This window comes from Lwoffella lincolnii (assembly GCF_002014765.1).
Classification (GTDB): Bacteria; Pseudomonadota; Gammaproteobacteria; order Pseudomonadales; family Moraxellaceae; genus Psychrobacter; species Psychrobacter lincolnii.
Map to the genome: position 1 here is coordinate 188828 of NZ_MUYT01000007.1, position 57671 is coordinate 246498.

General features: G+C 42.6%; 45 protein-coding genes, 2 tRNA genes and 1 pseudogene (1 of these 48 cut by a window edge). 32 read left to right on the top strand and 16 right to left on the bottom strand.

Features of this window, described 5'->3' with window-relative positions:
- The first annotated feature begins 250 nt into the window (after positions 1-250).
- Complete coding sequence (locus B0682_RS06230; protein WP_240494896.1) at positions 251-505, top strand: YqfO family protein; 255 nt, start codon at positions 251-253, stop codon at positions 503-505.
- Between the two features lie 83 nt (positions 506-588).
- Here B0682_RS06230 and B0682_RS06235 read toward each other — a convergent pair whose 3' ends face one another.
- From B0682_RS06235 to B0682_RS06265, 7 genes are all read right to left on the bottom strand, one after another.
- Positions 589-2820, bottom strand: a complete 2232-nt coding sequence (locus tag B0682_RS06235) for an NADPH-dependent 2,4-dienoyl-CoA reductase (RefSeq protein ID WP_078307461.1) — start codon at positions 2818-2820, stop codon at positions 589-591.
- 79 nt (positions 2821-2899) lie between these two features.
- Entirely contained in the window at positions 2900-3370 is a 471-nt protein-coding gene (locus tag B0682_RS06240) for a Dps family protein (protein WP_143823306.1), read from the bottom strand.
- Between the two features lie 268 nt (positions 3371-3638).
- Entirely contained in the window at positions 3639-4298 is a 660-nt protein-coding gene (locus B0682_RS06245) for a YcxB family protein (RefSeq protein ID WP_078307462.1), read from the bottom strand.
- A gap of 124 nt (positions 4299-4422) precedes the next feature.
- Positions 4423-4713 (bottom strand): cell division topological specificity factor MinE, encoded by a 291-nt coding sequence (gene minE / locus B0682_RS06250; protein ID WP_078307463.1) that lies wholly within the window; start codon positions 4711-4713, stop codon positions 4423-4425.
- A gap of 1 nt (position 4714) precedes the next feature.
- Positions 4715-5527 carry a septum site-determining protein MinD gene (gene minD, locus B0682_RS06255; protein WP_078307465.1) on the bottom strand — a complete coding sequence of 271 codons (813 nt, stop codon included), beginning with the start codon at positions 5525-5527 and terminating at the stop codon, positions 4715-4717.
- Positions 5528-5763: 236 nt separating this feature from the next.
- Complete coding sequence (gene minC, locus B0682_RS06260) at positions 5764-6579, bottom strand: septum site-determining protein MinC (RefSeq protein ID WP_078307599.1); 816 nt, start codon at positions 6577-6579, stop codon at positions 5764-5766.
- Between the two features lie 213 nt (positions 6580-6792).
- Positions 6793-7737 (bottom strand): acetyltransferase, encoded by a 945-nt coding sequence (locus tag B0682_RS06265; protein WP_078307467.1) that lies wholly within the window; start codon positions 7735-7737, stop codon positions 6793-6795.
- Positions 7738-8031: 294 nt separating this feature from the next.
- On the opposite strand from B0682_RS06265, the pseudogene B0682_RS06270 reads away from it, so the two are divergent.
- The 3 genes and pseudogenes from B0682_RS06270 to B0682_RS06280 form a co-directional block, all read left to right on the top strand.
- Positions 8032-8691, top strand: a pseudogene (locus B0682_RS06270) (YiaD family glycine zipper/OmpA-like lipoprotein); the annotation flags it as partial.
- 562 nt (positions 8692-9253) lie between these two features.
- Positions 9254-9820 (top strand): alkyl hydroperoxide reductase subunit C, encoded by a 567-nt coding sequence (gene ahpC, locus B0682_RS06275; protein WP_078307469.1) that lies wholly within the window; start codon positions 9254-9256, stop codon positions 9818-9820.
- A 208-nt stretch (positions 9821-10028) separates the two neighbouring features.
- Positions 10029-10583: a copper resistance protein NlpE gene (locus B0682_RS06280; RefSeq protein ID WP_240494897.1), complete on the top strand. Its 555-nt coding sequence runs from the start codon at positions 10029-10031 to the stop codon at positions 10581-10583.
- A 521-nt stretch (positions 10584-11104) separates the two neighbouring features.
- Here B0682_RS06280 and B0682_RS06285 read toward each other — a convergent pair.
- From B0682_RS06285 to B0682_RS06300, 4 genes are all read right to left on the bottom strand, one after another.
- Complete coding sequence (locus B0682_RS06285; RefSeq protein WP_078307473.1) at positions 11105-12544, bottom strand: nicotinate phosphoribosyltransferase; 1440 nt, start codon at positions 12542-12544, stop codon at positions 11105-11107.
- A gap of 198 nt (positions 12545-12742) precedes the next feature.
- A complete protein-coding gene (locus B0682_RS06290) occupies positions 12743-12844 on the bottom strand; it encodes a hypothetical protein (protein ID WP_476738452.1) in 102 nt (33 codons plus the stop codon).
- Between the two features lies 1 nt (position 12845).
- Complete coding sequence (locus B0682_RS06295) at positions 12846-13115, bottom strand: hypothetical protein (RefSeq protein WP_078307476.1); 270 nt, start codon at positions 13113-13115, stop codon at positions 12846-12848.
- 24 nt (positions 13116-13139) lie between these two features.
- Complete coding sequence (locus B0682_RS06300) at positions 13140-14216, bottom strand: bifunctional nicotinamide-nucleotide adenylyltransferase/Nudix hydroxylase (protein WP_276206628.1); 1077 nt, start codon at positions 14214-14216, stop codon at positions 13140-13142.
- A 311-nt stretch (positions 14217-14527) separates the two neighbouring features.
- Between B0682_RS06300 and B0682_RS06305 the strand changes: the two genes are divergently transcribed.
- The gene (locus B0682_RS06305) at positions 14528-14767 is read left to right on the top strand and encodes a hypothetical protein (protein WP_240494903.1); all 240 of its coding nucleotides are present in this window, start codon (positions 14528-14530) and stop codon (positions 14765-14767) included.
- Positions 14768-14926: 159 nt separating this feature from the next.
- Here B0682_RS06305 and B0682_RS06310 read toward each other — a convergent pair whose 3' ends face one another.
- Positions 14927-15151, bottom strand: a complete 225-nt coding sequence (locus B0682_RS06310) for an HP1242/YdcH family protein (protein ID WP_078307480.1) — start codon at positions 15149-15151, stop codon at positions 14927-14929.
- Between the two features lie 326 nt (positions 15152-15477).
- Between B0682_RS06310 and ahpF the strand changes: the two genes are divergently transcribed.
- The gene (ahpF, locus tag B0682_RS06315; protein ID WP_078307482.1) at positions 15478-17085 is read left to right on the top strand and encodes an alkyl hydroperoxide reductase subunit F; all 1608 of its coding nucleotides are present in this window, start codon (positions 15478-15480) and stop codon (positions 17083-17085) included.
- A 146-nt stretch (positions 17086-17231) separates the two neighbouring features.
- Here ahpF and B0682_RS06320 read toward each other — a convergent pair whose 3' ends face one another.
- Positions 17232-18452 (bottom strand): BaiN/RdsA family NAD(P)/FAD-dependent oxidoreductase, encoded by a 1221-nt coding sequence (locus B0682_RS06320; RefSeq protein WP_078307605.1) that lies wholly within the window; start codon positions 18450-18452, stop codon positions 17232-17234.
- A 452-nt stretch (positions 18453-18904) separates the two neighbouring features.
- Here B0682_RS06320 and acs point away from each other — a divergent pair, with 452 nt between their 5' ends.
- The 17 genes from acs to panD all read left to right on the top strand — a co-directional run bounded on the left by acs (position 18905) and on the right by panD (position 41182).
- A complete protein-coding gene (gene acs, locus B0682_RS06325; RefSeq protein ID WP_078307484.1) occupies positions 18905-20869 on the top strand; it encodes an acetate--CoA ligase in 1965 nt (654 codons plus the stop codon).
- Positions 20870-21097: 228 nt separating this feature from the next.
- The gene (gene pgsA / locus B0682_RS06330; RefSeq protein WP_078307486.1) at positions 21098-21742 is read left to right on the top strand and encodes a CDP-diacylglycerol--glycerol-3-phosphate 3-phosphatidyltransferase; all 645 of its coding nucleotides are present in this window, start codon (positions 21098-21100) and stop codon (positions 21740-21742) included.
- 94 nt (positions 21743-21836) lie between these two features.
- Positions 21837-25853, top strand: coding sequence for a phosphoribosylformylglycinamidine synthase (purL, locus tag B0682_RS06335; protein ID WP_078307488.1), 4017 nt, complete (start codon positions 21837-21839; stop codon positions 25851-25853).
- Between the two features lie 768 nt (positions 25854-26621).
- Positions 26622-29315 carry an ImpA family metalloprotease gene (locus B0682_RS06340; protein ID WP_420845510.1) on the top strand — a complete coding sequence of 898 codons (2694 nt, stop codon included), beginning with the start codon at positions 26622-26624 and terminating at the stop codon, positions 29313-29315.
- A gap of 384 nt (positions 29316-29699) precedes the next feature.
- Complete coding sequence (gene hisD / locus B0682_RS06345; RefSeq protein ID WP_078307492.1) at positions 29700-31001, top strand: histidinol dehydrogenase; 1302 nt, start codon at positions 29700-29702, stop codon at positions 30999-31001.
- Positions 31002-31173: 172 nt separating this feature from the next.
- Positions 31174-34095 (top strand): RNA polymerase-associated protein RapA, encoded by a 2922-nt coding sequence (gene rapA, locus B0682_RS06350; RefSeq protein ID WP_078307494.1) that lies wholly within the window; start codon positions 31174-31176, stop codon positions 34093-34095.
- 136 nt (positions 34096-34231) lie between these two features.
- Positions 34232-34903: a heme ABC exporter ATP-binding protein CcmA gene (gene ccmA, locus B0682_RS06355; protein ID WP_240494898.1), complete on the top strand. Its 672-nt coding sequence runs from the start codon at positions 34232-34234 to the stop codon at positions 34901-34903.
- Positions 34900-35649, top strand: a complete 750-nt coding sequence (locus B0682_RS06360) for a heme exporter protein CcmB (RefSeq protein ID WP_078307497.1) — start codon at positions 34900-34902, stop codon at positions 35647-35649. Before ccmA ends, B0682_RS06360 begins: the two co-directional genes overlap by 4 nt.
- A 187-nt stretch (positions 35650-35836) precedes the next feature.
- Positions 35837-36616 (top strand): heme ABC transporter permease, encoded by a 780-nt coding sequence (locus B0682_RS06365; protein ID WP_078307608.1) that lies wholly within the window; start codon positions 35837-35839, stop codon positions 36614-36616.
- Positions 36617-36662: 46 nt separating this feature from the next.
- On the top strand, positions 36663-36854 hold the full coding sequence (gene ccmD / locus B0682_RS06370) for a heme exporter protein CcmD (protein WP_411350594.1): 192 nt from the start codon (positions 36663-36665) through the stop codon (positions 36852-36854).
- Between the two features lie 96 nt (positions 36855-36950).
- The gene (ccmE, locus tag B0682_RS06375; RefSeq protein ID WP_078307499.1) at positions 36951-37451 is read left to right on the top strand and encodes a cytochrome c maturation protein CcmE; all 501 of its coding nucleotides are present in this window, start codon (positions 36951-36953) and stop codon (positions 37449-37451) included.
- Between the two features lie 112 nt (positions 37452-37563).
- A tRNA-Gln gene (locus B0682_RS06380) sits at positions 37564-37639 on the top strand.
- A gap of 214 nt (positions 37640-37853) precedes the next feature.
- A tRNA-Gln gene (locus B0682_RS06385) sits at positions 37854-37929 on the top strand.
- Positions 37930-38081: 152 nt separating this feature from the next.
- Positions 38082-39032 (top strand): ribose-phosphate pyrophosphokinase, encoded by a 951-nt coding sequence (locus B0682_RS06390; RefSeq protein WP_078307500.1) that lies wholly within the window; start codon positions 38082-38084, stop codon positions 39030-39032.
- Positions 39033-39329: 297 nt separating this feature from the next.
- Positions 39330-40016, top strand: coding sequence for a 50S ribosomal protein L25/general stress protein Ctc (locus B0682_RS06395; protein WP_078307502.1), 687 nt, complete (start codon positions 39330-39332; stop codon positions 40014-40016).
- A 53-nt stretch (positions 40017-40069) separates the two neighbouring features.
- Positions 40070-40651, top strand: a complete 582-nt coding sequence (gene pth, locus B0682_RS06400) for an aminoacyl-tRNA hydrolase (protein ID WP_078307504.1) — start codon at positions 40070-40072, stop codon at positions 40649-40651.
- Positions 40652-40801: 150 nt separating this feature from the next.
- On the top strand, positions 40802-41182 hold the full coding sequence (panD, locus tag B0682_RS06405; RefSeq protein WP_078307505.1) for an aspartate 1-decarboxylase: 381 nt from the start codon (positions 40802-40804) through the stop codon (positions 41180-41182).
- A gap of 239 nt (positions 41183-41421) precedes the next feature.
- Here panD and B0682_RS06410 read toward each other — a convergent pair whose 3' ends face one another.
- Positions 41422-42069 carry an RDD family protein gene (locus tag B0682_RS06410; RefSeq protein ID WP_078307507.1) on the bottom strand — a complete coding sequence of 216 codons (648 nt, stop codon included), beginning with the start codon at positions 42067-42069 and terminating at the stop codon, positions 41422-41424.
- A gap of 234 nt (positions 42070-42303) precedes the next feature.
- On the opposite strand from B0682_RS06410, the gene rocF reads away from it, so the two are divergent.
- The 3 genes from rocF to B0682_RS06425 all read left to right on the top strand — a co-directional run bounded on the left by rocF (position 42304) and on the right by B0682_RS06425 (position 45381).
- Entirely contained in the window at positions 42304-43236 is a 933-nt protein-coding gene (rocF, locus tag B0682_RS06415) for an arginase (RefSeq protein ID WP_078307508.1), read from the top strand.
- 40 nt (positions 43237-43276) lie between these two features.
- Positions 43277-44530 carry an ornithine--oxo-acid transaminase gene (gene rocD, locus B0682_RS06420; RefSeq protein WP_078307510.1) on the top strand — a complete coding sequence of 418 codons (1254 nt, stop codon included), beginning with the start codon at positions 43277-43279 and terminating at the stop codon, positions 44528-44530.
- A gap of 440 nt (positions 44531-44970) precedes the next feature.
- Positions 44971-45381 carry a hypothetical protein gene (locus tag B0682_RS06425; RefSeq protein ID WP_078307511.1) on the top strand — a complete coding sequence of 137 codons (411 nt, stop codon included), beginning with the start codon at positions 44971-44973 and terminating at the stop codon, positions 45379-45381.
- A gap of 61 nt (positions 45382-45442) precedes the next feature.
- Here B0682_RS06425 and B0682_RS06430 read toward each other — a convergent pair whose 3' ends face one another.
- Positions 45443-45904: a hemerythrin domain-containing protein gene (locus B0682_RS06430; RefSeq protein WP_003662283.1), complete on the bottom strand. Its 462-nt coding sequence runs from the start codon at positions 45902-45904 to the stop codon at positions 45443-45445.
- A 202-nt stretch (positions 45905-46106) separates the two neighbouring features.
- Here B0682_RS06430 and B0682_RS06435 point away from each other — a divergent pair, with 202 nt between their 5' ends.
- Complete coding sequence (locus B0682_RS06435) at positions 46107-47711, top strand: inorganic phosphate transporter (protein ID WP_078307513.1); 1605 nt, start codon at positions 46107-46109, stop codon at positions 47709-47711.
- A gap of 151 nt (positions 47712-47862) precedes the next feature.
- On the opposite strand, the gene B0682_RS06440 is transcribed toward B0682_RS06435, so the two are convergent.
- Entirely contained in the window at positions 47863-53382 is a 5520-nt protein-coding gene (locus B0682_RS06440) for a UvrD-helicase domain-containing protein (protein ID WP_078307514.1), read from the bottom strand.
- A 335-nt stretch (positions 53383-53717) separates the two neighbouring features.
- On the opposite strand from B0682_RS06440, the gene B0682_RS06445 reads away from it, so the two are divergent.
- From B0682_RS06445 to accD, 5 genes are all read left to right on the top strand, one after another.
- On the top strand, positions 53718-54170 hold the full coding sequence (locus B0682_RS06445; protein WP_078307516.1) for a CopD family protein: 453 nt from the start codon (positions 53718-53720) through the stop codon (positions 54168-54170).
- Positions 54171-54379: 209 nt separating this feature from the next.
- Positions 54380-54898, top strand: coding sequence for a protein disulfide oxidoreductase (locus tag B0682_RS06450; RefSeq protein ID WP_420845511.1), 519 nt, complete (start codon positions 54380-54382; stop codon positions 54896-54898).
- Positions 54899-54986: 88 nt separating this feature from the next.
- Positions 54987-55655, top strand: a complete 669-nt coding sequence (mtgA, locus tag B0682_RS06455) for a monofunctional biosynthetic peptidoglycan transglycosylase (protein WP_078307517.1) — start codon at positions 54987-54989, stop codon at positions 55653-55655.
- A 347-nt stretch (positions 55656-56002) separates the two neighbouring features.
- Positions 56003-56815, top strand: a complete 813-nt coding sequence (gene trpA, locus B0682_RS06460; RefSeq protein ID WP_078307519.1) for a tryptophan synthase subunit alpha — start codon at positions 56003-56005, stop codon at positions 56813-56815.
- A gap of 88 nt (positions 56816-56903) precedes the next feature.
- Positions 56904-57671: the 5' portion of an acetyl-CoA carboxylase, carboxyltransferase subunit beta gene (gene accD, locus B0682_RS06465; RefSeq protein ID WP_078307521.1), read on the top strand. The gene runs 219 nt beyond the window's last position; only the first 768 of its 987 coding nucleotides appear in the window; its start codon is at positions 56904-56906; its stop codon lies off the right edge, out of view.

Consider the following 57671-nt stretch of genomic DNA (forward strand, 5'->3'; position numbering starts at 1 on the left):
AACTGGTAAGACGTTTCCAAACACACACTTAAGCTAATTCGTATCTATGACAATCCTAACGGTAGGATTAGCTTAAAATAAGAACCTAAGATGTACGGTGTGTCGTACGGGCGGTTGCCACTATCTTAGGCTTGCGGTCGGGCTTGACCGTCTGGGAGCAGGAATCCCCGAACGATAGGGAGGGGAGGAAGTCAAGTACAAACTCACCGTTTTTATCCCTGATGAACAGTTAGAATCTGTTAAGTCTGCTTTGTTTGCTGCTGGAGCAGGTCAGATAGGCAACTATGGTGATTGCTGTTGGCAAGTCAAAGGGGTGGGGCAGTTTATGCCATTGGCAGGTAGTCAGCCACACACAGGTCAGCAAGGACACTTATATCAAAATGAAGAGTGGCGAGTGGAAATGGTGGTGGCAGATGCTTGTCTGTCAGCAGTCATACAGGCATTAAAGAGCAGCCACCCTTATGAGACACCTGCATACGATGTCATCGCCATGATTGACGTTTGATTGGCATGTCAACCATTCATATTTAAATAAATTTAATATTCAAAACACTTTTTTCTCAACGATGGCAAAAAACAAAAAAATGTTCATAGTTGAGCCGCCAATACTGCCCCATCTCGAATGGCTCGCTTGGCGTCTAACTCACCTGCCAATTTTGCTCCGCCAATGATGTGATAGCGACTGCCCTGATAAAGCACTGATGGGGTGATGTCATCATCTGTATGAGCGAGATTCTTATTGCCGATGATTATTTGTGACAGTTTTGTGATGGGGTCTTTGGCGGTTTTTTTATGTTTTTTTTGCAGATTTTGGTCAGATTGATGATGGACAGTTGGCATCAGTTCATTGACTGATACTTGTCCTGCACACACCACGATGGTATCAACTCGCAATAGTTGAGCCTGACCGCTTGCGTTAATAAGCCAGATGCCTTCATCGGTGATTTTGTCGTACTGCACACCAGAGAGCTGATAAACGCCATGGTTTTTGACATGGGCTTTATGTACCCAACCAGTGGTTTTGTTTAAACCTTTGCCCAAGCGTCCTTTGGTGCGTTGCATCAGATATACTTGCCGATGTGGGGTGATGGCGTGTGGTTGAGTCAGACCGCCTTGCTTGGCATATTCTGCTTGTTGAGTAACCCCCCATTCATCTCGCCAATTGCTAATGGATTGTGGTTTGGGACGATGGGCTAGGTCATTGAGCTTGCCTGACTTGGCAAGACTGACCAAGTCTTGAGTGTGGGTGGCGGTCAAAAATTCAGCCACATCATAGCCAATACCACCCGCCCCAATCACCGCCACTCGCTTGCCTGCCACCACTTTACCAGATAATAAATCGGCATAGCTGATGACATTGGCACGTTCTGCCCCATCGAGCTTACCAACCAATGAACGTGGCACAACCCCTGTGGCAATGACCACATCATCAAATCTTTGTTCAGCCATCAGCTCTGGTGTAACTTGAGTATTCAGCACTATCTTAACCCCATGATGGTTTAACTCATGGTGAAAATAGCGAATGGTTTCATAAAATTCTTCTTTACCAGGAATGACTTTGGCATAGTTAAACTGACCGCCCAGTACATCTCGGGCTTCGTATAACGTCACTTGATGCCCACGTTTGGCAGCCACCAGAGCAGCACTCATGCCAGCCACACCACCGCCGACCACACCAATATGTTTGGCTTTTTTAACTGGTGGATAGGTAAGTTCGGTTTCATAGCAGGCTTGTGGGTTGACCAAACAAGTGGAACGTTTATGCTCAAAGGTGTGGTCAAGACAGGCTTGGTTGCAGGCAATGCAAGTGTTGATGCGTTCTGGTGTGTTTGCTTTTGCTTTATTCACCCATTGAGGGTCAGCCAAAAACGGACGAGCCATTTGTATCAAATCCGCCTGCCCACTGGATAAGATGCTCTCTGCGGTGCTTGGCATGTTGATGCGATTGGCAGCCATGACAGGGATATTGACCGCTTGTGTTATCACAGCGGTAAAGTCAGCAAAAGCGGCTCTTGGCACACTGGTAACGATGGTTGGCACACGAGCCTCATGCCAACCGATGCCTGTATTGATGATGGTTACGCCTGCGTCTTGTAAGGCTTTAGCAACAATCACCACCTCGCTCATGTCATTACCGTCTTTAACCAAATCAAGCATGGATAAGCGAAAACAGATGATAAAGTCATCACCCACCGCTGATCGCACTGCTTTAACCACCGCCAAAGGAAAACGCATTCGAGCATGAATATCACCCCCGTACTCATCAGTACGACGGTTGACGTGGCGACTTAAAAATTGATTGAGCAGATAGCCTTCTGACCCCATGATTTCCACACCGTCATAGCCTGCTTGCTTGGCAAGTGTGGCACAATCAGCAAAATCTTGCACGGTTTTTTCAATATTTGTGCGACTCATCTGTCGTGGTTTAAACGGTGAAATCGGTGATTTGATGACACTGGCGGACACCACAAACGGATGATAACCATAGCGTCCAGAATGCAAAATTTGCATCAAGATTTTGCTGTCGTATTGATGCACCGCTTGGGTAACTTTCTGATGATTAAGAATGTCTAGCTGATGATTTAGCGTACCACCCATGGGCAAAAGCCAACCTTGACGATTGGGCGAGATGCCCCCTGTTATCATCATCGCCACACCGCCTTTGGCACGCTCAGCAAAATAAGCCGCCAGCTTGTCATAATGATAAAAGCGATCTTCTAATCCTGTGTGCATTGACCCCATGACCACTCGGTTCTTTAGGGTGGTGAAACCTAGGTCTAACGGTTTAAATAAATTTGGGTAAGTACTGTGGTGGGTCATGGGTGTTCTCGCTAGGTTGTTGTGATTTATTAATAACCGCCAACAACCCAAAAGAAAAAAGAGAGAAAGACGTCAGTAATCAACCCAAAAATGCATTATACATCCATACTAACTTTTCTTGGGCTTGTACATAACCAATCACCAAATCGGTAGAACCTTGGTCATCGGCTTCTTCGGTTATTTGTGCCACTTGACGTTGCTCTTCAATCAATTCTTGCAAGCCTGCCACCAAGCCTTTGACGCATTGTTTACCATCAAAGACATTTTTATCTTCTTTAATGGCAGCATGCTTCGCAAAATCACTATAAGCATGCAACGGTGTGCCTCCTAACGTTAAAATGCGTTCGGCAATTTCATCAATCTGTAGTTGTAGCTCGGTGTATAGCTCTTCAAATTTGGTATGTAAAGAGAAGAAATGCTCACCTTTGACATTCCAATGATAGCCACGCACATTGATATAAAAAATGTGATATGAAGACAGCAATTTATTTAATTGCTCAATCACAGCAGACATGTCTTTTTTTTCTAAACCAATTTGGTTGGTGGTCATGATGTTATTCCTTATGTTGATAAAAGCCATGTTGATAACAGCTTGAATGTTAATGAAAGATGTTAACAAAAACTGTTAACAAAATTTGTGTTATTCCTAAAAATAGGTAATAGAGCCTAAAAGTCTAAAACAAAGTTTAAAACAGCATGCCCTATTACCATCTATATCCTAACAGAGATAAGGGAAATATAAACTCATTTTTACAATCAGAAAAATAAATCAAATAAAAATCTATATTTTATTTTTAGGGCTGACGCAGCACAGATAACTAAAACGTTTGTGGCAACGTATCGGCTTGAATGCCTTTGTTTGGTCTGACTTCCATCAAATGCGTTAGCACGGTGTCAATGGGGAATTTATCTTTTATCAGACGTTTAGGCAGGATTTGACTGCCATGCTGACCCTTTAACTCAAACAATATAAAAATAAACTCATCAGTCTCATCCCAACTGGTAACTGCTGACCAAGGAATGACCGCTTGTTGCACGCCAGAGCCACGCATTTGTAGACCACGCATGGCTTTATTGCTGGGTTGTGGTTGGTTGGGGGCAGGCATGGACATGATAAGCCCTTGTTTTTGTACCCCCAATTTGATTTGCTTCATTTCATCGGGCATTTTTTGAGTTGCCATTTGTTTTTCAAATTCTTTTTGCACATACCATTTAAAGCCAATGGTGCGTATGATGACATACAATGCCACACCAATGAGCATCAACCAAAATAACAGGGTTGAGTACCCTGACACCATGACCAGCCCCACGATTGCCAAAATGGTCATGATTGCCATGATGCTCCATTCTTTGGTCTTGATTTGTGCCAAGTCAAATGATGGGCTGCTTTTGGCAAATAATGCCAGTTGAGCTTGTTCAAACTCTTGTTTGGACATGTTTAATGGGACGGTCTGTAGGGTGTAGGGGTACAATGCCATGAGAAGTCACAACTTAAAAAAATAATAAAAAACTTGTTTATCAAAAATGGCTAACGCTTGCTTTATCAAAAATTTGCTGGATAGACTTGATGGAATCATTATCAATCTGTATTTTCCTTGCAAATCACCGACGATGATTATCAGGCAGATTGATGTTCATCTCAAGTACGTCTAGGCTATCTTCATGACGATGGTTGATATTCACATCATCAATTTGTACCCCATTGACGTATTTATTGACCACTTCTAAGATTTCTCGCTTCATTTTTTCGATACGGTCGGGGGTTAAGCGGTTATGTAAGCGGTTTTCGCTAGCAACGATGACTTTTAATCGCTCAGTCGCTGTATTGGCACTGCCAGTTGTGGGTGTGTCTAGACCAAATAAATTGCTCCAAAATCCTCTTTTTTTATTCATATTACCCTCCAAACCAGCGTTGCAAGAAGCTCTTTTTCTTCACGTCAATGTGGCGAAGTGGGCGCTCTTCTCCTAAAAATCTGGCAACGATGTCATCATAGCATTGCCCTGCTGCTGAATTGCTATAATGAATGACAGGTTGACCTTCATTTGATGCTTTTAGCACGGTTTGGCTCTCTGGGATAACACCCAATAAAGGCACTTTTAGAATGTCGTTTGAGATGGTGTCGATGTCCATCATCTCGTGAGCAGCAGCTCGCTCAGGGTTGTAGCGACTGATGACCAAATGTTCTCTGACTGAGCCAGTGTCTTCTACCACATGCTTGGTGCGGCTTTGTAAAATACCGATGATGCGGTCGGAATCTCGTACTGAAGAGATTTCTGGGTTGGTAACGATGATGGCTTCATCAGCATGATACATGGCAAGTTGAGCCCCACGTTCAATCCCTGCAGGTGAATCACAGATGATGTAGTCAAATTGCTCAGACAGCTCTTTCATCACCGCTGCCACACCTTCATCGGTTAAGGCATCTTTATCACGAGTTTGGCTGGCTGGCAAAATAAACAGATTATCCAACGTTTTATCTTTAACCAACGCTTGCGATAAGCGAGCGTTGCCAGTGATGACATCAACAAAGTCATAAACGATGCGGTTTTCACAACCCATGACCAAATCTAAGTTGCGTAACCCCACATCGAAATCAATCACTACGGTTTTATGCCCCCGTAAGGCAAGACCAGTAGCGACTGACGCACTGGTGGTGGTTTTTCCCACACCGCCTTTTCCTGAAGTGACAACAACGATTCTTGCCACGATGGCTTCCTCCTATGATGATAAAGCCTTGACGATGTCCTCGCCATGCTCTTATGCTAAACAGTCAAATCATGTTAAAAAATATGAGCCAAAAATATGAGCTTAGGGTAGCACAAAACACCCAAAACGCCTAGTGGCTGTTGAGTGTTCATTGACGTTTATGGCATGAAACTTTGACATTAATTTTTTAACATTAAGTTTTTAATGCTAAGCTTTTAATATTAAGCTTTGAGTCTTTAGTTTTTATGACTTGTTACTGCCGAATCCATGAGTGTGTAGACAATGCCATGCCCTTCTTGGTAACTCACCTGTACGGCTTTATCCAGATAATCTTTGGGAATGTCATCTCGAAGTTGCCATGTGCCAGCCACAGAGACCAGTGATGGATTGAAATTTTGGCAAAAAATCTTGGCATTTTTATCACCTGTTGCTCCTGCCACCAGTCTTCCTAATCCTCGTCCGTAGACGTGTAGATTACTGTCAGTGATGGCTTCTGCTCCATCATTAACGCTGTTGGTGATGATTAAATCACCACCAAGATGTTCGATGCGTTGTCCTGAACGTAAGATTTGCGTGACCACCTTGACCTGATTGAATGTGGCATCGGTCAAATGGGTGTTGTCATTGGATAAGTCCATGGCATCAGCTTGTGATGGGGTGTCTTGCGTGCCAATGTTCTGTATGTCAGCGGCTGGCTTGATGTCAGTTTTGCTGTTTTTTTGAGTTTTTTGAGATTTGGCTTGTGTCTCAACTCTGGCGATGCGTTTGCCATCATCTGGAAAGATTGCCAAACGCAATGTTTTGGCTTGTTCGGACAAGTTACCACCAACCACGCCAATCGGTTGTAGCCCCCATTGCCATAATATGTCCACCAATGCAGGCAAATCTTGTGACACATCGCTGTCGATGACCACAGGAATTTGGCTGTTTTTGTTATCGATGGTGTGTTTCAGTTGGGCATTGATGAGAGTCAGGTCATTGCTTTGTAAATGCAAACGAGAAAAGGTCAACATTTTGCCAAAAAAAGTAAAGGCATCATTTTTTTGGTTCATGGGGCTGGTGTTGGTCTCAATGTGGTTGTTGGTCTCAATGTGGGTTGGTTGATGGGTTGTGTTCATTAATGTTCCTTAATGCTTTTATATGGGGTGGTCATTATCAATGAAAACATGCCTGATGTTTTGCATTGTTCATTGTTGGATTTTGATTTGTTGGCAATATGCTGGCAACTGGCATCACCCATCTTTGTCAAGCTTCATATCCAACCTTTAATCAAATTCCGCCAACATCGATGTCATGCGAGTGTCTTTTTTTTGCCATAATTCATCTAACCAAGCATAAAATGCTTGTGTGGCATCGACATCATGAGAATAAGCACCTTGCTTGATTGCGTCAAATAACCCATCATTCATTGTCATGTGACGCACGTCCACCCCCAAACGTTGCACATTACCCAGCCATAAATCTGCATAAGTGGGGGGAGCATTGGGGAAATCAGGGTAGACCACCGTCATATCTAAGATGCCATCAATCTGCTGACCCAAAGCACTGATGGCAAGTGCCAGACCGCCTGCTTTGGGTTTTAATAAATGTCGATAAGGTGAATTTTGGGCTCGATGCTTGGCAGTGCTAAAGCGTGTGCCCTCCAGATAGTTTAGCAAAGTAAAGGGTTTGTGTTTTAACAAATCACACGCTCGTTTGGCTTCAAGAATATCTTTACCTTTTAGAGTAGGATTTTTAGCAATGGCTTGTTTACTGTGGCGTTTCATCATCGGAAAATCCAAAAAATAAAATGCTTGCCCAACAATGGGGATATAAATCAGCTCATATTTGGTAAAAAATCGAGTCAAAGGCAGGTAATTACGACTGACATACTGTATCACACTGGTATCAACCCAAGATTGATGATTGCACACCAGCAGATACTGTTTGTGTGTGTCAACATCATCAGGTAAGCTGATACGCCAATCTTTGTCAGGCATCAGGGTGTCGATGATGTTGTTATTGGTGTTAATCCAATGGTTGGCAAGCTTGATGACTGCTTCATCAGCAAAGGCGTTGCCACTGACGGTTTTAATGACACCTGCCAGCCACACAGGCACTGCCAACATCACTGAGTTGGCAGTGATGACAAATCCTGCTGTGGCAAGCGACAGACGGCTGGCAAATTGGGGGTAAGATTGTCGCAGACGTTGTAGAGCAGTTGGTTTCATATGATATTAACATTTCATAATTTTGGTAAAAGTTTGGCAAAAATTTGGCAACACCTAACACCATACCAGCCAAATAATCTAAGCCATTATGACAAAATAAGCCTTAATAAGCACTTCTCATACACAGATGTAACAAAATATTACAAATATTTTTGTTATCATATTTTTATTGATTCATTTCCCACAAACACAATAAATAAACCATTTAACAAACCAAATAAACGCACCATTGCCATAAACACACATTTAAACATAACGGCTAAACACACATTACCAGAACACAAGGATACCATTATGAAAACCACTTTAAACACCAAACTACTCATCACAACCTTAGCGGGTTCGATGGCGTTGGTCGGTTGTGCCGCTGATCCCACTGGACAAACCACCATTAATAAAACTGCCCTTGGTACATTGGCAGGTGCTACCTTAGGTGCTGGAGTGTCAAAGGCGACTGGGGGTGAAAGAACAGGTCGTGATGCTGCCATCGGTGCTGCCATCGGTGCTGGTGTGGGCTATTATATGCAACGTCAAGAACAACAATTAAAACAGCAAATGGCTGGCACAGGGGTGGAAGTTGCACTTGATCCACGCACCAATGATATCAATTTGGTCATGCCAAGCAACATCACTTTTGATACTGATAAAACCTATATCAAGCCCACTTTTACCAACACATTAGACAAGTTGGCAGCCACCATGAATGAATATGGTCAAACCACCGTTGTGATTATGGGGCATACTGACAGCGTGGGTGATGCAGGCTATAACCAAGGTTTGTCTGAGCGTCGTGCTTTCTCTGTTGCCAGTTATTTAAACAACCGTGGCGTGTCTTCTCACCGCATCAGCACCGTGGGCTATGGTGAGTCGCAACCCATTGCTGACAATAACACCGAATATGGCAAAGCACAAAATCGCCGTGTTGAAATCAAAATCAACGCCCCACAAAACATTCAGCAATCATCTTATTCTCAATCACCTTATGCTCAATCACCTTATGCTTATGCACCCCAAAATCAATATTATGATGACAATCGATATTATGACGAAGGTCGGTATCATGATGACAATCGGTATGATGATAATCGATACTATCATGAAAGAGAATATTATAATGGAGACCATTATCATGAAGGGGGCTATCATGATGGAAGTCATTATGATGGAAGTGGGTATTATTTATAATAAATACGCTTATAATTAATAAGCGTGGCTATTGATATTAATATTAAGCATTAAGGGGCACTGCCTAGACTTGTTTATGATTTGTTCAGAAGCTTAAAAATGATAAAGACAGCATTTCAACATTAAAAAAATAAATCATAACATTAAATTCTTTAAACTGGAGAAACGCTTATCCTACCATGATAATGATAAGCTCAAGTAATCAAGCAATAAAGCACTTAAATAAAGCACCTAGAATCCAGAAACTTTTTTAAGATGCTTGACTTGATGTTTTTATGTTAACAGCCATGTTAACAACAACCGATTAACCGATAACCGATAAGGAGTCATCATGACCGCCATCATCAACCAACAAATCCCAGAATTTAAAACCGAAGCTTTTGTCAACGGAGAATTTAAAACCATCTCATCTGACGATGTCAAAGGCAACTGGGCGATTTTTATGTTTTATCCCCATGATTTTACCTTTGTTTGCCCAACTGAACTAGAAGACATGGCAAACCATTATGAAGAACTCAAAGGCTTAGGCGTAGAAGTTTATGCCGTATCAACTGACACCCACTTTGTGCATAAAGCATGGCATGACTCATCAGAAGCCATCAGCAAAGTTAAATTTCCCATGCTGGGCGACGGCACAGGCAAAATCACTCGTGGCTTTAACATCATGATTGAAGAAGACAACGCTGCCTTACGTGGCACATTCTTAATTGACCCAGAAGGTTTTATTAAAGTGGCAGAAATTCATGATTTGGGCATTGGTCGCTCTGCTAAAGACATGGTGCGTAAAGTCAAAGCCGCCCAATATGTGCGTGAAAACGATGGTGAAGTCTGCCCAGCAGCTTGGGAAGATGGCAAAGAAACCTTAAAGCCCAGCATTGATTTGGTTGGAAAAATCTAAGCCCAATTCAAGCTTTTGATACAAAAAGCAACAACACAACAACAAAGGGCTGATGATAAGAAAGGGCTGATGATAAGCATGTCATCAGCCCTTTATGATGGTAATGGCAATTGTCTTGTTGAGATAAAAATTTTATGCCATAATGTTTTGTGTTAAAAATTAAGTTGTTTAATGTTGGTTAATCTTGTTTTGAAGAGATTTTTTTAATATGAATATGAAACTAAAATCGTCCATTGTGTTTGCCATGTTGACACTGTTATCATTGACTGCTTGTGATAACTCAAATAAAAGCAATGCCGATCAAAGCAGTACAACCCAACAAGCAACCCATGAAGAAGCAAGCACTCAAGCAGTTGAACAGCCTATCATCGACTCAACTGATGATGCTGTGGCTGACCCCATCGATGACGGTCAACAACCTGAAGTTACTGTTACAGATGGTGTGGGTGTGTTGCCTCAATCTGCTTATTCTGGTGTGTTGCCTTGTGCAGATTGTTCAGGCATTCAGACTGACTTGACGCTAAACGCTGATGGCACATTTGTGATGGAGCAAGAATATTTGGGCAAGCCTGATGGTCAAATAACAACCAAAGGAACATACGACATCAATGGTTTGGACAGTCGATATGTGTTGTTACATCCAGAAGATCAATCTGACATACCGCCTTATTTGATTTATATGGATAAAGACAGCGTGCAATTTCGTGATATAGAAAATGGAGAAGAGCCATCGCCTGACCACACATTGAATTTGGTGTCTTGATTGATTCGTCGTGTGTCATTGTCTGACCATCGTTTGTGATTTAGGTAGAGATGTCAGTAACTTTCGCCCTAATCAGGGCGATTTTTTTGAGACACTTCTTTTGAGACACTGTTGTAACTCACCCTTTTTGTTAAGATAAGTTAAAAATTTGGTCAGCTTGGTCAGTCTTATTGGGATAAGAAGATGGGGGTAAAATGGAAGCTGGCGTTATTCTACTACTGGCATTATTCCACCATGGGATAAAACGGTTTGTTTCATTGAGTTTATGGGTTATTTAGGATAATTTCAATGATGGGGAGATTGAATGATGGGGGGATTGATGGCAGAGATTAAGGATAACAAAATCTGACAGCCATCTTTGGATTTGTGGTGGTTTTACCATGAATTGACCATACAATCTTTTAAAAGTATTCTTTTAAAAGTATTGATGTCTCGCTTGCCATCAGCAAGGTTCAAGGTTGGATTTCCCAATAATTATTCATTATTGCTTTAGCCAAAGACAATAAAATAACCAAAGGTAATCACCACCCCGCCCGCTCACGAATGACAGTCAAATTGTCATCAATCAATAACTTACCATTGATAAACACATCTTGGAGCAGGTTGTTTTTATGATTGGTATCATTCCCCAATTCATCTTCTCGAATGGTGCGAATATGGCGAACATCATGGTTGGTCAGATTGCCATCATTTGTGCCATCAGTGTTTATCAATGCCAAACGACCTTTTTTGGAGCGTTTGGAATGGCTGGTAATGGGGTCTTTATACACATCATGCCACTTGCCATCAATGCAGATGCTACTGGCTTTCATGGCAAATCCTAAGGTGTCTCGGTTGACTTGTTGCAACAGCCCACCACCCATGCCAAAGGTAACGTTCTCAGTGCTAAAACCTGCGTCCATGATGGCATCTAAGATTTTGCTGATGCTGTGTGGATTAATGCCATCTCCTTGGATTAGGCGTATGTGGTCAGGTAATTGCTTATAGCCTTTGCTGTTTGTTTTAGAGCCAAATTTGGCAGCCAAACGTTCCAGTGCTTCACGCACCACTTTGGCAGGTTCGCCACTGTCAGGGCGAATGACCAGCGTACCGCCCATATTTTCGACTTTGTCTTTGAGTTCATCGCCCCAAATATTATCAATGGCATTCCATAAGTCATAGCTGTCTGATACCACTGAAAACGCCTTACCTTCACCGCCAAACCGCTCAATCATGTTGGCAAAAGCGGCAGGCTCACCGTCACGTCCCCAAGCGGTCATGGTGCTATGTTCAGCAGCTGGGATAGAAAAACCTGCCATCTCGTCATTCATACCATACCAACGGGTGGCTGCCACCAACGCAGTCAGACTGTCTGTACCAGAAAAATTGACCAAATGTGCCAAACTGCCCAATGCCACCGTCTCAAGGCTGGACGCTCCTCGTGAACCAAAATCATGTAATCGAAATGGCAAGCTGTCTAAGCTGTCTGCTGATTTTACCAAAGCGGATTTGATGATGCCCTTACAGTAATGCGATACGCTGGCGACTGTGGTTGGATACCATAAAGCACGCAGCAGAGCCGTTTCAATATAAGTGGTGAGCCAATAAAATTCAGGGTCAGTATTGACAACTTGACACAACACATTACCAGTAGGAATGATTGATCCTTCTGCCACTGCTTGAATGCGTAAGGGCAGGCGGCCTTGATGTTTGTCTAGCAGTCGTTGCCAACCATCACGATTAAATGGCAAGCCATGGGCAACTATCACCGCTTGGGCATCATCAATGTCTTTTTGGGTGATGGGGGTGATTAAATACTCTTTAACAAAGGCTTGTAATCCAAAAAAGACCACAGGATAATCACCACGGCGTGCCTCAACATAGCTGGACACGTATTCGCTGTTTGGTGGATATTGCAAATAATGCGACGTTTTGTAGCTATCGGCATTTAAGATAAGGTTGGTTAAGTTATTGGTAAACATAGTCAGAAATCCTCTGATGGCTGTCATCGACTGATGACGATAAGCCCAATCCGTCTATCGGAGTGGGGAAAGTGGTGGAAAAAATTAAGCAATTTTAGACCATTTAGGCACTATTATTTAAATGAGCAATACGCATAAGTAGGCAAGCCAATTTGTTACATTATCATTATCTATTTTTTCATAAATTTCTGTGAAATTTTATAAACTCAACTCACTATGGCTGCCAAGTCTTGCTAATTCTAAAACCTCAAGTATTGAATTGCCATTTTCTTTGTCAACTTTACGATAAATCAATACCAAGTCAGGTTTGATATGACGGTTGCAATTCTAATTTAAACTCTTCAAGTGATAAGGGTTTTAGTTTGCCTGAATTTAACTCTTCAATCGCTGCAAGCGTTTGTATATTGGGGGCTGATAAATAACTTGCTTCATCATTTGTAATGGTGTCTTTAAAGTGTTCAAAATAAAAATTGATGGTATCAATGATAAACGCATTTTTTGTTGTACCCATATCCTGTGATACATCAATAATTTTTTGCTCAAGATACACAGGGATATCCAAACTAATCATAATAAGCACCTTTAGCCTTATTTTTTATAACCCCACCATTTTGGTGATGATGGCATGATGGTCTTCAAACATTTTTTTGCTGTCCAACTCTGCCAATGGTAACCAAAATGCTTTTGTTGCATCATCACCCCCTTTGACTTTTGGTAAGCCTTTGGGGTCGTTTTTTAATTGAAAATAAAACACTTGCGTGATGGTGCGTCCCCGTGCTGAGCGGTATGGGTCATCAAACGTATGCTGACTATGGCGAGAGCCTTTAAGCACAGGCTCAGGCACTTTTAGGCGAGTTTCTTCTCTTAACTCACGGACACACGCATCAAACAGCGTCTCTTTTTTATTAATAAAGCCTCCTGGCAATGCCCATAAGCCCTTGCCAGGTAAACTGCGACGTTCTACCAATAAGACATGCCCAGACTGTACCACAAGGGCATCAGCGGTCATAAACGTGGGTGGATAGGGTGCATATTCCCATTGTTTTTTATAGCGGTCAATAAACCAAGCTTCTTCGTGCAATGTTTGATAATCATCGCTTTGTTTAAAATCGTTTAACACCTGTTGGGTGGATGTTGGAATACGCTCTGCTGTTGGGGTTGCTCCCATTAAAAAGGCATCTCGAATGGGTGTGGCAGACAGGTTGTGAAAATTTGGTACAGACACCGATGCCCAGTTGGGGAACAGCGACAGATAATAAGATGAGCTGTCTTTAGAATGTCCAATCAGACCAATGTTAGCCATCAAATTGCCTGTTACTGATTTGACGCATTTTTGCACATATTGAAGCCAACGAGTGTCATTATAAAGGGCATCGTCCAAACCCACGCAATGAATGCGGTCAGCGTCATCTTTAGGGTATGCCCCTTTTATCATCTGTGTGCGTTCTGTTACGGTAAAAGGGTTACGCAAACTTCTGGGTAAATTGGCAGAGCCAATGAGCATGATGACGTGATTGACTCGTTTTAAGGCTTGGTCAACGACAGACTTATGTCCCAAATGAAATGGCTGAAACCGTCCAATAAACACCAAATAATCATACATTTGATGGTCATCGGCTTGATGGTCATTGGTTGTGGATGGGGCGAAAGTTTGATTAGAAAAGTTTGCCACAGGTCACCTTGTGTTTTGTGATACGGTTAAAAGTTGCGTTTTATCATATCCTAAAATCATAGCCTAAAACCAAAATTTGGTAAATTGTTAAGGAATGTCATCATATCGATTTTGTAAGTGATGAGCGATTGTTGTCATGTGGTTAGGGCTGGCGTACTCCTAAAAGTAAAAAACAATTTTTTACAAAATCGCTGATGTGAGCGTCCTATACTGAACCATATGACAATGAACCACGTGGGTTAGATGGTGCGATTGTACCTTAAATTGGACAACAAAAGGAAATTGGATAGCCAAAGGACGCTTCTGTGGGTATGATTTTTTGGATAGCAATGTATCTATTGAGTAGCCTATTTTATAAATGGGTGCTTTCTTGGGGTGGGGCAAAAATCATTGAAGGTTGGAAGTCGTTTTTTTTAATCGGCTGGTTTGCGTTAGACTGGAATAGTGAACAAATTAGGCTTTATGCGTTAATTGGCTGGCTGGTTACTACTGTCATATTTATTATTGGGTGTTTTAATTCTCAATTTAGAGAAGAATATTTTTGGTACTAACTTGGTACTAACTTGTTGGGTTAAATTGACGTTTAAAAAACAGTTACCAACCAGCAGTTACAAAACCCCCACGATGGTTTGCATGGGGGCTGTTTGCAAAGGGTTTTGTTTATAAGGCAGATGAAATGACGCTTTTTCTCCTTATTCTTTTACATTCTTTTACTCTTCTTTTTTACTCTCTAAAATGCGATAAAGCTCATCTTTTAATTGCAATTTTTTGCGTTTCATTTTTTCGATTTCGTCTTCACGGCTGGCGTGTTTGACCACATCTCGCTCCAGTTTGTCAATTTGGTTATCTAAGTCATTATGCTCATGAAACAGCTTGGCAAAATGTGCGTCTGTTTGTTTAAGTTCGGTGATGAGTTCACGATGTTCTGGAAACATGATGGTTATCCTTATGTTGAATGTTGATGAATGTTATTGGTGAATGTTGGCTTGCCGTTGCCCCCAACATGGCATTGGTTTAAATCAGCATTGGTTTAAAGGGGGTTTATGCCATTCTACCTAAATTTGCTGACAGTAACCAGCATAATAACCACTTTAATAATGATAAAAAATAAATCAAAAATAAATTATTGATTAAAAATATAAAACATAAACTTTGATTTTCTAACATTGTCTAAAGGGTAGTCATGTCGGATAATGACATTATCCAAATCCAAAGTCACTCATCTGTGGCAAAAATGATGGAATAATCACGGAGACCCAACATGTTAGACCAAAGTTTATTAGACGCTGTTAAATCTTATGGCGAAAATATCGTTCGCCCCATTCGCTTTGTCATCGGTCAAGGCGAGCATGACAAGCGTCAAGAATTGAGTGAGTTTTTAAGTCAAATTGCCAGTAGCAGTGATAAAGTTGCCTTTGATGTCAATGACCCTGCATTTGTAGATGGTCATTTACCCAGTCCGATTAGCTTTAGAATTGATTACCAACAGCAAAATGATGCTCATCAAGATTTAGGCTATCAAGATTCAGGCATTGTGTTTAGTGGCATTCCGGGTGGGCATGAATTCAGTTCGTTGATTTTAGCAATGTTGCATGCAGGTGGACACACGCTGAAACTTGATGGCAGTATTCAAAAGCTGATTAAACGCATTGACAAGCCGTTAAACTTTCAGACCTATGTGTCATTAAGTTGTCATAATTGCCCTGATGTGGTGCAGGCATTAAATCAATTTGCTGTGTTAAATGACAACATCAGCAATGAGATGATTGATGGTGGTTTGTTCCAAGAACAAGTACAAGCCAATAACATTCAAGGTGTGCCAGCGGTATTTTTAAATGGTAAACCTTTTGTCAGTGGCAAGGTAGATACTGCCAAAATCATTGATAAATTGCAAGCTGAATACCCAGATTTGTTAAGTGAGATAAGTGAAGATGATGGCGAACAGTTAGAGCAACAAGATGTGACCATCATTGGCGGTGGTCCTGCTGGTGTGGCAGCGGCGATTTATACCGCACGTAAAGGCTTAAAGGTAACCATTGTTGCTGACCGTGTTGGTGGACAGGTCAAAGACACCCAAGACATCGAAAATCTCATCTCTGTGCCATTGACAAATGGCAATGAGCTGTCAGCCAACTTTAATAAACATCTAAAAGCATATGAAGTAACCATTAAGGAGCATGTCAGCGTTAAATCGTTGAGTGAAACGGTGGACGAAAATTACCGCATTCATCTAAACACAGGCGAAGAGTTTGATACCCGCAGTGTGATTTTGGCAACGGGGGCAAAGTGGCGGAAACTTGGCGTCCCGGGTGAAGATGACTATGTTGGTAATGGTGTGGCGTATTGTCCACATTGTGATGGTCCTTTCTTTAAAGGCAAAGATGTGGCGGTCATCGGTGGTGGTAACTCAGGCATTGAAGCTGCTCTTGATTTGGCAGGCATTGTGAAACATGTAACGGTATTTGAGTTTGCCGACTCGCTTAAAGCTGATCAAGTGTTGATTAATAAAGCCAAACAGAAGTCAAACATTGACATATTAACGTCGGTTGCCACGCAAGAAATTAAGGCCACCGATGGTAAAGTCAGCTCGATTGTTTATCAAGAACGGAACACTGGTGAGATAAAAGAGCTGGATTTATCTGCCGTGTTCATACAAATTGGGCTGGTGCCTAACTCAGAATTTGTGAAAGGGTTTGTTGATGTTAACCGCTTTGGTGAGATTGAAATTGATGAACGTTGTCATACTGACCGCAAGGGCATTTTTGCTTGTGGTGATGTAACCACCGTGCCATTTAAACAAATTAATATTGCGATGGGCGAAGGCAGCAAGGCAGCATTATCAGCATTTGAGTATCTGGTGATGCAGTGATGACATGCCTAAGTATTTGAATGGTCAATGTTTTAATTGTAAGTGTTTAATTAAATGCCAATTGAATGCCAAGTGTGTCATCAGTGACATAAACCACCCATACACATTCATGCGATATGGGTGGTTTGCTTGTCTAAGCCATTTGTCTAAGCCACTTGCCCACAAGCATGACCACTTGCCCATGCCCATTGAAAATTATAGCCTCCAAGCCAGCCTGTTACATCTAACACTTCGCCCACAAAATATAAGTTCTCTTGCAGTTGACTTTGCATGGTCTTAGATGAAATGTATTCGGTTGACACACCGCCAAGTGTTACTTCTGCTGTGCGATAGCCTTCTGTGCCAGATGGTTTTAGTGTCCAATCGTTGAGTGTCTGTCCGATTTTGTTTAACTGCTCGTCTTTGATGTTGGCAAGGTCGCAATCTTGATGTTCAGCCCATAAAAGTGCTTGCAAGGCTGACAGCAGGTTTTTGGCAAAATGGTCAGCCAAGGCGGTCTTAATTTTTTGTTTGGGGTGGCGGCGTTTGTATTGGCACAAATGGTCTGATACATTCAAATCAGGCAATAAGTTGATGTGAATGCTCTCACCGAGTTGCCAATAATTAGACAACTGTAACATGGCAAAGCCTGACAAACCACGATGCGTAAAGAGCATGGGACGAGCAAAGCTTATCCGTTCATTAAATGCCACCACGTCATGACTGATGCCTGACAAACTGGCGAACACATCTCCTAATTTATCCGTAAATGTAAAGGGTACTAACCCTGCTTGGGTGGGAATGATGTGATGTCCAAACTGCTCAGCGACTTGATAACCAAACCCTGTCGCTCCCATGGTGGGAATGGATAACCCACCTGTGGCAATCACCAAAGACTCACAACCGATAACGCCTTGATTGGTATGGATGATAAAATTAACCGCTGATGAACTGGCATGGTTATCGTGAACAATGTTTTTGCAAGCATGCACGGATTGCACCGCACAATTTAGGCGGACAGTTGCTCCCACGGCATCACATTCTGCCAGTAACATGGTCAAAATGTCCTTAGATGACTTATCACAAAACAGTTGACCATGTTCTTTTTCATGATAATCAATGCCATGATGTGCCACCATGTCAATAAATTGCCATGGGGTAAAACGGCTTAATGCTGATTTACAAAAATGTGGATTTTGGCTGATAAACTGCTCTGGCTCAACTGACAGATTGGTGAAATTACAGCGTCCACCACCAGACATTAAGATTTTTTTGCCTGCTTTATTGGCATGGTCAATAATCAGCACTGACCTACCTCGTTTGCCTGCGGTCAAAGCGGTGAATAGCCCTGATGCCCCAGCCCCAATGATCAGCACTTGAGTCAGCATTGGTTGAGTAATGACGGGTGTTTGGGTGGTCAGTTGGGTATTATCAGATGGGTTTGACTCAGAAGAAGACATACAGTACTCAAAATCAATGATAAATGAATGACAAAAAATCACTGCTTTAGGATAAATTGGTTTACAAATCGGTTTACAATGACAGCAAAATCTAGTAAAACTATCATAAGCCACTTTGCTTGCTAACTTGCCACCTTACTTAACCGCAGTTACCCATGGTCATGACATATTCATAAAGTGGGCCATCATCAAGTGGATTGAAAGTGAATTGGCAGAAAGTAAATTGGCAAAGTAAATGCACCAGATTCACCAAGCTCACAAGGACACGCAATTCATTTGTAGTGATGATGGTGATATTGGCATCGTTGACTCATCAATGCTAAAGAGTCATCAATACCAAATAAGTACTTAACCGAAAAGCACTCAACAAGGAGGTTATCATGGTAAAAACTTATCCCGCCAGTAACGAATTCAAAGCCAAGGCGAACACCACGCCTGAACAATATCAACAAACTTACCAACAATCGGTTGCTGATGCCAGCAGTAACGAAGCCTTTTGGGCAAAACGTGCTGAGTTGATTGATTGGATAAAAAAACCCACTAAGATTAAAAACGTCAATTATGACCTTGATAATTTTAGCATCAAATGGTTTGAAGATGGTGAGTTAAACGTGTCTGTTAACTGCCTTGACCGTCATTTGCAAAAAAATCCATTTAAACCAGCCATTATTTGGGAAGGAGACCACCCATCACAGCATAAAATCATCTCTTATAAAGAGTTGCATGCTGAGGTGTGTCGTTTGGGGAATGCCATGCGTAAAATGGGCGTGGGCAAAGGTGACCGTGTGACTTTGTATATGCCAATGATACCTGAGGCGGCAGCTGCCATGCTGGCATGTGCCAGAATTGGGGCAGTGCATTCGGTGGTGTTTGGTGGCTTTAGTGCTGACAGTTTGGCAAGTCGCATCATCGACAGTCAGTCAAAACTGGTCATCACCGCTGATGAGAGTGTGCGTGGTGGCAAACACACCCCGCTAAAATCCAATGTTGATAGGGCTTTGGACGTGGACGGAACTGATTGCGTACAAAAAGTCATTGTTGTCTATCGCACAGGCACGTCCATTCCGATGAGTGGTCGCCGTGATGTTTGGTATCACACCGTCATTGACAATGCCAACGAAGACTGTCCACCTGAGCCGATGAATGCTGAAGACCCTTTGTTTTTGCTTTATACTTCTGGCTCAACAGGCAAGCCCAAAGGGGTGTTACATACCACAGGTGGATACATCACTTATGCGCTGTCAACGTTCCGTGATATTTTTGATGTCAAAGATGATGATGTGTTTTGGTGTACTGCTGATGTGGGTTGGATCACAGGGCATAGTTATGTGTTATACGCCCCACTTGCCAACGGCACCAGTACGGTGATGTTTGAGGGTGTGCCACAATATCCAGATTGGGCAAGGATTGGTAACATTGTTGATAAGCATGACGTGAGCATTTTATATACCGCTCCGACCGCCATTCGTGCGATGATGAAAGAGGGCGATGACTACGTCAGACAATCTGACCGCTCAAGCTTGCGTCTGCTTGGCTCGGTGGGTGAACCGATTAACCCTGAAGCGTGGGATTGGTATTACCAGGTGGTGGGTGAAAGTCGTTGTCCGATTGTCGATACTTGGTGGCAAACTGAGACAGGTGGGGTGATGATGACCCCAATTCCTGGGGCAGTCGATCTCAAACCGGGGGCTGCCATGACCCCACTGTATGGCATTAAGCCTGCCATTGTTGATGGTCAGGGCAATGCCGTTCAAGGAGCAGGCGAAGGCAATCTGGTGATACAAGACAGCTGGCCTGGGCAAATGCGGGGCATTTGGGGGGATCACAAACGCTTTTTGCAGACCTACTTTAGTGCTTATCCTGGCAATTACTTCACAGGTGATGGGGCATTGCGTGATGAAGATGGGCATTATTGGATTACAGGGCGTGTTGATGATGTGTTGAACGTGTCAGGTCATCGATTGGGGACAGCAGAGATTGAAAGTGCTTTGGTGGCTCACCCTGCGGTGGCAGAAGCGGCGATTGTTGGCATACCACATGACATCAAAGGTCAAGGCGTGGGGGCATATGTCATCTTGCGAACAGGTGAAGAGCCAAGCGATGCCTTAAAAGGTGAGATTAACCGTCATGTGCGAGCTGAAATCGGTCCGATTGCCAACATTGATGCCATGTTTTTGGTTGATGCCTTGCCAAAAACTCGCTCAGGCAAAATCATGCGTCGCATCTTACGCAAGCTTGCTTTGGGTGAGTATGAAGGCTTGGGCGACACGTCTACCCTTGCTGATGCTGACGTGGTTGATAACTTAATTGCGGTGGTTAAAGCAGTTAAAGCAGAAAAAGGCTAGTCAAAACAAGGCTGGTTAAAAATTGGTCATGCTTGATGGCGACTGATGACGCCACATGACTGAATGAAACAACCAAACCAAATGACATCATCATAACCTTAGCATCAACCTTAACACCCCCCATAAGCCATGCTTAAGCATCTGATAACCGCTTGGGTGTGGCTTTTTCGTTGGCGTGTCTGTGTGAACATGTTAAGCTATGGCTAAATTGGCAACCTAAGACCCGTTATGACGGCATCATCTTCAAATCAAAGCATATTTAACTTACCCAATAACCTGACCATCGCTCGCATCATCATGATACCTGTGTTTGTGTTGATTGCTTATTGGCCCCCAGCCTTAGGGGTTGGTGTGCCTGCCATTCAAGACAACGCCATTGCTCGTATTGGCATGTATGAATTTAGTGACAGTTTGCTTCGGCATGTTTTATTGACATCTGTGTTTGTGTTGGCGGCGATTACCGATTGGTTAGATGGTTATTTTGCTCGTAAAATGGGCATTTCTTCTGCGTTTGGGCAGTTTTTAGACCCTGTGGCGGATAAGCTGATGGTGGCAGCAGCACTCATCATCTTGGTGCAGTGGCATGCCAATGTCATCATGGCAATCGCTGCCATTGTCATCATCTCTCGTGAGATTGCGGTTTCTGCCTTGCGTGAATGGATGGCAGAGCTTGGCAATCGCACCAGCGTGGCGGTGTCTTATGTGGGCAAATTAAAAACGACCTTTCAAATGATTGCCATCATTGTGCTGTTATTAAATTGGCAGTCGCTTGAGACCTTGGGCTATGTGCTGATGGTGGCGGCGGTGATATTGACGCTGTGGTCAATGTTGATATATCTTAAAGCGGCTTGGCCGTATCTTAAGCAAAATTAGAGCAATCATGTTTATCACATCATTTTATTAAATTGTTTTTATTAAATTATTGTTATTAAATCACTGTACTTTGTTAAATCATTGGAAGCACTTTATGACCTTCATCGCTGGACACCCATTTTTAACCGATTTTCAAAAAAATCAACTGCTTAATAACATCAACCAAGCCACTAATATCAACCAAGCCAGCATCAACCAAACCACCAACTGCCAACTGACCGACATCATCAGCCAACAGGTTTTTATTTTTTCCACCACATTGAGCAAGCAAGAGCAAAAAAAAGCAATTGATTTGTTAAACGATGGCAAAACGTTTGAGCTGATGATGCCTACCGACAGCCAACGGCAACTGATTGTCAGCCCCCGTTTTGGCACAATTAGCCCTTGGGCAAGTAAGGCGACTGATATTTTTAATAACTGCGACATCGCCATCGAACGGGTGGAGCGGTTAATGGTTTATACGTTGGTGGGAGAAAATCTGCCTGAAACACTGCCCCATGATGTCGAGATGATGTTATATGACCGCATGACGCAAAGTTTGTTTTATGATTTGACAAAAGCCCGTCATCTGTTTGATGACCACGAACCTGCCCATCTGAATCATGTTGATGTCATGGGGCTGTCATCTCAAGGGGGGCGTGAAGCGTTAGAGTCTGCCAACCGTGAGTTTGGCTTTGTGTTATCGGATCAAGACATGGATTATTTAATGAATGCCTATGTCAATGAGCTAAAACGCAATCCCACCGATGTGGAGCTGATGATGTTTGCTCAAGCCAATTCAGAGCATTGTCGTCATAAGATTTTTAATGCCCAATGGATAATTGATGGTGAAGCACAGCCAAAATCTCTGTTTGACATGATTAAAAATACGTTCCAACAAAATCCCAACGACATTTTATCAGCGTATAAAGACAACGCTGCGGTGATTAAAGGGCATGATGGACAACGGTTTTATCCGCTTTTAAACCGTCAAAATAACCATTTAGAATACGATTTTCATCAAGAACCGATTGATATTTTGATGAAAGTAGAAACCCATAATCACCCAACAGCGATTGCGCCTTATGCGGGGGCTGCAACAGGTTCAGGGGGTGAAATTCGTGATGAAGGGGCGACAGGGCGTGGCGGTAAACCAAAAGTAGGGCTGACAGGATTTCATGTATCACATTTGCATCTGCCTGACATGCCTGAAAAGTGGGAAGCCGATTGTGGACGGAGCGGAGTGGTTTCTACCGCTGACTATGGCAAACCTGAGCGTATGGCATCGGCGTTACAAATCATGACTGATGCTCCATTGGGCAGTGCGGCATTTTGCAATGAATTTGGTCGTCCCAATTTGCTGGGTTATTTTCGTTCGTTTCAACTTGACATGTCTAAAGAGCAGGACGGTAGCCAAATGCGTGGTTATCATAAACCCATCATGATTGCTGGGGGTTATGGCAATATCAAACGCAATTTGGTGGAAAAAAATGCCATTCAAGCGGGTGATTTGCTGATTGTTTTGGGTGGCCCTGCCATGCAAATTGGGCTTGGTGGTGGGGCGGCAAGCTCTGTGGATAGTGGTGAGTTTGATGAAGGTTTGGACTTTGCTTCTGTGCAACGTGATAATGCTGAGATGGAACGCCGTTGTCAAGAAGTGATTGACCGCTGTTGGGCAATGGCAGAAGATGGCAACGATAAAAACCCCATCGTGTCCATTCATGACGTGGGGGCAGGCGGGTTATCCAATGCCATGCCCGAGCTTGTCAACGACCACAAATTGGGGGCGGTGCTGAACTTGCGTCAAGTACCATCACTTGAAAAAGGCATGTCGCCGATGGCGATTTGGTCAAATGAAGCCCAAGAACGTTATGTGCTTGCCATTCGTCCAAACAGTCTTGAGCTGTTTGATGACATCTGTGAGCGTGAGCGTTGTCCGTATGCCATTTTAGGCGAAGCAACCGAAGTGCGTCAGTTGGTGGTTGATGACCCACTGTTAAATTCAAACGGTGATTGCCAACCTGTGGACATGCCATTACAAGTGTTGCTGGGTGGTACGCCAAAAATGCAACGTTCTTTTAACCGTAGCAAACCAAATTTAACGGCTTTAAACCTAGAAAAAGTTCAATTACGTGAAGCGGTCAAAGATGTGTTACGTCATCCAACGGTGGCGAATAAATCATTTTTAATCAGCATTGGCGACCGCTCAATCACGGGCATGGTGGTGCGCGACCAGTTTGTTGGGCGTTATCAAGTTCCTGTGGCGGATTGTGCAGTAACAGCATCAGCATTCATGCCCCTTGATGGCAAACCCATGACAGGCGAAGCCATGAGCATGGGCGAACGCACACCAGTTGCTCTTATCAACCCTAAGGCATCGGCCCGTCTTGCCGTTGCTGAAGCCATTACTAACATTGCAGCGGCAAACATCGCCAAGCCATCAGACATTACCCTATCAGCAAATTGGATGGCAGCATGTGGTGAAGACAAAGAAGATCAAGCCTTATACGATGCGGTGCATGCGGTGGGTGAAGAGCTGTGTCCTGCCCTTGGCATTGCCATTCCTGTGGGTAAAGACAGTTTATCAATGCGTGCCAATTGGCGTGATGGCGATGATAATAAGTCGGTGGTGTCGCCCATGTCGCTGATCATCACCGCCTTTGCCCCTGTACAAAACGTGGCAAAAACATTAACCCCAGAGCTTGTTAATACCGACAGTGCCTTATATCGCATTGATTTGTCAAAAGGGCAATTTCACTTGGGTGGTTCTATCCTTGCACAAACAATAAGCCAACTGGGTGATGATTGTCCTGATTTGGACAATCCGCAAGATTTAATCAAATTTTTTAATTTTATTCAACAAGCCAATGAAAAAAACTTAATCACAGCCTATCATGACATTGGTGATGGTGGCTTGCTTGCCACAGTTGCTGAGATGCAATTCACCAGTCGTCAAGGGGTAAAATTGGTGTTAAGTGATGATAACTTGCTGGGTCAGCTGTTTGCCGAAGAGCTGGGGGCAGTTGTGCAAGTCTTGCCTGAACATGTGGTGGATTTGATGGCACTGGCAGACACCTTAGGCATGAATGACTTTATCAGTTTGATTGGACAAACCACCGATGAAGACAGCTTAATTATCCAAAGCCCCACTCAAACGGTTCGTTTTGACCGAGCTGAATTACAACAAGAGTGGACAAAGGTAAGTTATCATATTGCTAAAAATCGTGATAATCCTGCTTGTGTCCAACAAGAATTTGACCTAATTGCTGATAAAAACCATCAAGGTCTTATCAGCTTTACCAATTATGATTTAAATCAAGCGATTGAAACGCCTTATATCAACAGCCGAAGCACACAACCCAAAGTGGCGATTTTGCGTGAGCAGGGTGTCAACGGTCATTTGGAGATGGCAAGTGGTTTTACCCAAGTTGGGTTTAATGCCGTTGATGTGCATATGAGCGACTTGCTCAAAGGGCGAGTAAACTTGCGTGATTTTGATGGTTTGGTGGCGTGTGGGGGGTTTAGTTACGGTGATGTGCTTGGGGCTGGTTCAGGTTGGGCAAAATCGATTTTGTATCATGATGAACTAAGAATGCAGTTTGTCCGCTTTTTTAACCGCCCAGAGACGTTCTCTTTAGGCGTGTGTAATGGCTGTCAGATGATGAGCCAGCTTAAAGAGTTAATTCCGGGGGCAGATAATTTTCCACGCTTTATCGCCAATAAATCTGCCCGCTTTGAAGCCCGTACTGTCAATGTCAAAATTGAACGCACTAAGTCGGTGCTGTTAAAAGGCATGCAAGACAGCATTTTACCCATTGCTGTGGCACATGGTGAAGGATTTGCCACCTTGAGCGACACTGACATCACTGGCATGACCGCCCATGGGCAAGTGGTGATGCGATATGTGGATAGCCATGGCAATCCAACCGAGCATTATCCGCTTAATCCGAATGGTTCACCACAAGGCATAACAGGCATTTGTAGTACCGATGGGCGAGTAACCTTGATGATGCCACACCCAGAACGAAATCTAAAAGCTTATAACCATAGCTGGAAGCCAAACGAATGGGACATCAATGGTGATGGGGCGTGGTTGAGACTGTTTAGAAACGCGCGGGCGTTTTTGCGGTAAAGACTTTGTTAATAAGACTTTGTTAATAAGATTTTGTTAATGGTTAATATATGAAACTTCGTCATCTCACCTTTATTGATTGATTTATTCGCAGGCATGGGCGGTTTTCACACCGCCTTGTCCGCCTATGGAGCAAAACGTCATTTCCTTGTTCAAGCTTGCACCATTCATCATAAAAAATCTTGGTAATCAACGAAAAAAACATATAAATTGATTGGCTTTTTGATAGTATTTTCTGTGTCTTTTTTATTTTCATTCATTCTAAGGTACAGATTTATGAATAATGACTGCATATGGTCACAAGTCAGTAAAACCAATCTTTCTTATAAATTTACACTAACAACCATCGTTGCCAGTATGTTATTGGTTGGTTGTGGGGAATTGAGTAATTCTACCAACCAAATTGTTACTTCAAAGACTGATGCCCCACAGATGCCAAATATCGAGTCGAATAACAAAACACCTGTTGTCTCTTCTGAAAAATCAGACTCAACAGCCAAATCCGATAAAAAACAATCAAACCCATCTGATGCCCCACAGATGCCAAATATCGAGTCGAATAACAAAACACCTGTTATCTCTTCTGAAAAATCAGACTCAACAGCTAAATCTGATAAAAAACAATCAAATCCATCTGATGCCCCTAAAAATACCGATAAGCCCAAAGACACCAACAAGCCAGTCAATCACGTCATCAAAAAACCACTTGTCGACAACAAGCCAAAAATTTCAGCAACAGAATCACAAAAAAACAGAATAGAGCAAGCATTGCGTACAGGTAATGCGTCATTTTTACAAAAACAAGACATCAGTGCTTTAACCACTCAAGCCATCGAGTTGCCCAAATCGCAACTGGCACGTCAGCAGGCGATATTAGCCAGTATCCTAAGTGATGATAAAAATCAGCCATTAGATCAAACCTTAAACATCGCCAACAATGCGGTAGCATACGGCAGTATCCCGATTAATACTCATGATGTGATGAATAACATACCACTTGCTCAATCAGACTCAGGTCTCACCATGTCTGCTTTATCTATTGCCCATAATGGTCGTGGTTTGATGTATGGTCGAGATGTGTTGGGAGACATTGTGAATGAAAACAAACATCTTGCCCACCGAGCCATCTTAGCAAATGCCCTACGCTGGGTAACCAGTGGCAATGCCAAAACCAACCCAACAGCAGTTAAGATTGCCAGCGTTCATTATGATGCCAAAAAAGCACAAAAATTTTATCAAACCCACATGAATGCCACAGCAAACATTGTTAATTGTGATGTGTTTGCCAGCAATAATGACTGTTGGAAATCGGTAGATGTGATTTTTTTGGGTGATAATGCTGCCACCCGTCCTAATGCCACCCAACGTATCAGCGAGTTTATGCAGGCAGGTAAAGGGGTGGTGTATATGGCAAGTGGTTGGTGGAGTAACCGACCTGAAGACGGTCTTAAAGCCAATACGCTGGCACAAGGCATGGGATTGTCTGTTGACGCTGGCAATGGTAATTATTGGGCAAGTGGCGATCATCTGCAAATCAAGACTCATCGTACCCTTAAGCAGAGTTTAAGCAAAGCGGATCGCTTAAGCGGCATTGTTGATGTGCTAACGGCACTCAATGACTCAAACCCAACCACTGACTCGACATTGAATGCAAATCATCCTTGGATACGCACCATCAACCAAACTTCTCACTATTTAAAAGTGATGAATGAAGCGGGTAAATCACCATTTGAATCCCAAGATATTGAGACTCTTAAGATTTGGCGTTACTTGGTGCTATTGGCTGACATGTACCGTCCTTCTGTGGTGTATAATAAGGTCAAACCCACAGACACCGCCACTTTTTTAACCATGTATGTTGCAGATAGCTGGCTGGATTATACACGTCAACACATCACTGCCTTGCCTAAAGGGGCTGGTGATTATATGCCAGCTGAAGCCATAACTATCCCAGTTAGCCAAGAGTGGGAAACCATCACCGTTACCATTCCGCAAACATCAGGGGTAACGCTGATTGGGCGTGCCAGCATTCCAAGCCAACCAATAAGCATACAGGTTGTGTCAAACACCGCTAATCAAGACAATGCCAATGCCAAATTGAGAGTACAAACCAGCTATTTGCGTGCAATGGGCAACCCATTTGAAGGTTATCAACGCCCACGTCGTCCACAAAGCCATAGCTTACCCATCAATGACCAAAATGAAAGCGTACTCAATAGTCCTTTTGGTGGTCCATTGATATTAAATTATAATAATGCCACTGCTGGTTCAACCATTACTTTACGTATCAAAGGCTCAGCAAAATACGCTCACTATGATTTTACTCAGCCCATCACGGATGCTCAGATAAATGAAGCAACCACTTCGCTACAAAGTCGTAAGTTTGGCTGGAACACCTTTAAATTCACAGGTGGCGACATTCAGCAAATCACCCCTTATGCTTTAAAATCAATGGGCAATGACCCACGTAAATATGTTGATGACATCAAAACGTTTGTGTTTGAAAGCAACCACATCGCCAATGGCTACAACAACATTACCATTGCTCCAACCACCAAACAATACTGTAACACTTTGGGTTGGGACTGCACGGGTACTGTTCACAACGCGCCGAATGTTCAGCATTTTATTGGCTGGATTGCTCAATGTGGTTGGTTGTGTTCTGGCAACCCCACAGATGCTTTTACAGGCGTTGATACAGGTTGGGGCTGGGTGCATGAGTTGGGGCACAACACCGTACAACGTGTGCTGACTTTATCTTTCAAAAGCTCAGAAAATGGTCAGCAAATTGGCTGTATGGTGGAATGTGATAACAACCATTTAGCGGGTTTGAGTATGTTGCGCAAATATCAGTTATCTGGCGGTGATTATAATACCGATAACTTTGCTCATTGGTTGATATATCGTCAACTTCAGCAAGCTCGTGCCACAGGCAAAACAGGCAAAGAGCTACGCCTTGCCACCGAAAAAGCAATTTGGAATGGTGATGGTTATGCCAATAATGGTGGTAAACGAGCCTTTGCCATGCAACAAGCCTTTGCTTATTCTCGCTTGCATCTAAAACAAGCACAACCTGACTTACAGGGTGTTTTTGAATATTTTAAATTGTTAAATATTGGCAATCGTTTGGTTGACAAACTGGATTTAACCAAAGCCACCGCAGAACAAAAAGCCAAATATGGGGTAGGGGCATACAACCAAAACAACATCAGCAATATCGACCTAAACTATATTTTGACTTCCAAAATTATTGGTCATGATATGAAAGATGTTTATGAGGTTTATGGTCTGCCAATTTCAGAACAAGCACATCGGTCAGTTGCCATGCTAAACTTACCCATCGCTCCAGTGAACTTTTATGCCATTGCTAAAAACCGCACCAATCATCTTAATGAAGGTCGCTGGATAGATAAACTGCCTGTAACAGGTGCATTACCATCATATCCGTTCCCAACCAATTAATGTCATCAATACTTAAGCACCATATCTGCTTGCCACCATAAATATTGAGTGCCATGAATGTGATTAACAGCAGTAAAAAAGTCCAGCAAGTTAATGACTGTTGGGCTTTTTTGATGACTTAAACCCACCATAAATCAAAACACCTTGATTCAACAACAAAAAACCAGCAGAATTAACAAATGGAAGAAATGAAGAAATATGGTTAAATCATGATTAATTTTTTTTAAATTTTTTTAAAATTGTTATTAAGACAATGTACTTCCGTTTACGGTAAGTTTATTGCAAAAAGTTAAATTGCAAAAAGTTAAAACAATGACAAAAGCAATCCCTTAAAAGCAATCCCTTAAAAACAATCTCTTAAAAGCAACCCCTTTAGGACACACCATGCGTATTTTAACCAGCCAATCAGCCACATTTGAGCAAGAGCTTGATGATTTACTTGCCTTTGAAACCGTCAATGACCCCAAGTTGCTTACGACAGTCGATGACATCATTGCTCAGGTACGCCAAGGTGGCGATGATGTGGTTTTGAAGTTAACTCAACAATTTGACAATCACCCTGGCAAAACTTTTGATGAATTAATCATTGCTCAAGACACGCTAAAACATGCTTTTGATAATCTGTCATCAGAGGTGAAAAGTGCATTGGAGCTATCAGCAAAACGCATTCAAACTTTTCATCAACAACAAGTTCAACACAGTTGGACATACCAAGATGAGCTGGGTAATACACTGGGGCAACAAGTCACTTCATTAGATAAGGTTGGAATCTATGTGCCAGGAGGATTGGCAAGCTATCCGTCAAGTGTGCTGATGAATGCCATTCCTGCCAAAGTGGCAGGCGTGGGTGAGATTATTATGGTTGTGCCAGCCCCAAATGGCAAACTTAATCCGTTGGTGTTGGCAGCAGCCTATTTGGCAGGGGTGGATAAGGTGTTCACCATTGGGGGAGCTCAAGCGGTGGCAGCATTGGCGTACGGTACGGACAGCATTGCCAAAGTGGATAAAATCACAGGGCCTGGTAATAAATATGTTGCTGCTGCCAAACGGGCGGTATTTGGGCAAGTGGGTATTGACATGATAGCAGGGCCATCAGAGGTGTTGGTGTATGCTGAAGGTGAGGATAACGACAGAGCCGATTGGCTTGCCATGGATTTATTAAGCCAAGCTGAGCATGATACAGTGGCACAGGCAATTTTTGTTACCACAAGTGAATCTTTGCTCAAAGAGGTGGCACAACAAATTGATAAAGCTTTGACTGTTTTGCCAAAGGCAGATATTGCCAAACAAGCCATTGCCAATCGTGGGGCATTGATTTTGGTAAAAAATCGGACAGAAGCCATCACGGTGATTAACCGCATTGCTCCTGAGCATTTGGAGTTATCACTTGATGAACCTCAGGCGTTGCTTGCAGACATTCGTCATGCAGGTGCAATTTTTATGGGGCGGTTTACCCCTGAGGCGATTGGCGATTATTGTGCAGGAGCAAATCATGTGTTGCCAACATCAGGAACGGCAAGATTTAGCTCACCACTTGGGGTGTATGATTTTCAAAAAAAATCATCGCTCATTCATTGCACCCAAGATGGCAGTCAGTTGCTTGCCAAAACGGCAGATATTTTGGCAAGGCAAGAAAACTTAGATGCCCATGCGTCATCAGCTCGTTATCGGCTTAAAAAAGGTTAAAATTGCGTGGTATATTAATTCAAGGTTAGGTGTATTAAAAAATAAATGTGCTTGAAATTGATAACCACCATACCTATAAAGAAAGCTGATAAACAATCTTGATAAACAATCTTGATAAACAGCCCCCATATCCCAGCAAGTTTTTACCTAACTGATGAATAAGACCTAAGCTATGACCGTTGTGAATTCTGAATTTTCCATTGGACAACGATATCTATCCGACACTGAAGCCGAGCTGGGTCTGGGCGTGGTGGTGGCAGTAGATGACCGTTGTGTGCATATCTTGTTTGCTCAAAGTGAACAGACTCGTGCCTATGCCAAAGCGACTGCACCACTATCACGAGTGACGTTTAAGGTGGGCGATACCATCACCGATCAAGATGGCAATCACCATACGGTAACGGGCGTTTCTGATGTCATGGGTGTGCTGAAATATGATGTGGCAGGACAAAATAAAGGCATCATGGAAACTCGTTTGTCCGCCACCATCACGCTTGCTAAGCCCTTAGAGCGATTATTGGCAGGGCGTGTGGCACGCAGTGATTGGTATGAGTTGCGTCAAGACATTCTAAGAATGCAAACCGCCATCAATGCTCACCCGCTAAAGGGCTTGATGGGAGCAAGGGTAGACATCATTGAACATCAGTTATACATTGCTCATGAAGTGGGCAAACGCATCGCCCCACGGGTGTTGCTTGCTGATGAGGTGGGTTTGGGTAAGACAGTGGAAGCAGGGCTGATTATCCATCAACAGTTATTGTCAGGCAAAGCTGAGCGAGTGCTGATATTAGTACCAGACAGCTTACAATATCAATGGATGATTGAGCTAAAACGTCGGTTTAATCTGGATTTTGCCTTGTTTGATTTGGTGCGTACCGCTGCCATCAAAGAGCATGATGCAAAGCAGAATGTATTTTTGACTGAGCAGTGCATCATCGCAGGGATTGATTTATTGCTTGACCATCATGATTTGTATGAACAGGCAATGATGGCAGGGTTTGATTTGTTGGTGGTGGACGAAGCCCATCACTTACATTGGGACTCAGAGCAAGGTGGTAATGATAAATATGAGCTGGTTGCTGATTTTGCCAGACAGACCGCAGGTGTGCTTTTGCTGACTGCCACGCCTGAACAGTTGGGGGTGCAGAGCCACTTTGCACGATTGCGATTACTTGACCCAGACCGTTTTGATGATTTAGATGATTTTATCGCAAGCTCCGATGCCTTTGCCAAAACCGCTCAAGTTGCCCATGTGCTGATGAGTGATAAGGTACTTAATGACGCTCAGATTGGGGCGTTAGAAAGCTTGCTTGGGCATGATTCTGGCAAACTTGCCAACATCAACCATGATGATAACCTAAAAACGCATGTGCTAAACGATTTGTTAGACCGACATGGCACAGGGCGTGTGTTGTTTCGCAACACACGTGACAGTGTGCAGGGATTTTATGGACGTTGTTGCCAGTCTTATCCGTTGCCATTACCAAATGATTGGCAAGGCAGTTATCAAACCACAGGTAAGCTTAAAGAACAGCTTTGGGGTGAAGAAAATCAGCCAGATGGCAGTTGGTTGGAAACTGATCCCAGAGTACCTTGGCTGATTGATTTGCTTAAAACCACCTTAAAATTTGATAAAGTGCTGTTAATTGCACGCAGTGGGGCGACCATCGAAAGCCTAGAAGCTGTGCTTAGATTGCATGCAGGCATCAAAACCGCCATCTTTACCGAACAGATGAGTTTGCTTGAGCGTGACCAAGCGGCGGCATTTTTTGCTGATGAAGCAGGCGCTCAGATTTTGTTGTGTTCTGAGATTGGCTCAGAAGGGAGAAACTTTCAGTTTGCCAGTCATTTGATATTGTTTGATTTACCTGCCAACCCAGATACCCTAGAACAGCGTATTGGTCGCCTTGACCGTATCGGTCAGCGTCAACGCATCACTTTGCACGTTCCGTATGTGCAAGGCACGGCTCAAGAGCGATTGTTTCGCTGGTATGATGAAGCATTAAATATATTTAACCAAATTTCCCCCACCGCCCAAGCGGTACAAGAGCGGTTCATTTATGAGCTAAAGCCACTGTTAGAAGGCAAATTACCCAACAATCAACAAGTGCCAGATGGTTCACATCTGACAGCGGTTAATGAAGCGGTCAATAAACAGCTAAGCGAGCTGATAGACGATGCCAAGCACACCCGTCTGCAGTTAGAAGCCGAACTGCAAGCAGGGCGAGATAAGTTGTTGGAATATAACTCTTGCCGTCCCAAAGTGGCTGGTCGCATTGTGGCTGCCATGCAAGAGCTTGATGATAATAACGTGTTGCCCATGTTTTTTGAGCGGTTTTTATCGGTGGCGAACATCGACCACAGTGAACAACGTGATGGCACTTGGGTGTTACATCCACCTGAAAGTGATGGCAAAGAGTCGGGCCATTTTGACGGCTTGCCCATCAGCGAAGATGGCATGACCATCACCTTTAATCGTAACCAAGCCTTGATGCGAGAAGACATCACCTATTTGACCCATGAGCATCCTTTGATGCAAGCAATCTATGAAATGGGCAGCACCAGCAGTTTTGGCAATACTTGTGTCGCCATGCTACATACCAACGCCATGCCAGAAGGCACATTGATGTTGGAGGTCAACTTTCAAGTGCATGCCATCGCCCCAAAACTGTTGAATCTGATGGCAGTGTTACCCAAACGCACCTTGCGAGTGTTCATCAGTGAGCAGGGCAAAGACTTATCTGATGCCATTTCTGCTGAGGTACTGGCTCCTTATATCAGCAGATTGGATAACAACCGAGCCAGACAAGTGGTTAAGCTTCGTAGTGAGGTCATCAATAACCGCTATCAACAAGCACAAATGTTGGCACAAAGTCAGCTTGATGGCATCAGTTGTACCGCCAAAGAACGCTTTAGTACCCAATGGCAGCGAGAGATTGACCGCTTGAGCCAATTACAAGCCATCAACCCCAATGTGCGTGACCAAGAAATCGAACGGCTAAAATCGCTAAAGGCCCAAGGTGAACAAGCACTTGGTGCTTTATCGCTCACACCTGACAGCATTCGAGTACTGGTGGCGGTAAAACCGTCTTAAACTTCAATTACTTAAACTTCAGTTACTTAAGTTTAAATGCTTATGGTTTAAATACTTATGTTTAAAAATTTAAGCCACTTAAGAATAAAATACTTAAGCCTAAATAAGAGAAAAAAACAATAAGAGAAAAAATACCGTGCTTGAGCCAGACATCATCACCAACAGCGATAACCCCCCTTTGCTTAGCTTAAAACAAGTCGATGTTGGGCGTGGTGAGTTTATGCTATGTCAAGGGGTTAACCTAACACTGAATGCAGGTGATATTTGCCATCTGATTGGGGCGAACGGCACAGGCAAAACCACCTTACTCATGCAGCTGGTTGGTATGCTACCAACCATCAATGGGCAGATACATTGGCACAGCGATATCCCCCCTTTATTTGTGTCGCATCAGCTTGGCATTCACCCCAATCTTACTGTGGCGCAGAACTTGAACTTTTTGCTCAATTTATATGGCATTGATGCCAAAACTGACACCAAAACCCATGCACAAGCCCTTAACGCAAACCTTTTATCTGATGCTTTGGCATGGGTGGGTTTATTGGGGTATGATAATTTTTTGTGTCAGCAGTTATCAGCAGGTCAAAGTAGGCGAGTTAACCTTGCACGGTTGGTGGTGATGACCCCTAGGCATACCCCCGTTTGGCTGTTAGACGAGCCCTTAACCGCCTTAGATGTGGCAATGGTGGCAAAGCTTGAACAGCGTCTACAAGCGTTTAGTGAACAAGGCGGAGCGGTGTTGATGACCAGTCACCAAGCGTTGAATGTGGCAAATAAACAACTGGACTTAAGTGAGTATTTGCCATGACCCAATATTCCCCCACTGGGCCTACTGCCCCTACCGCCACAACTTCCCTGACGGCCAAACCCACATTCAATCATGGCATCTGCTTTACCCAACTTTGGCAACGAGAGTGGGCGGTTAAGCGTCAAGGGGCGGTACAGTGGTTGTATCCGTTGGTGATGTTTTTATTAATCATTACCTTATTTCCGTTGGCGATTGGCAGTGAGCCGATGTTATTGAAGCGGTTGGCTGTCCCTGCGGTGTGGATAGCAGCATTGCTGTCATTGGTCATGGGCGCTGAGAACATTTTTAAGCCAGCGTTGGACAATGGCACATTGGCACAGTTGGTAACGGCAAACGCGCCACTTGCTTTATGGGTGCTTATTCGTTTGGCATTGCATTGGCTGTTTGGGGCAGGGTTGGTGGCGATGTTAAGCTTACTTGCGGTGGCGTTGTTTGGCTTGCCTTGGGGTGAAGCGGGTGTGTTGCTGGTATCCATTTTGGTGGGTAGTCCGATGTTGCTCATGCTCTGTGCCATTGCCAGTAGCCTGACACTGTCGCTAAAAAATGGGGCGGTACTTGTGCCACTTATCGCCTTGCCATTACAACTACCGATTCTGATTTTTGCCACAGGAGCGGTTGATCTGTACGCCACGGGCATGAATGCGTTGCCGATATTGGCGTTGTTATTGGCTGGCAGTATCCTTGCTGTGTTGATTGTGCCTTGGCTGGTGGGATATGTGCTAAAAATGGTGTGGATGAGTCATTAGGTTTTTTGGGTCATTGGTGTTACGTGGAATAATCTTATTGAGACAACAATAGCAGATGAATTTTATGTAAAAATTGAGTAAAATGTCAGACCATCACTTATCACAAGTAATTTTTAACAATGAATGTTAACTTTTAACAATGAATGTTAACAACCAACCAATTTTAATAACCAACAAGGTTTTAATTATGGCAACTGCCAAGCAATCTTCTGGTGTGTTTAATCGACTGTGGCAAGGCTTTTTAACCACAGTGGGAACACGTCAGTTTTTTGCCATTTTTGCCCCTTGGGTCAAGTGGTTAGCCATCTTAGGCAGTATTTGCTTGTTTATTGGCAGTATTTGGGGTTTGGCGTTTGCACCACCCGATTACTTGCAGGGCAACAGCTACCGCATTATTTTTATCCATGTGCCTACTGCCAGCCTTGCCATGTCAATATACATGGCAATGGCGGTGCTTGGGGTGATATTTTTGGTGTGGAAAATCAAGACTGCTAACCTTGTTGCTCAGGCCATTGCTCCCATTGGGTTTTTATTGTGTGTGTTGAGCCTTTTAACAGGTTCTATTTGGGCAAAACCAACATGGGGGACGTTTTGGGTGTGGGACGCTCGCTTGACCAGCATGCTGATTTTGGCATTTTTATACGCAGGGGTCATGGCGTTATTTGCTGCTTTTGAGCATACTCCAAACCGTGGTAAAGCCGCTGCCATTTTATCCATGGTGGGAGCGGTTAATTTACCGATTATCAAATATTCTGTAGAATGGTGGAACACCTTACACCAAGGAGCGACATTCACCTTAAGAGATGCCCCTAAAATGACCGCTGATATGTGGTTACCATTGCTATTGATGCTGATAGGCAGTTATCTGTTGGTGGCAGCATTGGCAATCTATCGCACCAACACATTGATACTCAAACGTGACCAAAGCAAAGCATGGGTGCAAAATCTGATTCGGCAAGAATCTTAAACCAATCAGTAAGATAAGACAATCAGTAAGATAAGAGGTGATGCGTATGATACAGCCCTATTTTTATAGCATTGCTGAGTTTATTGCCATGGGTAAGCACGGTGTGTATGTGTGGTCTTGTTGGGGCATTACGGTATTTATGGTATTGGGGCTGATGTGGTTTAGCCGTCAGCAACGCAAGCAGTTATTACAACAACTAAGACAGCAATCATTACGCCGTACCAATGTTAGACGTTAGGGCTAAATGTTAAAACATCAGACGTTAAATTCAAACCATCATTAAATAGGGTGCTTTTAGCACCGCCAACACACCTATTTCATTTTGAGAAACACGATGAACACCGTACGGCAAAAAAAACTGATGTGGGTCATGGCAACCTTGGTTGGGGCAATCATCTCCGTGGTTTTGGTGATTTATGCCATTGGGCAACAGACTGACTTTTATTTTGACCCCACGTCCATTCAAGCAGGACAAGCCCCACAAAACAAACGAATCCGAGCAGGGGGCATGGTGGTCGCTGGCAGTGTTAAACGTGATCCAGCCGATCCGCTTAATGTGCAGTTTGCCATCACAGACTTTAAAGCAACTGTGCCTGTGCGTTATGAAGGTATTTTGCCAGATTTATTTGCTGAAAACTCGGGTGTGGTGGCAACAGGTGAGCTACAAGGTCAAACCTTTATCGCCAGTGAAGTACTGGCGAAACATGATGAAAATTACATGCCACCAGAAGTTGCCAAATCACTCAAACAAGACCATGCCAACCGTGGGGTACAACCCAGCTCCGAGCAATTCACCCCAGCCAGTCCAGTCAATCAAACCACCACGTTAGAATAAAAACATGCGTTAGAATAAGAGTTATTAGAATAAGAGTTAACTGGTGTTTTTGAAGAAAATGCGTAAAAAACTTGCAAATTAAAAAAAGGCATGTATAATAAACCCCCCATACAGGGGTATCGCCAAGTTGGTAAGGCATCAGGTTTTGATCCTGACATGCGTTGGTTCGAGTCCAGCTACCCCTGCCATTTCTCTTTGAATGGTAAGACTTCATCTTAAAAAAGAGATTTTTAACGATTTTTAACTTTTAACGATTTTTAACAATGCACCATCTGTTAAAACAGACAAATTATTGATCGTTATTTATCAGCCAATACATTGACAATTATCCCCTTTTTTCGGTATAGTTTGCATCATTGTTGTGGTTATGATATTCAGCTTATAATAAACCACCCATTATCTAGGGGTATCGCCAAGTTGGTAAGGCATCAGGTTTTGATCCTGACATGCGTTGGTTCGAGTCCAGCTACCCCTGCCATTTTTTTCTATCTTTAAATTCTTATTGTGGTATGCCACTGCTGACGTCAATTCCCTGACGTGTCTTTTCATGGTTGCGTCATTTTTTGATTGGGTTTTGTTCATTTTGTCAACGGCTTGGATGCTCACTTATCAATTTATAGGACGTGACCCATGCCTTACTTGGCGATATTCACCGGCAATGCCCACCCAGAACTTGCAAAAACCGTCGCTGACCACTTACACATTCCTTTGGGAAAAGCAGATGTGGCTCGCTTTTCAGACGGTGAAATTGCCGTTGAAATCAATGAAAACGTGCGTGGCAAGGACGTGTTTATCCTACAACCCACCTGTGCCCCCACCAATGATAATTTAATGGAAGTCATGATGATGGCAGATGCGTTGCGTCGCTCCAGTGCTGGTCGCATCACCGCTGTCATGCCTTATTTTGGTTATGCTCGTCAAGACCGTCGTCCCCGTTCGGCTCGTGTGCCCATTTCTGCCAAAGTGGTTGCTGACATGATGGACATTGTCAGCATTGACCGTGTCATGACCGTGGATTTGCATTCTGACCAAATTCAGGGATTTTTTGATATTCCTGTGGATAATTTGTATGGTACGCCAGTGTTGCTCAAAGATTTGCGTCAACAAGGCTATGAAAATCTTATGGTGGTCTCGCCTGATGTGGGCGGTGTGGTGCGTGCCAGAGCCATGGCAAAAGTGTTGGGAGATGCTGACTTGGCAATCATTGATAAACGCCGAGCACGTGCCAATGAAGCTCAGGTGATGCACATCATCGGTGATGTCAAAGACCGTGATTGTGTGATTATCGATGATATGGTGGATACCGCTGGCACACTGTGTAAAGCTGCCGCTGCCTTAAAAGAGCATGGAGCAAGACGAGTATTGGCTTACATTACTCACCCTGTGTTATCGGGTAATGCCATCAAAAACATTGAAGGCTCTGAGTTAGATGAGATTGTGGTTACCGACACCATTCCATTACGTGCTAATGCTCAGGCGTGTGATAAAATTCGCCAAGTTTCCATTGCTCCGATGTTGGCAGAAAGCCTACGCCGTATCAATAATGAAGAGTCTATCAGTGCGATGTTTGATTATCTCTAAGTATTTTACTGATGATTGCCCTAGCATTTAGCAAAAAAAATGGCTACAATAAGCTGTCTGCATTTTTTGTTCTAATGACATCATATCAATGGCATATCAATGTCTCAATTTAGCAGATTGATATGTCAGTACAAACAAAATGCCAGCACAAACAAGATGGGATAAAACAGGGCAGTTAAGCAGTCGCAGTATGGGACTGGGCATGATGGTGGGTTGGTCGCAAACCCACTTTTTTTATCCATGTTTTATCCTTATTTTATCCATGCGTTTTTTATTCTCCCTATTTAGGAAAATCCCATGAGTAACAATCAATTTCAATTAAATGCGGTTAATCGCAGTGCTGAACAGCAAGGCAAAGGTGCGAGCCGCCGCTTGCGTAAGCAAAACTTAGTTCCCGCCATCATCTATGGTGGTAACGAAGAACCAACTGCCATCGCTGTTAAATATAATGAGCTTATTAAGGCATTGGAGAACGAGGCATTTTTCTCACACATTTTGACCATCAATGTTGATGGTGATGAACATCAAGCGGTTATTAAAGACCTACAGCGCCACCCTGCCAAAGGTGTGCCACTACACGCTGATTTTATGCGTATCGTTAAGGGTCAGAAGATTCATATGAATGTGCCTGTGCATTTTGAGGGCAAAGAAGACGCTCCAGGCACTAAAGAAGGTGGCATCTTATCTACGTTAGTCACTGATGTCGAAATCATCTGTTTACCATCGCGCCTACCAGAAAGCTTAGTGGTAGATGTGTCTAAGATGCAAATTGGGGATACTTATCACTTGTCAGACATCGTGTTGCCTGAAGGCGTGGTCATCTATGAGCTTGAGCAAGAAGATGGTACTGACCGTACCATCGTTAATATGCAAGCACCAACAGTTGAAGAAGTTGATGAAGTGAAAGCTGAAGATGCTGATGTTGCTGTCGATAGTGATGACATACAAGCACAAGCATCTGATGATGACAATGATGAAGCCTAAGATGATGATGATAAGTAATCCATTATTATCAGCCAATTTAGGTCATTCATTCCATGTCCCAACTTAAACTCATCGTTGGGCTTGGCAACCCAGGTCAGCAATATGCTCAAACTCGGCATAATGCTGGCTTTTGGTTTGTGCATCATTTGGCAAAAACGTATGGCATCAGCATGAATATGGATAAAAAGTTTCATGGTCTTGTTGGTCATGGTCATATTGAAGGGGGTAATGTACGGCTGTTATTACCCCAAACCTTTATGAATGGCTCAGGACAAGCGGTGATGCCCTTAGTGAATTTTTATGGCATCGTTGCCAATGAAATTTTGATTGCTCATGATGAGTTGGATATTGATGCTGGTGCCATCAAACTTAAGACAGGCGGAGGGCATGGTGGTCATAATGGACTAAGAGACATCACCCCACACATTGGCAATGATTTTCATCGGTTGCGTATTGGCATCGGTCATCCTGGGCATAAGTCAAAAGTGTCTGGGTATGTGTTATCTAAACCATCATCTGATGAGCAAATTGCGATAGATAATGCGTTGCAAGCCAGTTATGATGCCCTGCCTTTATTGATGCTGGGGAACATTGAAAAAGCTCGTAACCAAATTAACAGCTTTAAGCTGTCTTGATTAAAACTGTCTTGATTAAAACTGTCTTGATTAAAACTGTCTTGATTTAAACTGTCTTGATTAAAACTGTCTTGATTTAAACTGTCTTGATTTAAATCACCTTGATTAAATCACCTGATAACCATTCATAAAAGCCATAGAGGTAAGCGTATGCAGCTTGAATTACTCAAATGCAAGATTCACCGTGCCAGAGTCACTCATGCTGACTTGCATTATGAAGGGTCGTGTGGCATTGATGGTGATTTGCTGGATTTGGCAGGCATGCTGGAGAACGAATCCATTGATATTTACAATGTTACCAATGGCAAACGCTTTCGTACTTATGTCATCCGTGCTGAATCTGGCTCAGGCATCATCTCCTTAAATGGAGCGGCGGCTCACATGGCTGATTTGGGGGATATCATCATCATCTGTGCCTATGCTCGCATGAATGAACAGCAATCCAAGCAACACAAGCCTAAGCTGGTGTATTGCAATGAAGATAATACGGTGAAAGACACTGCGAATGTGATTCCTGTGCAGGTGTTGTAGGTTAAGGTTAAATCGGTTGGTAACTTTAAGTTGCTCTAAATTTGAGTTGCTCTAAATTTAAGTGGTTCTAAACTTAAAATTTCCCAAACCGAATAAAGCAAACCAAACCGAGTCAATGGCATGACTCGGTTTTTGTTTGTTGGTGATGTGATGAATGTGCATGTCATGTGCTTTTATTGGCGATACACTGTGGCTGGTGCAGACAGCGGTTTTATTGGTTGGTCATTTGTGGAGGTTGGCTATTTGTTGTGGCTTTTGTGCTGTTTTTTAAAAGATTGCCACAGGCTTTTGTGTTGGATTTTGGGCATTTTTAGGGTTAAGGTTTGTGACAGCAAGTCATGCACTGCCAAACCACGGCGGTTTAGCCAACAAAAACCATAATTAAACAGCAAGCCCAAAAATGCACTGAATACCATCGCCATGCGTGAACCATACAACAACCAACCAATGAAGCCACAGACGAATGGCAACACACACGCCGATAAGATACGCATAAAACTTTGTTGCCATGACAACAGCTGGCCATCAGTGCCGACGGTCTTTAACCGCCATGTCTGCATGCCCAAAGTCTGCCCCGCTCGTCGCCAAAATATGCCATAAAATCCCACCAGCGTTAGCACAAAACTGGGGGTCAATATCAAGTTTTGATACCAATTTGGTAACTTTTGGGCTTCTTGTGATGTTGTGCCAACTGGCAGCAGCATCAGTGTGCCAATCACTGACAACACCGTTCCCACCAAAAACAACAATGCCAAAATTAACATGCCGTCATAAATGATGGCAATCAAGCGAGTGGTTGGTTTGGCAATGGTGGGTTGTCCGTTGGTGATGCTGACAGTTTTTATGCCTGTGGTATTGGCTGGGTGTTTGGGGGGTAAGGTTGGCATAAGAAGAGAATGAATTTAATGACATTAAATAAATATATGGTACAAATATATGGTATAAGTACATGGGACAATTCAACGTGAATTATATCATATGGTGTTTGAGTATGAATGGCAGATGTTGTATAGTCAATTTTTTAAACTCTATTTTTTTTAACCCAGATGACCATTTAACTCAAATAAACCCTAGAAATTTGAACAATCAAGGACATTTGAACAATCAAGGACACATGACACATGACAAACAAACCCACCGTTGCTTTAATAGGTGCCCCAACCGATGTGGGCGCAGGTGTGCGAGGCGTGAACTTAGGGCCTGATGCTCTACGCATTGCTGACATTGATAAAGCCATTGAACAATATGGTTTTACTGTCATTGACCGTGGCAATTTGCAAGGCCCAGCCAATCCCAATCAGCCCCCTGTGAACGGCTACCGTCATTTTGATGAAGTGGTTGCATGGAACAAAATGGCACACGATGCCGTTTATGATGAGCTGAAAAATGGCAACTTCCCCATTTTGATGGGGGGAGACCATTGCTTAGGTTTGGCATCATTAACCGCTGTGGCACGCCATTGCCGTGAGCAAGGCAAAAAATTGCGTATCCTTTGGCTTGATGCTCATGCTGATTTTAATACCAGCGAAATGACTCCATCAGGCAACATTCATGGCATGCCTGTGGCTTGTGCTTGTGGCTTTGGTCCTGATGAGTTAACCACCATTGGTGGTATCAAAGGAGCGATTAGCCCAAAAGATGTGTATCAAATCGGTATCCGCAGTGTGGACGCTAAAGAAAAATACTTCATCAACGAAAAAGGCGTCACCGTCTTTGACATGCGTTATATTGATGAAAATGGCATGCGTCATACCATGGAACAAGCGTTAAAAGACTTGGATAATGACACCCACTTACACATCAGTTTTGATGTGGATTTTCTTGACCCAAGCATCGCCCCAGCGGTTGGCACAACGGTGATGGGCGGGCCTACCTATCGTGAAGCGTCATTGTGTATGGAGATGATTGCTGATACTGGCTTAATGGCATCTTTGGACATCATGGAGCTAAACCCAACCCTTGATGAACGCAATCGCACAGCGGTCATCATGGTGGATTTTATTGAATCCTTGTTTGGTAAATCCACCCTAGTCAGGCCTGACACAACCCAATAATTCAAATCATTCATGGACATATTTTTTTAAGGACTTCACTATGAACACCACCAACCAACCATCAAACAGCCAAGCTTATATTGACCGTGAAGAGCAATACGGCGCTCACAACTATCACCCTTTGCCTGTGGTATTAAGCCGTGGCGAGGGGGTGCATGTTTGGGATGTTGAGGGCAAACAGTATTATGATTTTTTATCTGCCTATTCAGCGGTCAATCAAGGGCATTGCCACCCCAAAATCATCGCCACTTTAACCGAACAAGCCAAAACGCTGACCTTAACATCAAGGGCATTTCACAGTGATAAGCTCGGTGAGTTTGAAGCCTTTGCCTGTGACTATTTTGGCTATGATAAACTTTTGCCGATGAACACGGGCGCAGAAGCGGTAGAAACCGCCATTAAAATTTGTCGAAAATGGGCATACGAGAAAAAAGGCATTGATGAAAACCAAGCCAAAATCATTGTCTGTGAGAATAATTTTCACGGTCGTACCACCACCATCATCTCATTTTCTAACGATGAAAATGCTCGTAAAAACTTCGGCCCTTATACCCAAGGTTTTATTAAAGTTGAATACGACAATCTTCAAGCCTTAGAGCAAGCGTTAACTGATAATCAAGATGTGGCAGGGTTTTTGGTTGAGCCAATCCAAGGTGAAGCGGGTGTGTATGTGCCATCTGAAGGTTATCTTGCCAAAGCCAAAGCCCTTTGCGATAAGCATAATGTGCTGTTTTTAGGCGATGAAATCCAAACGGGCATTGCTCGCACAGGCAAATTACTTGCCCTTGACCATGAAAATGTGCGTCCTGACATCTTAATTTTGGGCAAAGCCGTCTCTGGTGGCGTTTATCCTGTGTCAGTGGTCATGGCAGATGATGACATCATGAATGTCATTCGCCCAGGACAGCATGGCTCAACTTATGGCGGCAATCCGCTGGGGGCAGCGGTTGCCAAAACCGCTTTAGAGGTGGTGCGTGATGACAACTTAGCGGACAATGCTGATAAGCTTGGGCATATCTTTCGGGAAGAGATGCAAAAGTTGGTGGATAAGCATGAGCTTTTAACCTTGGTGCGTGGTAAGGGATTGCTCAATGCGGTGGTCATCAATGACACCGAAGACAGCAGTACGGCTTGGGACTTATGTTTGGCACTCAAAGAAAATGGACTGCTTGCCAAACCCACACACGGCAACATCATTCGATTTGCCCCACCGCTTGTGATGACTGAAACCCAACTGCGTGAGTGTGTGGACATCATCGCCAAAACGGTCGCCAAGTTTGAAGCAGACAGATGATATGATGGTTTTAATGGGTCAGTTTGTCATTTAAGCCCATTTATCATTTAAGCCCTTTTTATGGTTTAAAACTTAAGCCGTGTTATGCCTTTTGCTAACACGGCTTGTTTTTTGACCTGCCTTTAATGAGCTAAATTAAAAGGGTGTTTGAAGGCCGAAAGCCATAAGAACTAAAGCTTTATTTTTAAAACATTATTTTTGGTTTTTTTATCATTTTATATTATAGCCGCTGGAAATCACAGGTTGGATAGATCAAAAAGAAGCCTATCTATTAATATGTTCAATAGATTGATAAATATAGGCATAAAAAATAAATAAATATTATGAAATAGCAAAAGATAGTATTTTTGCTGGACTAATCACATTAATTAAGAGTGCAACATTAATAACTCAAACTCCTTGGAATGCAAAAAGTAAACAATTATAAGGTTTTTAACTAAATGGCGATTTTTAAATATGTATTAAGTTTTTATTTTAAGGTTATTTTTTTAATATCCATATCAATATTTTTGGCATACTTATTTCTAGCAAAAGAAACAGCTTATTATTACTGTGATGAAATTTGCATAACAATAATACAACACCATCAAGGTAGGGATACTTTTTTTAGAGTTTATGATGGAATTGTATTAAGCAGATATTCATATTTATTTTTTTCTTATGCTGAGTATCCTCCTGAGACATATGTGTATATAAAAAATAAAAAAATGAACGGAAAAATAGTTGTAGAGAATTTTATTGAACCGATTCGATATAAAGGCATATTGAATAATACAACCTTCCATGTAGCACCTTATGACAGTGAGGAAATTAAATATAGAGATCTAAGATACTTGTATTTATTTTTTTGATAAAGCCAAAACCATGTCAATGATGTATTCTTGGATTGAAGTTTGGCTTAATTTGGTCGGATTATTTAGTCGGGTTATGTTGAAGCGTTTGCTGATATGCCGTATCCAACTGCTTGGTTGTCAACAGCTCTTGTATGACTGGAAAAACCTCTCGCTCTTCAAAGCGGATATGGTCGTATAACGCTTGTGCCAAGGCATGTAAATCATCAATGGTTGGGTGGCTGGCAGACTCAGTCAGCTGACTTAATGTGCGTAACTGCTCATGTTCGGCAAGCAGCTGCTTACCAAGCGCCATCACTTTGGGGTGGTTGCCATGATTTGCCAATAAAGGGGCAACCAAATATCTCTCTTCAATCGCAAAATGTGCGATTCGGTCATCATGAACATATGCCACCAATGCTTGCCAATGCCTAAAAATGTCATCAGTCGTGCTGTCTTTGGGGCATTGCATGGCTTGACGAGATAGGCTTAAGCCAAGCTGATGCTGTCGAGATAAGGGGCGAAGCTGTTCTATGCGGTACATAAACGGATGTCCTGAGTTAAAAATAGATATAATAAACCATGAAATGCAGTTTGTTTGATTGACTGGTGATGATAAATGAGTACCATACTGATTATTTTTAGAAGTTACGTACTTTAACCTTTTAATTTGGTGCATTTGCTTTAAGTGTTTAAGTATTCACATATTTTTAGTACTTAAGTAGTATTAGGCATTGGGAGATATTATGCAATCATCTTCTGGGGCAACGCAAACGACGCAAGTTGGTTCTTTTAAGGTCAATGTGGTGTTTGCGGCAGTGTTGATTGGTTTTACGCTTTATTTTATTTGGTGGGGATTGGGCTACACAAATTATAACAACACATGGTTATTTATTATTGCCACATTATTCGCTGTCTTTATGGCGTTTAATGTTGGGGGTAATGACGTTGCCAATTCATTTGGCACATCTGTTGGGGCAGGTACGCTGACCATTCCACAAGCATTAGGTGTGGCAGCGATTTTTGAAGTGTCTGGGGCGGTGATTGCTGGCGGTGAAGTGACGGACACCATTCGTAAAGGCATCGTGGACTTAGAAGCGATGCACATTGAGCCGTTACAGTTTGTGTTTGTCATGATGGCATCTTTGGTTGCAGCGGCATTTTGGTTGTTGTTTGCGACCAAAAAAGGCTGGCCAGTTTCAACCACGCATTCCATCATTGGTGGTATCGTTGGTGCATCGGTTACATTAGGCTTTATGCTTGGTGGCAGTGATTCAGGGCTGTCATTGGTTCAATGGAATAAAATAGGTGGCATTACTGTGTCATGGGTGTTGTCTCCTGTGCTTGGTGGCATTGCGTCGTATGTGCTGTTTTATCACATCAAAAAGCACATCTTAAGCTATAATGACTCAGCTCAAGAGCTTATCAGTCAACTTAATCAGCAAAAAAAACTGACTTTAGAAGAAGATAGGCAAGCCTTTGAACGATTGAGTGATTTACAAAAGTTATCTTATACAGGGTCATTGGTGAGAGATGCCCATTTATTTACGATAAAAAATGTAAATGTATCAGAAGCTGATTTCAAAACCCCTTATTACAAAAAGTTGTATCAGATTGAGCAAAAAAAATATCAGCTACAAGCCTTTAAAGCACTACAAACTTGGGTGCCTTTGGTGGCAGCGTTGGCTGGTATGATTGTCTCAGCAATGCTGTTGTTTAAAGGGTTAAAAAACTTAGATTTGGGGATATCCATGCTTGGCAAATTTTTGCTGATGGGCATGATTGGTGTGGCGATTTGGATGGCAACTTTTGTCTATGCCAAAACCCTAAAAACAGACGAAAATCTTGATAGAGCCACGTTTGTTATGTTTAGCTGGATGCAGGTATTTACCGCTTCTGGCTTTGCTTTTAGTCATGGTTCAAATGACATTGCCAATGCCATTGGGCCTTTTGCCGCCATCATGGACGTGATACGCACCCAATCTGTACAAGCTCAAGCGGCTGTGCCGATGATAGCGATGGTTACCTTTGGGGTGGCGTTGATTGTGGGGCTGTGGTTTATTGGTAAAGAGGTTATCCAAACGGTGGGTAAAAACTTAGCAGAAATGCACCCTGCTTCAGGCTTTACAGCTGAGTTGTCTGCCGCTGGCGTGGTGATGATGGCGTCATTTTTGGGTTTGCCTGTGTCTAGTACGCACATTTTAGTGGGTGCGGTGTTGGGCATTGGTTTGGTCAATCAAAATGCCAACTGGGGCTTGATGAAACCCATTGTATTAGCGTGGGTAACTACCTTACCAGCCGCTGCAATCATCTCAGCGTTGAGTTTTGTGTTGTTTCATGCAATCTTTTAAGCTATGAGACAGTATCTTGGTAAAATTGATAAAAGGCAACGACTTGGTGATTATAAAGGTGATATGGTTATTTATTGGATATGACCATTTGAACAATCGCCCTAGAACAGTGCTAAGATTTAAACTGTCTATTTTTTTATTAAAATTTTATCTATAAATAAATATTAAATTTTACAAATGGCACTATCAAATAGTGGGAAGTTTCAACACCATGATACTGATGCTTTTTGTACCAAGTCATGTCTTGTTGATAAAACAGGGTTGTGGTAAACCCTGCCAACTGTATGGTTGTGATGTTAAGTTTCGCCATGTTAAGTTGTGCTGTTAAATAACGAGAAAACTGACAAATAAGTTGGTTTTTTGGTGAGTAAATACCATCAGGCACCCTGTTTTTTTGCCAACTTTTCACCAAAAATTGATTAAAAACATTATCAAGCTTGCCCCAGCCATCTTTAACAAAAATTTGAGTAACAAATTCTCGCCCTTGTTTACTCACTAAAGCTTTTGGTGTCAGTACGATTTCTTCAAGTTGTAAGTAACGGTGGAAGCTTAGATATTTTGGCTTACTGACTGTTTTAATGGTGCATAGATGACCTTGTTTAGCCAATAAGTCAGCTAAGCGTTGATGGTGATTATATTGATGTTGCAAGATGGTCAGTGATTGCTTGGCTCGTGTCAGAGCCACATATAAAGGTCTGACCGTATCTTGGCCATTTTCCTGATGGCTACTGATTTGGTTACTGATTTGGTCGATAACATAGACATGGTCAAATTCCATGCCCTTGGCACTGTGATAACTGAGTAAATAAACGGCTTTTTTACTGTCATATTGTGCCATTTCAAGCCGTTGCAATACTTGTTCATAGGTAACATCAGCCAAGTCTGAAATGCTATTTAAGATAGCCTGCCACGCCTTATCTAAAGCGGTTAAATGTTGTTCTTCTCGCCAATTTTCTAAAAATATGGTAACTTGTCCAGTGATTATTGCTAAGCGTTCATTATCTAAGAACTGGCACAAAGCCTGCCCAATAAAGCTATTTAACGGAATTAACTGCTCGCTTTCATTGTAGCGTTGGCTGTTTATGCCTAAAATTTCTAAATAATGCTGTATGGCATCAAAGCATTGCCATTTGGGGGCTAAAATGGCAATGCTTGGTTGATGCTCTAAACTTTCAAATTCAGCCAGTTTGGCTTGAATATCTTGAGCAATCCAACTTGCCATATCAATACCTTTTGGCTGATGAAATGTGCCATGGCGAATCGGTAAATCTGGGTGAGTATGAGTGGGCTGGACGCTATTATCAGCATCTTTTAACCGCTCTTCATTAGGTAATGACTGACTGATAAAGTCATTGGCAAGATTCACGATATTATCTGCACTGCGGTAATTATTAAGCAAATAATATTTTTGTGAAACATCAATATGATAATGTTGTTCAAATTGCTGAATGAATTCAATACTTGCCCCACGAAAGGCGTATAAATTTTGGTCATCATCGCCCACAACCATCAGATAACCACGCTGTTCATAGTTACTTAATGAACTGTTACTTGATGAACTGTTATCAGTGATGTCATCTTTAACTTCTTGTAAATCGGCTAAAAGCCCAATCAGCTCATATTGATACTCATCAATATCTTGAAACTCATCAACCATGATATATTGAAAATATTGGGGAGACTCTTTAAGCTGGGCAATTGCTTGCTCAATGAGCCATTGATAACGGGCATTATTTCGCCGTTTGTCATCATTTTTTTCTTCATTTAGATGAGCAATTTTAGAACAAATTTCGTCCAGTTGTTCATTGGTGGCATCTTTTTCTGACAATCCTGTGATTTGGCGGGCTAAGGCATGGAAAGTCAAAATCGTTACGCCATTGGCATTATTCCCCACTAAGGCTTTTAAGCGGCCTTGCAATTCACACACTGCCAAACGGTTATAAGCTAAAATCAATATTTTTTCAGGTCTAATCTCTTCAATCATCAACAGATGAGCGACCCGATGCACGACAACCGTGGTTTTACCTGAACCGGGTCCTGCTAAAATCATAGATGCACGGCTTTTATCTTCAATGATTTGCTTTTGTACATTACTTAAATGGCTGGGTAAAATCAGTTTTTTATAATCTTTGAGATAAGGGCGAGTAACATCGGTGTCTTTGGGAATATATTGCTTAACCACGTGAGCTAACGGATATCTAAAGTAGTCTTCCATCAGTGAGCGTTTGGTGTTCATGTCGCTATTAAGCCAATGATTTAACACATGAATCCGCATACAACGGTCAGTATAATGTTGTTGTAAGTAACGATAAGCAACGGCGTTATATGGTTTTTTGGTTTTATTCGCACCAATAAAGAAAATCGCATTGGCATCATCATCAAGGCGTGATAGCTCGATGATGCGTAATCTTTGTAGCTGTTCAAGTTGGTGCAAAATGGTTATTGGTGAGCGATTGAGTTGCTCAGCAATATCGTCCAATGAGAAATTTACCCCCACTTCTTTCCCCTTGCCATCAAGCTTGGCAAAAATATACTCATCAAGCAGTGGAGCAAGTTGATTGATTTGCTGTTCGGCAAGGTTTCGCCAGTTGTGCCAATCATCGCTAAGCTGTTCAATTGCCAGTTGGTTTTTAGTTTCAATGGTTGAGCTGACGGTAAAATAATGCTTTGAGTGATATCGTGTGGCAATGATATTTAACGCTCGCAACATTGGAAAAATGTCTTTAGCGGTGCGGAATTGATACTGATGAGCCACAAGCCAATTATCCAAGGCTTTGCCATCAAAACGCTCAAACCCATCCACACTATCCATCTGTTGATAATGTGCTTGAAAAAAATCGCTATTAATAAAGGCTTTTAGGGCATCAAGGATACGTTTTTTCTTATTAAACTCACTTTTTAGATGCCTGACAGTATGGTTTAGGCGAATATTAACCACAATTTCCCATTGAGCAAATCCCAGTTTGACCAGTTGACGCAGTAGGTCTAGTAACTGCTTGACCGAATAGCCTAACGCCACGGCAAGCTCAGGCAAGTGGTAGCGAGTGGGCTGTGTTTCTGTGGTTTTATAAATACTGGTCTGGGTCGGTAAATTGTCGTTAATTTGCTGTAATTGGTGATACAGTTTAAGTAGTTTACTATTATGCTCTGCTGTGGGGCTTTGCAATGGTTTAATGGTAATAAAAGCAGGCTGTTGTTCTTTTTCAATCAATAAGCCGTAGCGTTCTAATGCCAATAGAGCCACACGAATTTGGGTGTTAAGTTGTTCCACATCATCATCAATGCCTAAAATTGGCAACAACAAATTGCCTGCAAACCATTGGTCGCTAGGCTGTCTGCCTAGAATCGGTCTGATTTGCTCCCAGCAGTTTTTTAGAGTTTCGGTATTGGGAATACGAGAGAGGCGTTCTTGTTTAAACTGATTTTCGATGTCGCTATTGTCCCATAGCATGTAGGCGTGAGCATGCTCATGGGATTTTCTTGCCCCACGCCCAATTTCTTGGACATACGATTCAAGATTATTTGGCACACCACTATGAATGACGGTATGAATGCCTGCTTTATCAATGCCCATGCCAAAGGCATTGGTACAAACAATCACGTCCAGTTCATTGTTTTTGAACTGTTGTAAAATTTGCTTTTTCTGTGATTCATCCAGTTTGCCATGATAGGCGACCGCTTTGAGATTCTGTTCAGCAAAGTGTTTGGCGTATGCTTCACAAGCTTTGCGGTTTCTCAGGTAGACAAGAGCGATACCTTGTTCGGGGTTTTCAAGATGGTTTTGCTCATACCAAGCTTGACGTTCATGCAAGATTTGATAAATTCTTGTCATGCGGTTGTCTTTTGCCACTTGCTCAAAATGTGGGGTAATATTCTCACGCCAAATTGTTAGGTTATCGATAGGTGTACCATATTGCACCAAAGGTTTATTATTCGTTAAAGTAACCAGTTTATTGACCAATTCTTTATCCAAATCTTCTTTGACACGGCTAGAAGCAGTAGCGGTTACAAGGCTGACTCTTGGGGCAATAAATTCATATTCTCTAGCAGGTTCATTAACGGTTTTGGGCGTATTGCCTGCTAGCAAATCAAATTGATTGTCATTTTTACTGGGCTTTTTCGCCATTGCCTTGATGTCATTCTGCACTTTTTGGGCAATTTCGGAACCATAACAGGCAATAATGTGGTCAGCAATCCGTAAAAAATCAGGACGAAAATCTGTGCCCCATTGGCTTAAGGTATGAGCCTCATCGAGTACCCAAAAGGCAGGCGTACGATTTTTAAGCAGTTGGCGAATGCTGTATGTACGTAAGCGTTCTGGGCTTAAATACAGGATATCGATATCACCTTGCCACACGCCTGTGATAATATTCTTTTGAGTCTCAGGCGTTTGCCCTGATGTCAGATAGGCGATACGGCTTTTATAGTTGGGCAGTTGGGTATGAAGATTAATGACTTGGTCTTCAATCAAGGCTTTTAGTGGTGAAATAATAACGGTGAGCTGGCGTTGGTACTTGCTAAAAATAAGCGCAGGTAATTGAAAGGTGAGACTTTTACCACCCCCCGTTGGCAAAATTCCTAATGGAATGTCTTGATTGGCGAGGGTGGCTTTGACAATTTGCATTTGTCCATCACGCAATTTGTCAAAACCAAAAAATTCTTGACATTGGCTGTTAATCCAATCTTCATTAGTGGCATCAATCTGCCAAAAGGTGTCTTCAGCGTGTTGAAAACTCTGCTTATAAATCGGGTGTTTGGTAATCCACACAGGGCGACGGGCTTGTGGTTTATCAAAATAGCGTAGCCAATTAACAAAACATGCCAAACCTAGATACTGCCAAGAATGGGGAGTTTCTTTAAATATGCCTTTTTGCTGTTTGATTTTTTGTTTTTTAATTGTGTTACAAGCTTGCTGTAGCAATGCAACCAGTTCGGATTGATTGCCTTTAGGCATTTCACTTGTTATTGAATCCCAATCGAAGATGCAATCATCATCAATACAAAAATACTGGTTATTGGATAATTTCTCAAGATTGGGCAGTAGTTGATGGTATAAGAACTGACTGTCTAACGGTAAATTGTTCCATGCTGTCAGACAAAGTTGAAAAATTATCTGACTTTCAACACAGTCCAACACAGGATTGTTATGGGTGGTATTGGCTTTATATAGTTTGGCTAACGCATGGGTAGGTTGATGTGGAATCAGCAGGCAACTTAGAATAAGCGTATCCCATGTTTTGACTTGCCATTGAGACAGTGTATCATCGGTAACATTCAATTTCTCAATAGCCTTAAAAAAATCCACCAGTATTGGTAAATCAAATTCAACCAAATTATGCCCAGCTAAATGGTCAGCAGTTTGAAAAATCTCAAAAAATAGACTTGCGTAACTGCTAAATAGCGTCTCATCAAATTGCCAATATAAATGACCAACGACAATCGCACCATCGAGTAGTTTTTGAGTGCTTGGTTCAATTTCTAGGTCAAGCCATACGATGGTATTTGGCTTTGATTGAACTTGCGCTAAAATGGTTTGAATGTCGCTAACTGCGGTTAGATTCTCAAAATATTTGCTAAAATTTACCTGTAGATATTCGCTTAAGCCTGCAATGGGATTGGGTGCTTTTGGGGGGTATGAAGCAGGTTCGATAAGCTCGGGTATATTTAACATGATTTAACTCTGAATGTTTGAATGATTTAATTTTTAAGATAGATTGAGATAAGCCAAATCAATATAAGTGATATTGGCATTATTTACAATTAAACTGTTTCTTGAAATTTAATTCAATCTGTTTCATAATATTTATGATGACTGAGTAACAAAAAAATGAATAAGTAACAAAAAAAATATCTTATAATATCCTATTAAATTAAAACTTGTGGCGTGTGTTAGTTAAGCGTCATTCAAGTAAAATCAGGACATGATTTAAACATTTAAAATTGTTCAATTACTTCACATGTTAAAGTTCAATAAATTCACCCTTTTACCACACATGGCATTTTCTTATGAACTTTTGGCTGTTGTTATTACATATTTTAGGGGCGTGCATTTGGGTTGGTGGGCATTTATACCTGTGTTTGTGTGTATTGCCCAAATCTGTGCGTGAGCAGGACAGTCGACTTATCTTAAACTTTGAAGGCAGTTTTGAAAAGCTTGGTATGACGGCTTTGCTTGTGCAGGTACTGACAGGCTTTTATATGGCTCATAGATACTTGCCCCAGTTTGCGATGCTCACCAATCATGACAATCCGATAGCGGTGCTTATCAGCTTAAAAATCACGTGGCTGGTGCTGACGGCACTCACGGCATTATCCGCTCAGCTTATCGTCATTCCACGGTTAAAAAAGGATTTAGAGAATGCCAAATTACGCCACTTGTTTATTGGGCATATTGTGTCAGTAACGTTGTTGTCATTGGCGTTTATGGTAACTGGGGTATTGTTCCGTACAGGGTTTTAAATGGTTGGCATGATTATGATTTATCATGATGATTTATCACAATGATGATTTGGCATAATTGCCACAATCATGATTATCTATGAATTATGAATATTGTGAATAATGATTGCCTGTCATGGTCATGTCAACTTTATTGGCATAAGGACACAGTGTTAAAGATGCAGTGTTAAAAATGCAGTGTTAAAAATGCAGTGATTAAGGAGACAATAATTAACTTTCGTTTATCCATCTTACCGACCTTGTTTGGTTTATTAAAGTATCTTTTGTTGTTTGTGGTCATTTATTTACTGGTGAATTGGTGGCGACAGCCTGTCATGCCTGCTCAGCCAAATTTACATTTGATGGATTATCAAGGCATGCCTGTTGATGTGTCTGCCATCAGCCAAAATTCCCCTGTGTTGGTGTATTTTTGGGGCAGTTGGTGTGGCGTGTGTGCGGTAACATCGCCTAAGGTCAGTCAGCTACATCAAGATGGCTACCCTGTGGTCAGCATCGCTGTTAAATCAGGTGATGATGCTGAGTTGGGTCAATATTTGCAACAGCATCATTATGAGTTTATTACCATCAACGACAGTCATGGACGGATATTTGCTGATTGGCAGGGGCAAGTTACGCCTTCATTTGTGATTTTGCATCAAGGAAAAATGACTCAAGGCATGACAGGCATTCAACCGCTGTGGTCGTTAAAGTTGCGATTGATGTTACACAATTATTTGCCTGCTTGGTGAATGGGTGGCAAATTACTCCGCATATAAGATAAGATTTGTATCAGCTTTTATTTATTTAGTTGGGTCAATCAGCCACATGATAAAAATTATGCTCAAGCCTATGAAGTGGCTCATATTCACCGCCATCTTGCTGGTCATTGCTTTTCATGTGATGGTGGCAGGATTGCTTGTGGTGTGGCAAACTCAGCCCATTACCAACAGCATGTTTATGTTGACACATCGTCTACAAGGTGGACAAGTTACCCAGCAATGGGTAGAGTATGATGACATCGCTAAGAGTGCCAAACAAGCCGCCATTGTCAGTGAAGATGCTAAGTTTGTCAGTCATCATGGCTTTGATATGCAAGGCATCGAAAAGGCATTAGAAAAAAACCAAAGTTTGGGCAAAGTGTCAGCAGGTGGCTCAACCATCAGCCAACAGTTGGCAAAAAACTTATTTTTAACTTCACAAAAATCCTACATTCGTAAAGCAGATGAAGCACTCATCACCATGATGATAGAACATATGTGGGATAAACAGCGTATCTTGACAGCGTATCTTAATGTTGCAGAGTTTGGTAATGGCATTTATGGCATTCAAGCGGCGGCACTGCATTATTTTGATAAACCTGCCAGTAAACTCAACCGTGATGAAGCAGCATTGCTCATTTGCTTATTGCCCAATCCCAAATATTATCAAGACAATTTAAATAACAAACGCCTACGAAATAAGCAACGCATCATCATGAGACGCATGCCATCTGCCCAGTTGCCTTGAGTTGGCAGTGCTTTATTTACCCATAGACGACATTTTCACATTCTGTGGTTCACCATTGTGTGGTTCAGCACCTTGACTACCTTGTCTCAATCTAAACGTGCAGAATTAAATTATCACCCTTTGTCAGGTTATGGGTCGATTTTTTTGGCATATTGGCGTATATTAGCCAGTTTAAGCCAATTGTTAACGCTTGTACACCAAATGGGGCGGTCTTAAGTGTTTTTGTGTGTTAATCATGTGTGTCAATCAGTCAAATGGTCAAATGGTCAAATGCTAATGTTTTAATCATTTTAATCAAGCATGTTTAACCAGCCCAGCCAAATTTTAGATGTTTAAGTGAGTCAATCATGTCAAAAATTCAACAAGTCTTTGCTCAGTTACAACAAAAGCAAAAAAAAGCCGTTATTCCCTATGTGATGGCAGGTGATCCCAATCCAACAGCAACCGTGCCATTGATGCATGAGTTGGTGGCACATGGTGCGGATATCATTGAGTTGGGTATGCCGTTTGGTGATCCAATGGCAGATGGCAAGATTATTGCCACTGCTGCTGAGCGAGCTTTGGCACAAGGCACAAATACTCGCCAAGCCATTGAGATGGTTAAAATTTTTCGCCAAGACAATCAGCACACTCCTGTTATCTTGATGGGTTATCTTAATCCCATTGAAATCATTGGTCATCAAACTTTTTTGTCTGCCTGTCAAGATGCGGGTGTTGATGGTATCTTAATTGTGGATTTGCCACCACAGGAGGCAGGTGATTTGCTGGAATTATTGGCAGAGCATGACATGGATGAGATATTTTTGCTGTCCCCAACCACCTTGCCAGAGCGACGTGAGCAGGTGCTAAAATATGGACGTGGTTTTATCTACTATGTGTCATTAAAAGGGGTAACAGGGGCAAGCAATTTAGATGTGGGCGATGTTACCGAGCAAGTACAACAAATAAAAGCCATGACTGACCTGCCCGTGTGCGTGGGCTTTGGTATCAAAGATGCGAAGTCTGCCAAATCCATCGGACAGATGGCAGATGGCATCATCGTGGGCAGTGCATTGGTTAACCACTTTGCCAACATTGATGTTAATGATGCCCATGCGGTCAATCAAGCCAAAGATAAGCTGTTGGCGACGTTTGACAGCTTGGTTAAAGCGGTTAAATGATATTTAAACACACGATCCTTTAGGAACATGCTCTGGTAGATTTTGACTATGGGTCGATTGTGAATATAGATTGCCAATAAGGACAGCCATGAGTTTGACACAAAACACTTCAGACATCGCAACGCCAACCATAACCGACACGGTAAATGGCAATACCCAAACCAATGCTAAAAACGATGCTAAAAACAATGCCCAAAACAACCCAACCAGTACCGTGTCCGATACCATGTCTGTGTGGTTAGACCGTCCTGTCCCCAGCGTGGATTATCATAATGTCATCGCATTGACCGCTGTGGAGACCGAGCCGTCAACCCAATGCAGTCACTGTCATAGCATGATAACCAACACCGCTTTACGTTTTAATGACTTTGTGTGTCCACATTGTGATCACCATTTGACATTCACGGCTCGTGACCGCTTGATGTGGTTTTTTGATGATGTGACAGGTGAGCTTGGGCAAGACTTTAGCACCACTGACCCATTGGGCTTTAGTGATAGCAAGCCCTATCCTGAGCGGTTAGCCCAAGCCCAAGAAAAGACAGGTGAGTCAGAAGCCTTAGTGGTGATGCAAGGGCATGTTAAGGATTTGCCAATGGTTGCTTGTGCGTTTGACTTTGCTTTTATGGGTGGCTCTATGGGATCGGTGGTGGGAGACCGATTTGTGTTGGCGGCCCAGACTGCTCTTAGCAATCGCTTGCCGTTGGTGTGTTTTGCTGCTTCAGGTGGTGCTAGAATGCAAGAAGGGTTGTTGTCATTGATGCAAATGGCACGTACCGCTGCTGCCATAGAACGGCTAAAACATGCAGGCGTGCCATATTTGGTGGTGCTGACCAATCCTGTGTATGGTGGCGTGACT

What these genes read in the sequence shown, in the direction of transcription:
- B0682_RS06235 (WP_078307461.1), bottom strand. Translation starts at nt 2,820, where the DNA reads ATGACCCACCACAGTACTTACCCAAATTTATTTAAACCGTTAGACCTA.
- B0682_RS06240 (WP_143823306.1), bottom strand. Translation starts at nt 3,370, where the DNA reads ATGACCACCAACCAAATTGGTTTAGAAAAAAAAGACATGTCTGCTGTG.
- B0682_RS06245 (WP_078307462.1), bottom strand. Translation starts at nt 4,298, where the DNA reads ATGGCATTGTACCCCTACACCCTACAGACCGTCCCATTAAACATGTCC.
- minE (WP_078307463.1), bottom strand. Translation starts at nt 4,713, where the DNA reads ATGAATAAAAAAAGAGGATTTTGGAGCAATTTATTTGGTCTAGACACA.
- minC (WP_078307599.1), bottom strand. Translation starts at nt 6,579, where the DNA reads ATGAACCAAAAAAATGATGCCTTTACTTTTTTTGGCAAAATGTTGACC.
- B0682_RS06265 (WP_078307467.1), bottom strand. Translation starts at nt 7,737, where the DNA reads ATGAAACCAACTGCTCTACAACGTCTGCGACAATCTTACCCCCAATTT.
- ahpC (WP_078307469.1), top strand. Translation starts at nt 9,254, where the DNA reads ATGACCGCCATCATCAACCAACAAATCCCAGAATTTAAAACCGAAGCT.
- B0682_RS06280 (WP_240494897.1), top strand. Translation starts at nt 10,029, where the DNA reads ATGAATATGAAACTAAAATCGTCCATTGTGTTTGCCATGTTGACACTG.
- B0682_RS06285 (WP_078307473.1), bottom strand. Translation starts at nt 12,544, where the DNA reads ATGTTTACCAATAACTTAACCAACCTTATCTTAAATGCCGATAGCTAC.
- B0682_RS06295 (WP_078307476.1), bottom strand. Translation starts at nt 13,115, where the DNA reads ATGATTAGTTTGGATATCCCTGTGTATCTTGAGCAAAAAATTATTGAT.
- B0682_RS06305 (WP_240494903.1), top strand. Translation starts at nt 14,528, where the DNA reads ATGATTTTTTGGATAGCAATGTATCTATTGAGTAGCCTATTTTATAAA.
- B0682_RS06310 (WP_078307480.1), bottom strand. Translation starts at nt 15,151, where the DNA reads ATGTTTCCAGAACATCGTGAACTCATCACCGAACTTAAACAAACAGAC.
- ahpF (WP_078307482.1), top strand. Translation starts at nt 15,478, where the DNA reads ATGTTAGACCAAAGTTTATTAGACGCTGTTAAATCTTATGGCGAAAAT.
- B0682_RS06320 (WP_078307605.1), bottom strand. Translation starts at nt 18,452, where the DNA reads ATGCTGACTCAAGTGCTGATCATTGGGGCTGGGGCATCAGGGCTATTC.
- acs (WP_078307484.1), top strand. Translation starts at nt 18,905, where the DNA reads ATGGTAAAAACTTATCCCGCCAGTAACGAATTCAAAGCCAAGGCGAAC.
- pgsA (WP_078307486.1), top strand. Translation starts at nt 21,098, where the DNA reads ATGACGGCATCATCTTCAAATCAAAGCATATTTAACTTACCCAATAAC.
- purL (WP_078307488.1), top strand. Translation starts at nt 21,837, where the DNA reads ATGACCTTCATCGCTGGACACCCATTTTTAACCGATTTTCAAAAAAAT.
- hisD (WP_078307492.1), top strand. Translation starts at nt 29,700, where the DNA reads ATGCGTATTTTAACCAGCCAATCAGCCACATTTGAGCAAGAGCTTGAT.
- rapA (WP_078307494.1), top strand. Translation starts at nt 31,174, where the DNA reads ATGACCGTTGTGAATTCTGAATTTTCCATTGGACAACGATATCTATCC.
- B0682_RS06360 (WP_078307497.1), top strand. Translation starts at nt 34,900, where the DNA reads ATGACCCAATATTCCCCCACTGGGCCTACTGCCCCTACCGCCACAACT.
- B0682_RS06365 (WP_078307608.1), top strand. Translation starts at nt 35,837, where the DNA reads ATGGCAACTGCCAAGCAATCTTCTGGTGTGTTTAATCGACTGTGGCAA.
- ccmD (WP_411350594.1), top strand. Translation starts at nt 36,663, where the DNA reads ATGATACAGCCCTATTTTTATAGCATTGCTGAGTTTATTGCCATGGGT.
- ccmE (WP_078307499.1), top strand. Translation starts at nt 36,951, where the DNA reads ATGAACACCGTACGGCAAAAAAAACTGATGTGGGTCATGGCAACCTTG.
- B0682_RS06390 (WP_078307500.1), top strand. Translation starts at nt 38,082, where the DNA reads ATGCCTTACTTGGCGATATTCACCGGCAATGCCCACCCAGAACTTGCA.
- B0682_RS06395 (WP_078307502.1), top strand. Translation starts at nt 39,330, where the DNA reads ATGAGTAACAATCAATTTCAATTAAATGCGGTTAATCGCAGTGCTGAA.
- pth (WP_078307504.1), top strand. Translation starts at nt 40,070, where the DNA reads ATGTCCCAACTTAAACTCATCGTTGGGCTTGGCAACCCAGGTCAGCAA.
- panD (WP_078307505.1), top strand. Translation starts at nt 40,802, where the DNA reads ATGCAGCTTGAATTACTCAAATGCAAGATTCACCGTGCCAGAGTCACT.
- B0682_RS06410 (WP_078307507.1), bottom strand. Translation starts at nt 42,069, where the DNA reads ATGCCAACCTTACCCCCCAAACACCCAGCCAATACCACAGGCATAAAA.
- rocF (WP_078307508.1), top strand. Translation starts at nt 42,304, where the DNA reads ATGACAAACAAACCCACCGTTGCTTTAATAGGTGCCCCAACCGATGTG.
- rocD (WP_078307510.1), top strand. Translation starts at nt 43,277, where the DNA reads ATGAACACCACCAACCAACCATCAAACAGCCAAGCTTATATTGACCGT.
- B0682_RS06425 (WP_078307511.1), top strand. Translation starts at nt 44,971, where the DNA reads ATGGCGATTTTTAAATATGTATTAAGTTTTTATTTTAAGGTTATTTTT.
- B0682_RS06430 (WP_003662283.1), bottom strand. Translation starts at nt 45,904, where the DNA reads ATGTACCGCATAGAACAGCTTCGCCCCTTATCTCGACAGCATCAGCTT.
- B0682_RS06435 (WP_078307513.1), top strand. Translation starts at nt 46,107, where the DNA reads ATGCAATCATCTTCTGGGGCAACGCAAACGACGCAAGTTGGTTCTTTT.
- B0682_RS06440 (WP_078307514.1), bottom strand. Translation starts at nt 53,382, where the DNA reads ATGTTAAATATACCCGAGCTTATCGAACCTGCTTCATACCCCCCAAAA.
- B0682_RS06445 (WP_078307516.1), top strand. Translation starts at nt 53,718, where the DNA reads ATGAACTTTTGGCTGTTGTTATTACATATTTTAGGGGCGTGCATTTGG.
- mtgA (WP_078307517.1), top strand. Translation starts at nt 54,987, where the DNA reads ATGCTCAAGCCTATGAAGTGGCTCATATTCACCGCCATCTTGCTGGTC.
- trpA (WP_078307519.1), top strand. Translation starts at nt 56,003, where the DNA reads ATGTCAAAAATTCAACAAGTCTTTGCTCAGTTACAACAAAAGCAAAAA.